The following is a 57,671-nucleotide window of genomic DNA, read 5'->3' on the forward strand; positions in this document are numbered from 1 at the left end:
CGCCCGTCTGAAGGCGCTCGGATTGAGGACTTTCAACTGTTGGTAGAGCATGAGCAGATTCAGTAACGCTTACCTACTTTTGGCTCATTTTCTTGATTCATGCAAGAGGTCTAATCAACTGCCGTTTGCTACGCTTAGCCATGCCTACACCCTCACGCTCAAAATCGCCACTACTCTAACCGATGGTGCGCTGTCAAAATCTACACGTAGGAGATGCGATAAATCGTATCTCTACAAGTCCGCTCTCGTCAGGCTTTGTCTGTCTAGCACCATTTAGCCTGAGTGCGATAAGAGCGATCGCGACAGCTCACTGATTCTCTGTTAGCTTGAAGTCATGCTGCTAACTGTTAATCTGTTGCGGCACTACCAACGTTGTAGTCGCCGGTCTTTTCTCGATTTATATGGAGATCCTACCCAGCAGGATTTTCAAAGTGATTTTCGCGCCAAATTGCAACAGGATCGGAATGTTCTCCAGCAAACCATTCTGGCGGGACAGACTTATCACAAACCCAATTATGCTTGGGGAGATTGGCACGCCGGTGCAAATGCCACGATTGCTTTGATGCAAGAAGGCGTTGAGCTAATTTACCGAGGCGTGCTTCTGAAGGAGGAAGAAGTAAGGATGGAGGATGAATCCTTCTTACACCTTCCGAAGACAGTAACGTTCGTCAGTTGTCCCGATTTTTTAGTGAAACAACCCGGACAATCAAACTTTGGCGATTGGATTTACGTTCCCAGTGACATTCATTTAGGTCGGCGTCCTAAGCTGGAATATCAAACGGTTGCAGCTTTTCACGCCCATCTGCTGGCATCTGTTCAGGGCGTTATGCCGGATACGGTTTGGCTGCAATTACGGGAAAAAAAGGCTTATGCAGTCAATTTGAGTAAATGGGTGCCGATGATGCAGGCACTTGTAGAGGAGTGTATCGAAATGCTCCTGTCTCGGCAAGAGCCAGAGGTGTTCATTACCCGTCAGCGGTGCAATCTTTGCCCTTGGTTAAATCACTGCTATGCGATCGCTCAAGAACAGCAACATCTCTCTTTGATTCCGGGTGTAACACCAAGTCGCTATCAGCATTTGCAGACGCTTGAACTGACGAGTCGGGAGTCTCTGGCAGGTGTCAGTCCGGCTTTTTTGGAGCCAGTTTTGGGAGAGGAAGTCGCGCAACAGCTAGTACAGCAAGCGCAATCAGTAGTGGAGAATCGGGCGATGCTTCTGGAGAAACCTTTTGCGATCGCTAAAACCACTAAAACAGCAGAATGGGTGATGGACAATCCATCTTCTCTCCTTTCACCTATCGAACTTTACTTTGATATTGAAGCAGAACCGTCGCTAGAACTGGATTATCTGCTGGGAGTTTTAGTGGTAGACCGTCAAGCTAATACAGAAACGTTTTATCCTTTCTTAGCAGAACAAGCCAGCGACGAAGAATTGGTTTGGCAGCAATTTTTAGATTTGGTTTGGACTTATCCTCAGGCTCCCATTTTCCATTTCTGCGACTACGAAATCCTGACGATGAAGCGGCTGGCTAAATGCTACAACACCCCGCTGGAGAGGCTACGTCCGGTGCTATCGCGCTTTGTGGATATCCACGAGTGGGTAACAGGGATGGTGACACTGCCCGTCGAAAGTTATGCTTTAAAAGCGATCGCGCATTGGTTGGGTTTTGAGTGGCGCGATGCGGGGGCGAATGGACAAGTGTGTATCTATTGGTACGACCAATGGTTAAAAACACGCGATCGCACTTTCCTCGACGCCATTCTGCGCTACAACGAGGATGATTGCCGCGCTACCCGTCACCTTAAAGACTGGCTGGTAGACTTTATGCAGGATGCGGCTCATTTGGATGCACGGGAGTAATCTTCCAGCACCAAATTTTTCCAATTCAACTCTCTTATAACCTTCTCTTAAAAAAATCTTATTTTTATGATGATACGGTGCTGGTGTAAATGGCTTAATTTAACACTGGCAATCATGAGCAAGATCGATAAAATTTTTACATCTTTCTGTTTTATTGGTGGATTAACCGCTACACTTCTGACAGCACATCCCGCTCAGGCATTCAAAATAACCGGCGTCGATTACTTAGGAAAATCCACTTTTCCGACTGGTTTTTCATTTCAGGGAACTGAATTGGGAGGGCTATCAGGAATTACTTACGATGCCAGTAAAGACGTTTATTACAGTATTTCTGATGACCGAAGTGAAAAGGCACCAGCTCGGTTTTATACCCTCAAAATTGATATTTCTCAGGGTTCTTTAAAGCAGGGTGGGGTGACGCCTGTAGATGTAACGACCTTGTTGAATATAAACAATCAACCTTTTGCTCCTTTAAGTCTCGACCCAGAAGGCATTGCCTTAACTAGCAAGGGAAGTCTATTTATCTCTTCTGAAGGAGATGCGAACCAATTAATTAATCCTTTCGTTAATGAATTTTCTTTGGCAGGTCAGCAACTTCAAACCCTGCCAGTTCCTCAGAAGTTTTTACCAACAGCGGCTAAAGATAGCGGGATTCGCAATAATTTAGCCTTTGAAAGCTTGACGCTTACCCCTGACCAAAAGTATTTGTTTACAGCTACAGAAAATGCCTTGGTTCAGGATGGTGCTGTCGCTGACATCAAGGTGGCAAGTCCTTCGCGAATCTTAAAATATAACCTCGTAACTGGGAAGCCGGAACAGGAATTTTTATACGTTACCGATCCAGTTGCCGCAGCACCCAATCCTGTTAATAGTTTCAAGACCAATGGTTTAGTAGATTTGTTAGCAGTGAATGAAGATACGTTCCTTAGCTTAGAACGGTCTTTTTCTACTGGAGTGGGGAACACAATCAAGCTGTTTGAGGTGTCTTTAGAAAAGGCAACCGATATTAGCAGTATTAACAGTCTCAGTGCAATCAACCTCAACACTATCAAACCAGCTCAGAAAAAACTGCTGCTTGATTTTGAGAAGTTAGGTGTGACGCTCGATAATATTGAAGGTTTGACTTTTGGCCCTGATTTGGCGGATGGGCGAAAGTCGCTGATTGTAGTTAGCGATAACAACTTTAGCCCGATTCAGTTTACCCAGGTACTCGCCTTTGGCATTGGCACCAAATCAGCGGCGCATCGTTCTGTCCCGGAACCTTCGGCACTCGCAGGCTTGGTATTTGCAGCACTTGTGAGCATTAAAGTCAAGCGCCACATTCATAGTTAATCCGGACAATATCGCGCTAAGATGCAAAGACGCCAAATGAAGCAACGTTTTAGCGTCTTTGCGCCTTGGCACGAGACCAAAAAAGCCGTGTCTACCCCACCACTCGCAAGGGAATGAAAAAAAGGGGTTGACAAATCCAACGAGACTCGACATAATCGTTAATGGCTCGGAAAACAAGGGACTGTAGTTCAATTGGTTAGAGCACCGCCCTGTCACGGCGGAAGTTGCGGGTTCGAGCCCCGTCAGTCCCGTAAAAAGTAGTAGAAAAGTTAGTAGGGGTTAGGTGTTGAAACCTGCCCCTACAATTATTAGCAGCTACAACTAGCAGCTACAACAAATATAGAAACCTTTTGAGAGAATCTGCTGTGACCGTTAGAGTTCGGATTGCACCAAGTCCTACTGGGAACTTACATATTGGGACGGCGAGAACCGCTGTATTTAACTGGCTGTTTGCTCGCCATCATGGCGGCGAGTTCATCCTGCGAATTGAAGACACCGATGAAGCGCGATCGCGCCCCGAATATACTCAAAACATCCTTGATGGTCTGAAATGGATGGGAATGACTTGGGATGAGGGGCCATTTTTTCAGTCCAAGCGCCTCGATCTCTACCGCAAAGCCATTCAAACTCTCGTAGAGAAGGGCTATGCTTATCGCTGCTACACCAGCGAAGCCGAACTAGATGAATTGCGGACAGCGCAAGCAGCAAGAAAAGAAGCTCCCCGTTATGACAACCGCCACCGGAACTTGACGCCAGAACAACAAGCGGCTTTTGAAGCCGAAGGGCGTCGTCCGGTGCTTCGCTTCAAAATTGATGATGACCGGGAGATCTCCTGGAACGATCTGGTACGCGGCAAAGTTAGCTGGAAAGCCAGCGACCTCGGCGGCGATATGGTGATTGCTCGTGCCTCAGACGATTCAGTGGGTCAGCCGCTGTACAATTTGGCAGTGGTGGTGGATGACATTGATATGCGGATCACCCATGTCATCCGGGGAGAAGACCATATTGCGAACACAGCTAAGCAAATTTTGCTCTACGAGGCACTGGGAAGTGCAATCCCGGAATTTGCCCATACGCCATTAATTTTGAACAAGGAAGGCAAAAAGCTCTCGAAGCGGGATGGCGTCACTTCCATTTCCGACTTCCAGCAAATGGGCTACACGCCTGAAGCCTTGGCGAATTACATGACATTGTTGGGATGGACGCCCCCAGATTCCACTAAGGAAATCTTTACTCTGCCAGAAGCGGCTCAACAGTTCGGCTTTGAGCGCGTCAATAAGGCAGGGGCAAAATTTGACTGGGATAAGCTGAATTGGCTTAACAGTCAGTATCTGCACAAGATGCCGATAGATGAGCTATTAAATCAGCTGATTCCCTACTGGCAGGCGGCTGAATACGAATTTGACCCGATCAGCGATCGCCCTTGGTTAGAGCAGTTAACCAGCCTGCTGAGTGCCAGCCTGACGCGCTTGCAGGATGCAGTCGAGATGAGCCAGATATTCTTTAGCCAGACCGTAGCCTACAGCGAAGAGGGACTGACTCAGTTGCAGCAGGACGGCACCGAAACCGCTTTGCAGGCGATTCTGGACGCCCTGGAAAATCATCAAACTTTGACAGCAGAGGGTGCCCAAGACATCATCAAACAGCTGACCAAGGAGAAGAATCTGAAGAAAGGATTAGTGATGCGAAGTTTCCGCGCAGCTCTAACCGGCGATTTGCATGGTCCTGATTTGATTCAATCTTGGTTGATCCTGAATCAGCGGGGTCTGGACAAGCTACGTTTACAGCAAGCCCTAGAAAAGTAAACTGAGATTCTTTCTTTTTCACTTTTGCAAGCCTTCTCAAGCTCGGCCTGAGAAGGCTTTTGGCTTCTTCTTTGGAACTTCTTGTGGGATACTATCGTCACTGCTACAACTAGAGCCGTTACATAATCGGTAACAAGGTGCCGTTTTTGGAAGTGAGGATGTACAAACCCGTACCCAATTTAGGGGAAAAATCGGTAGGAAAGTCCCTCTGGGCAGGCATCACAACCATAGCCCTGATGGCGGTAGGAGTGTTGAGCCTTTCGAGGGTGCAAGCCCAATCCGTACAATCCCCGCCCATATTCGAGAATGTCACCCTCGGTCCCCGGTTTTCGCCCGATCCGTTGACGATTCGGGGTATCAGTGGCGGCGAAATAGCGGCCCAAAAAATTGCAGGTCGCAGCGAAACCGCTACCGGGCCATGTGTTGGTTTTACGGACGATAAGCCCGATCACACTGTAGTTTTAACTTCGTTTTTCAACTTTCTATCCATCCAAGTGCAAAGCCCAGAAGACACTACCCTCGTGATTAAGGGACCTGGTGGCAGCTGGTGCAATGATGAGTATGAAGGCAAAAACCCTGGCATTGCTGGTCAGTGGCAGCCGGGAACTTACGGAATTTGGGTGGGATCTTACGATAAAAGTAAATTCAACCCCTACATTATCAAAATTACTGAAGTCAACTTACTCAATCCTGGCCCCTTCCGGCGTTAATTACTTGCTGCTTGCTACCAGCTGCCACCAGCACCGCCACCATCACTGCTGCCGCCGCCAAAATCGCTGCTACTGCTGCTACTGTCATAACTACAACTACTGCTGCTAGTATCGAAAGTGCTAGTGCTGCTGTTGGAAATCCAGCTAGTGCTAGAACGGCGAACGCTATTCCTCTGAGTGCTGCTAGGACGAGGAGGTAGGCGAGGAATTTTCGTCTCAATTTGCCGCTGATAAGAGCAACAGTGGCAATTGTGAGTAAACAGGCGTATCCCTTGGCTGTACTCTGTTGCCGATCGCGTAACCTGCGATGTGCATTGGACTGTCAATTCATGACAGGTGGGGCAAGTGCTAAATTGCCTTGAGTTCAGAATGTATGCACGGATGTGGATTCCCAGACTAGACGTTTGTTGGCAACCGTTGGGACATTGCCAGCCGATAAATTTGACGCTACCTAGGTTCTGAGCTGCTCGCTCAGGTTTCCTAAGATGGAATTGGAGTATATTCCAGTCCATTTGTTGCATCGGATATCGGCAATCAGCGCAATGGGTGGGGCGAGTTGAGCCGATTACTCGCGATCGCCCGGTTGGTTCGATGAAAACTGTATGGCGCGAGGGAGTTAGGCAAGGAAGCGTTTCCTTAACTTCCTCGTTATAGGAACAACAGTGGCATTCTTTGGCAACCAGTTGCTTACCTTCTCTATTCCATGTAGGTTGTTCCAAAATAGCTTTGATTGTCTGGGTGACGGTCAATTCCTGACAGGTGAGGCAAGTGTTAAATTGTTGTGAGTCCAGAATGTAGGCACAAATGTGAATTGTCTGTCCAGTTAGTTGCGGATAACACTTGAGACACTGCCAGCCTTCAAATCTGACGCTGCCTAACTTTTGCGCTACTTGCTCAGCTTGGCTGAGATAAGGCTGGAGTGCGATCGCATCCAGTTTTTGCATCCGCTTTTTGCAAGTAGCGCAATGCCAGGGATGAGTGTCGCCACTGTCACCTTCTATGCGCGCTCGCCCTGTCGGTTCGAGCAAAATTCCACTGCGAGGACGACGCACATAAGCAACTGTCCCTAGAATCAACACTAATACACCGCCAACACCCGCTAGTGGGTAAAGCACTCCTACAACGCTAGCAGTTGTAGTCGGAACGCTAGCAGGTGCAGCCGGAATGCTGACAGGTGGAGTCGGAACGCTAGCAGGTGTAGCCGGAATGCTGACAGGTGGAGTCGGAACGCCAGCAGGAGTTGGTGGTTGATAAGCGCTCAAGTCCATAACTAGTGCTTGCGTTCCCGCCAGGGTACCACCGTTAAAGTCGCCCTGCTTAAATCGCGGTGCGATCTCTTGTTGGATAATTTTGCTAACACGCGCATCGGGGAGAATCGACTCGATACGGTAACCCGTTTCGATTTCTACGCGACGTTCCCGCTGGGAAATCAGCAGCAGCACCCCGTTGTCCCGCCCTTTCTTGCCAATGCCCCAATAATTAAATAGCGACGTAGCGAACGCCTTGGGAGTAGCAGAAGGTGAAGTCTCTGGCACCGTCACTACCGCGATTTCACTGCTATTTTTTGCCTCTAAATCTGAGATGATCTGGTTGAGTTGTGCTTCCGTCGCCGGACTGAGCATATCTACCATGTCTGTCACCCAGCCACCATTGACTTGCCGGGGATTGGGAACTTCCTGAACGGTTAAAGCCTTGCTGACGACTGGAAAGGCAGCAACGGCGAAACTCGCAAAACCAGCAAGAGCAATTTGTTTGAGCATAAGCGATCGCAACTCAACAACTGTAATGGGTGCCATCACCTCTAGAATGTCTCAGGTGGATCGGCAATTCGGTTCACTCTTTTGCTCAGTTTTTGGCTCACTGTTCGGGGCGATGATGGGAAGGGTGTTGGTAGCATCCCCTGTGTTAGCATTGCCAACGCGATGGAGGCAGAGCCGAAAAGCTAAATTACAAGTAAATTACAAGCGCTGTAGAGTTAAAATTCAGGATAACGGTTGTGGCTTTTAAAATTGGATTACTGGGACTGGGGACAGTCGGCACGGGTACGGCACAAATTTTGCTAGATCCGCAAGGGCGTCATCCGCTGCTGCAAGAAATAGAAGTTTATCGGGTGGGAGTGCGATCGCTAGATAAGCCCCGACTCGTAGAAATGCCAGAAAGCTTGCTGACGACCGATTTGGAATCGATTGTCACCGACCCTCATGTAGACATTGTGGTGGAGGTGATGGGAGGCTTAGAACCCGCGCGATCGCTTATCCTCAAAGCGATCGCCAATGGTAAGCACGTTGTCACGGCAAACAAGGCGGTGATTTCTCGCTACGGTGATGAAATTTTTACGGCGGCGAATCAAGCAGGCGTCTATGTGATGCTAGAGGCAGCCGTTGGGGGCGGCATCCCGGTGATTCAACCCCTGAAGCAGGCGCTAAGTGTCAACCGGATTCATTCGGTGACTGGCATTGTCAATGGCACCACGAACTACATCCTCAGTCGGATGCAAACCGAGGGGGGTGAATTTAACGAGATTCTGGCAGATGCCCAGCAGTTGGGCTATGCAGAAGCCGATCCAACGGCTGATGTAGACGGTTTAGATGCTGCTGACAAGATGGCGATTTTGGCTTCCTTAGCGTTTGGGGGACGCATCAAGCTGCCAGAAATATACTGTGAGGGGATTTCTAAGGTCAGCGCCGCCGATATTGCCTATGCGGAAAAACTCGGCTTTACGATCAAATTATTAGCGATCGCTAAACAAGATTTACCGGCACCGGAGAAAGAAACTCCAGGCAGAGAAACGGGAAATTTGGCGTCTTTACAAGTTAGAGTTCATCCGACTCTCGTACCCAAAACTCACCCGCTTGCCAGTATTAGCGGCGTCTATAACGCAATTCTCGTAGAAGGCGAACCGATTGGGCAGGTAATGTTTTACGGACGTGGGGCGGGTTCCGGTCCCACTGCCAGCGCCGTTGTCTCGGATATTTTAAATATTGCTGCCATTTTGAAAAGTGGTGGAGATGCTGCCAAACTGCATCCACTATTAAGCTGTTCCCATCAAGATTACTGCGCGATCGCCCCGATGGAGGAGCTAGTTACGCGGTTTTACGCTCGTTTCTTGACACGGGATCGTCCGGGCGTTATTGGTAAGTTGGGCACCAGTTTCGGCAACCACCAGGTGAGTCTTGAATCTGTGGTGCAAACTGGCATCCACGGCGAACTTGCCGAAATTGTCGTCGTGACTCACGATGTCCGGGAAGGCAACTTTCGACAAGCCCTGGATGAAATTCGCACGTTAGATACGATAGACAGTATTCCCAGCATTTTGCGAGTTTTATGAGGAGACAAGTGGCGAAAGATGTAGAGAGGCGAATGAATACAGCTTCCCTAAAATACAGCGATCGCTCCTGTTTTATCCGCTTTGGTTTAAGCGCAGCGGTGCGTCAGCGCGGGGGTTGGGGGAATCTCAAATATGGCATCAAAAAAGCGAACGGATATTGCGATCGCATCTTAGAAATGTTAGGAAAAAAGCAAAAATTAGGTTTTTTCTTCCTCCTTCCGGTTTCTTTTTGCCTTTTTTCAGCGGTATTTTCAAAATCCTCTGTAGCTGAAGACATTCTCGCTGTACCTACCCTTTTATCGCCTCCTGCAACTGAGGGGAAGGGTGACAAGCAAATGTGCCCACCGCCAGTTTTAGAACGCTTGATTCGCCACAAAGTTGCCGCTGGTGAAACTTTAGAAAGTATTGCCAGCCAATACAATCTCATTCCTGCTACTTTGATCGGTTTCAATCCATCTTTACGGCAAGGCAAAGCACCCGCAGGGGCAGAAATTTTGATTCCGCCTTACAATGGCATTCGCGTCGAAGTTCCTGCTAGGAAAACTTGGCAAGATGTAGCCAAAAGCTACCGAATTCGTGCCGATGTACTCTATGAGGTAAACGGTTGCCAGAAAAATCCTAGAGTTGTATTTATCCCTGGAGTAAATTGGTCGCCTGCAAGTCTGGCTGGACGTAACAACCGGAAACTAGCCCATTATCCCTTACCCGCAACGACAGCGATCGCACTGGGTTATGGTTGGCAGCTAAATCCTCGAAGCAATCAAGTTGCTTTTCACAGCGGTATCGATCTGTTGGCAGAAGTCGGGACACCCGTGCTAGCAGTGGATAAGGGAACTGTAGCCTTTATTGGCGATCGCGGAGATTCTGGCAATTTAGTCGTTATTAATCATCCGGGAGGACGCCAAACCCGTTATGCTCACCTTGCAACCATTGATGTTAGTCGTGGTAAACAAGTTAGCCAGGGGGATGTCCTGGGAACAGTTGGTACCACAGGACTCCCTGACATAGATAAACCCCATCTGCATTTTGAGTTGCGCTACAACTCGAATTTAGGCTGGGTTGCACAAGATCCACAACCCTATCTTCAGCAAGTAACTGTTAATAGATAATCGGGAATCTGTGCTTGCAGCTAGTTTGACTCATCCCATTTCTGTTTTGACGCACTACATACAGCTCACCCTTTTTTTGAGGGTAGGGGATATTTAATGTAGAGCATCATCCAGAAAGATTGGTCTTAATTCGTCAGTAGGATTTTTTTATGCACAGAAGGCTAGGGAAAAGACTTAGTAATCGCAAAAACTTGTAGTTCCTCTGCGTAACTTTGCCCTTTCCCAGATTGCCCTTTGCGTTAAAAAATCATTACTCTTCTACTTGAAATATTCGTAAGCCCCAATGTCATGCTTTAGCCCTAGCGGACGGCTCGATCCTGCATAATCATTCGTGACTTGAGTAAGCGTAGTACCTCTTTCAATGGCTAGGGAACCAGGCTGAAGCTTGTAGTCAGTTGCCACTGTAGTTCCCGGATTTACCAGCAACGGGTTGGCAGTGATATCGCCGGTACCCACAGCAATACCAGCACTGCCACCATACCAAGAGTTATTCTGAAATGCCAATCCCGTTTTGGCTGGAATTTCTGTCATCGCGACACTGCCAGTTTGGGAGAAAATGTTGTTGGCAATCAGATTGTTTGTATGACCTGGATCGCTATGGATCAGGAGCATGGCTCGCGTCGCTTTGTAAAAGGTATTGTTGGCGATAACAAAGTTCTTCAACCCTCCGCCTCTGCCGTAATTTGAAAAATAGGCAAAGCCTGTAAGTCCCCCAATGACGATATTGTTGCGGATTTTAATGTTATTCACTGGGTTGGAAAAATCGTAGTATTCATTGGATGCCTGAATCCCACTCGCTGGTTTCCCGTCTCGGTAAAAGTTTGTGTTGTTGGTGGTGTAAATGTGGTTGCGCTCTACCGTGATGTCAGTAGCGTTGTCCAGGTATAGATTCACGCTGTAGTTGTCATACACCTTATTACCAGAAGCTACACCGCCCTTGGTCAAAATAAAGTCGATTCCCTCACCGTAGTTCTGATACACGTGGTTGTTGCTGATGGTGACGTTGCTTGCTCTGCCACTAGCGATCCCCTGATCCCAACCATCAGCAAGGGTACGGCTTTTATTCGCAAGGCAATTCATATAAACGGTGTTGCCGTCGATTCGGATGTTTGAGGCTGTGGTCATATCTTTGTCGTAACCAACAAAGATACCGTTCTTGTAGGAGTTGTAAACGGTGTTGTTGAGGATCTGGAGGTTGTTGCCGCCCCAGGACACAATGCCTGTAAATTTGGAGTTCTTTACTTCAAAGCCCTTGAAGATGTTGTATGCGCCAGCTAGATTCACGATGTTGGTGTTGCTTGGCGTTTTAGTGCCATCTAAAATTGCTTTCTCGCCTGGATAGGATTGGTAGCTAATCGGACTGCTGGCGGTGCCGATGCTGCCAATGTATTGTTCTTTCGTAAAGCTGTAGGTGCCTCCCCGGACGTATACTGTGTCGCCAGCCTTTGCCTTATAAGCTGCGTGGCTGATGGTGGCAAATGGGCTGTTCTGGCTTCCAGAATTACTATCACTACCATTCGTCGCAACGTAGTAGGTGGTAATAGCGAGTGCTGGTTTTGTTACTAGTCCGACGCTAACCGTCGAGGCACTAAAAATCAACAGCAGGCTCAATCCAGAAGAGTGTACTTTAGACATTTTTTACTTCGTTGGTAAACGACAAGAACGCTAGAGATGACCCTGCTGTGCAGTTTTAGGAAGCTTCATCAAAACTTCATAAAACTGGTCTGCTAAATCCTAGCCGTCGTTAATACCGATTGAGATCCGCGATATTACTGACATCTTTCGGAGAAAACGCTGAAATGCAGTAAAAACTTGCTTTATTTGTATGCTCGTCTTGTAGTCGCTACTTGCGTTTGCAAAAAAGTTACAAAGAAGCTATCAGTAGTACGGAAACTGTACTTTATATAACAAATATATATAAGCAATCGCAAGCTAGCTAGAACAAGGTCTAACCCCAAGGATTATGGTGCTTGTAGCGTTTTTATTGTCCGTAATTTAAGGATTATTGCCAATAACCTTAACTTATGCCTGGATTTTAGGGCGAGTACCTTACGCTGACAATGAGCGCATCCTATGCACTCACAAGGTTTTGAAACTTTGCCACCAAGTTTGACAGCGTTAGCGATCGCTAACGCACCCTAGCTAACAAAAAGCCCCCTGCAATCAGGGGGCTTTTAACCGAAGTGCTTTTTATGACTAAGTATTTACTAACTCTGACTGCATCTCAGGCTGGGCTGGTTCTTCCTCAGTGATGCCGTAAATGGAGTTGTACAGTTTGACATACTCCTTCGCGGATGTGTCCCAACTGAAGTCCATCTGCATACCCCGCTTCTGCAACTCCTGCCATTGCGGTTTGAAGCGGAAAGCTTCCCATGCCCGAACCATACAGGTGTAAAGGTCTAGGGGTTCATAACGGTCGAAGGAGTACCCCGTACCAGCGTGGTTCACTGGGTCGTGGAAAGAAACGGTATCGACTAAGCCACCTGTGCGACGGACAATCGGCACGCAGCCGTAACGCATCGCCAGCATTTGGCTAATGCCGCAAGGCTCAAAGCGGCTAGGCATGAGGAAAGCATCGCTACCCGCATAGATGCGTCTGGAGAGAGCATCGTTATAGAGTAAGTAGTTTGCCATGCGACCAGGGTAGCGGGAAGCCATTTGCCACATCTGGGTTTCGTAATAGCGATCGCCTGTACCCAGCAGGACAAACTGAGCATCGGTATACGCCATAAAGCGATCGAGCATTTGAATCACAAGATCGATGCCTTTCTGCTCCACCAGTCGCGTTACCATGCCAATCACAAAGGCATTTTTGTTAACTTCTAAGCCGACTTCTTCTTGCAGTGCAATTTTGTTGGCTTGACGTTTCTCAAGAGTATCAATTGTGAAGGTCTGAGTAATGTATTTGTCAGTGGCGGGGTCGTAAACCTCCGTATCGATGCCGTTAACAATACCGGATAACTTTCCGCTAATGAAAGACAGCAAACCTTCCAACGTTTCGCCATAGGCGGGGGTTTGAATTTGTTGGGCGTAGGTGGGGGAAACGGTGTTCACCTTGTTTGCAAACTGCACCGCTGCTGCCATTGTGTTGTGTCCTTGCATATACCAAGGACACCAAGTAATTTTCTCTAAATACCAACGCCAAGGCCCTTGATAAGCCAGATTATGAATCGTGAAGACGGTGGTAATATCGGGATCTTGGTTCATCCACACCGGAATCATCCCAGTGTGCCAGTCGTGGCAGTGGATAATTTGCGGCTTCCAGTAATTCCAGCAAAACTCTGCTGCACCGTTAGCAAACAGCGTGAACCGCCAGTCTTCATCGTCCCCAGAATAGATGCGACGTGGCATGAAAGCCGGATGACCAAATAGGTACAGTGGCACATCGGTTCCAGGTAGAACGGTTTCATAAACTGAGAACGACTGGAACATGGCAGAACCCGACCAAACAGGGTCTTTGGGAATCTCCATTTTGTCGGGCAGCATACCGTAGTAAGGCATGAAGATTCGCACATCATGCCCCATTTTTCGCAGAATTTTTGGTAAGGCACCAACGACATCACCCATCCCACCCACTTTGGCGATGGGCGCTGCTTCAGCTGCAACAAACAGAATTCGCATTATTGCTGGCGTTTCCTGAAATATTTTGGTTACATCATACCGAGTCAGGGGATCGCCTACCCGATTTTGGAGTTTGATTTTGGATTAATGACCGCGTCCGACTTCGGTAAAAATCTCTTCTAAAATTGCCGAAGCTCCCTGTTCCCGTAACCGATGGGCAAGCTGAATTCCGATTTGTTCGGCATCGCTGGCAGCACCGCTAACGGTGTCTTTAATCATCCGCTTGCCGTCTAAACTGGCAACCATGCCCGTCAAGGTGAGTGTATCGCCGTCAATCTGAGTATTCACCCCGATTGGCACCTGGCAGCCACCTTCTAGGTTCCGTAAAAAGGCTCTTTCGGCGTAGCAGCGTTGAGCAGTGGGTTGATGCTCTAGTACCTTGAGTAACTCCAAAATTTCGGTGTCACCAGCACGGCATTCGATGCCTAAAGCACCTTGTCCGACGGCATGGAGGGATACTTCAGGGGCAATCACTTGATGAATGCGATCGCTCATTCCCAGGCGGTGCAATCCTGCTACTGCCAAAATAATTCCGTCGTATTCACCTGTATCTAGTTTTGCCAGTCGGGTGTTTAGGTTGCCCCGAATATCTTTAAAGGATAGGTGAGGATAGTGGTGGCGCAGCTGTGCCAGTCGCCGCAGGGAAGAGGTTCCAATTACAGCCCCTTCTGGCAGGGTTTCCAGTTGCTTATCTTTGTGCTTTTCATGCACGACAAGGGCGTCTGCCGGATTTTCCCGTTCGCTAACGCATCCTAAAACCAATCCCTCTGGCAAGTTGGTGGGCAAATCCTTCAGGGAATGCACGGCAAAGTCTGTCTCTTGGTTGAGCATTCCCAGTTCGAGTTCTTTCGTAAAGAGTCCCTTATCGCCAATCTTGGCTAAGGCAACATCTAGAATTTTGTCCCCTTGAGTCGCCATCGTGTGGACTTCAAAGGTACATTCGGGAAAGTGTTTCTGGAGTTGTTCTTGCACCCAGTAAGTCTGGACGAGTGCGAGTTGGCTTTTGCGAGAACCGATGCGGATAGTACGAGCCGGACTAGAAACTGTAGGAGACATAAAGCGATCGCCTGAACACAGCAAATAAAGTCACCTGTTCTAGACTACCGCAGCCGTGGCTGTAATAAGCCTGGAGTTTGATGCCAACGCTCTCAAGATAGGTTAAGTAATATAAATTCTCCCGTGTGCTGGAAGCAAGGCAGTCATCGTTGATGGATGTTTATCAGCGACAGCATCATGGATAGAGCGGTCGCCTTCTTCAAGAGTCATCGAATTTACAGGCTACAAGCCATTGCCAATCAAGATAAACGGTGCCCAATAATAAGGGTGGCTAAGCCGAGCGATCGCATCCGGTGATGAAGTATTGCCAATACGTTCGATGACAATGCCCCCGCGCTTTTGAGCCAAAGCTGTATAGTCGCTAGTAATCAGAGCAATTTGTGCCTGACGCAGGGCTTCAGCTTTTGTAGTGTTGCCCTTTTTGAGAGTTGCATAGAAGGCATTCATTAAGGCTTGAGTCCCGCCATCATCGACTGTCCAAAGAGATGCGATCGCAGCCCTTGCCCCTGCTCTCTGCATCTGGTAGCCTAAGCCGAGAATCTCTTCACCATTCCCCAGTTTTCCGCCCAATCCGGTTTCACAGGCAGAAAGAACTACCAAATCGACGTTTTTGAGGCTCCATTTTTGGATATCTCGGAGGGTAATACGTTCTCCATTTCCAAAGAGAATAAAAGAATCATCCGGTTTCCCTACGACAAACGCGGCATGAGTCGCTAGATGCACGACGGTGTAGTCGTCCATTTTGGGAACGGTGACTTGGGGAGTGAAAGCTTTATCGATGAATTGGGTTGTAGCCGGAACAGTCTTGGCTAAATTCTCCACCTCAACTCCAGCAAAGGGCAATCCCGAAAAGTCAAAGAATTCTCCGCCAACAGTAAAGCTGTAACGTCCCGTGGCAAAGGCCCCTGCTAAGACTTGCATTTGCCGTTGCGGTTGGGTGTTGAGTTCAGTGAGGGAAGCGGCGGTAATATTATTGATGCGGTAGCGTTGGACTAACCATTGATTGCCGTCGTACAAAGCGGCTAGGGGAACGTAACGCAGCTGAGCATCGGGGGCGTAGATAATCGTTTTGGCGTCTGCGGCTTTGAGTTCTGCTTCTAGGGGTTGAATCAGCCAGTTGTAGAGTTGTTGTGCGGGGGTTTTGGCGTCGGATGTGGGGTTTTGCAAAGCACTGCGAAATGCTGCAATTGTCTCGTTGAGTTGTTTTTTGGGAACAGAGACCATGCGGCGAATGGGGGGAGAGTCGGGCGTGGTGAGGATGAGTTCGATGCGATCGTCGAGAATTAAGGGGTAGAGGAGGACTGCTTTCTGTTGCAGATTCTTGAGGTTATCTTGTAAGGCGTTAAAGTCTCCCATCCGCAACAGCAAATCCTGAGATAAAGTTGCGGGACTTCGCTGTGTTACCAGTGCTAGGACTTCGGGACTCTTGGTGAAGTTGTTGAAATCTTCGACAATTGTTTCTTGAGCTTTCACCAGTTGGGCGATACGCTCCTCTTGTGCAGGAGTGAGCGTGCCGTTTTTTTGTTTGAGCTGTCGCAGTTGGGTGAGTTCTTTGCCAATTTCCACCGCTTTGCTGAGAATCGTCTGATAACTTGTCCATGTCTGTTGTTCAGGTGGGAGATTTGGCAATCCTTGAGCAGTATTGTTAGTGCCGCGAATGTTACGAAGGTAATCTTCAAGTTCTTGGACTTTGAGCAGGTCGAGAACTCGTTGCGCTTCGAGGACTCGGTCTTGTTTGAGGAGGAGGTCAGCGAGAGTGCGGTAGGTGCGTGCAACAGTTTCTGTATACGATTGCTGTTGCTCTTTTGGCAGTACTCGTAAATCTTGACGAACTGCCTCAGTAACATTGACGGATTGCTTGTAAAAGACAATCGCTAACTCTGGCTGGTTCTGTTTCTCTAGCGAGTAACCAATATTGCTGAGGGCTGTTCCTTCCCCTGCCTTGTCGCCGACTTGTTTGGCAATGGTTAAAGCTTGCTGGTAGAACTCCAAGGCTTTGGGGTACTGTTCTAAACTTTGATAAACAAAGCCAATATTGCTGAAAGTTCTCCCTTCCCCCGTCTTGTTGCTGACTTCTTTGGCAATGGCTAAAGCTTGCTGATAGAATTCCAGCGCTTTGGCATACTTTCCCAGGCTTTGATAAACTTTTCCAATGTCGTTGAGAGTCTCCCCTTTCGCTACTTTGTTGCGAACTTGTTGATGAAGGATTACAGCTTTTTGATAGCACTCTAGAGCTTTGGCATACTGTCCTAGGCTTTGATAAACTTGCCCAATATTGCCGAGAGTTACCCCTTGCGCTGCTTTATTACGAACTTGTTGGTGAATGGTTACAGCTTGCTGATAGAACTCTAGAGCTTTGGCATACTGTCCTAAATTCTGATAAAATTCTCCAATATTGCCCAGAGCATACCCAATCTCCCCATTATCACCAACTTCTTTAGCTATTGATAAGGTTTGCTGAAAGAACTCCAGCGCTTTAGCATACTCTCCCAAACTTTGGTAAACAAACCCAATATTACCAAGAGTTATCCCTTGCGCCATCTCGTTACCAACTTGTTGGTGAATAGCTAAAGCTTGCTGATAGAAATCCAGCGCTTTGTCATACTGTCCCAGAAATTTGTAAACTAACCCCATATAGTTGAGAGTTGCCCCTTCGAGTGAAAGCCTCTCGTTTGCTCTCACGATAGTTAAAACCTGTCGAAACGTCTCTAGCGCTTCTAAAAACTGACTTTTATTGAACTGCCGAACACCTTCTTGGTACAGTCGCAGGGCTTCAGCTTTTCTGTCTTGGGTCGTTTGCGCCTGAACTACTAGGGGTTCAAACTTCAAGGTAAGCGGTAAAAGGGGAGATGTCAGCGAAAGCAGTAAAGTAGCAGTGGCAAGGCTGAGAGATTTGAGACAGTAGTGCATTGGCAAATTCTCCAGCAGCTGATTTATAGATTTGGTCGCTCCATCATCTATATCTTTATCTGAACCGGAGTTATGCAAAAATCTAATTGGTCGCTAAGGGCCTTGCAGAATAGCGTTGGAATAGAGCGATCGCATTCCTCGCGGATTTCATTTCAGTAGTGCGATCGCATTCTCGCTTTACTTATCGGCGTTGCTTAGATATTGCTCTAATTGTGCTGTACGTTGTTGTGTTACCGCTGCAAGGCAATTACTGTAAACCATCGGTTCCATTGTTCCGCCTGCAAATTCAGTTCTTTCATAAGTACAACTAGCATCTCTAAACTTGATCCAAGCTTGCTGCGCTGAAATTAATTTCTGTCGCCGCGAACTTTGCAATCTTGGTAGGAGTTGTTTGTATATCTGGTTCAACTTTTTATCTGCATTTTGGTAATCTATTCCAGCGCAAGCATTTATTTCTCCTTGCGTCTGAGGATTGTTGCAGTTAGGTCGTTGAGCTAGGCGGATTCCCGATACATCTGGTGTTGCGTTTGCATTTGTCACCGCCGCAGTACCTAAACTGAGCAAAGCTGCCACACCTACAATTGCGGGTAATAACTTATTCATGGTCAAATCTTGAATTCTGTGTAGCCAATAACATAGCAAAAAGGTCATAGCAACAAAGTGAAATGCGATCGCTCTTGATGAGCATCGGCTAGCATTGGCAAATGACGACTCCTGTTAGACCTATTAATCTATTTGAGTACGAAAGGCTAGCCAACCAGCACCTCTCTCAGATGGCGCTGGATTACTACGCTAGCGGTGCTTGGGACGAAATCACGCTGCGGGATAATCGAGCAGCCTTTGAACGCTACAAACTCCGTCCTCGGATGCTGGTAGATGTCAGCCAGCGAGATTTAAGTACCACGATCCTTGGTCAATCTCTACAACTGCCCATTCTCATCGCGCCGATGGCGTTTCAGTGTTTGGCGCATCCAGACGGTGAAATTGCTACTGCCAAAGCTGCGGCAAAAATGGGGACCGCGATGGTATTGAGTACCTTAGCAACCAAAAGTATAGAAGAAGTTGCCAGCGTCGGGAATCAGACACCGCAGTGGTTTCAGTTGTATGTACATCGCGATCGCGCCCTTACCCGTGCTTTGGTAGAACGCGCCTATGCTGCCGGTTTCCAAGCGCTGTGTCTGACAGTTGATGCGCCTCTGCTGGGTAAGCGAGAGCGAGATACGCGAAATCAGTTTGTTTTGCCATCGGGGATGGAACTGGCTAATTTAGCGACGTTGACAGATTTAGAGATTTCCTATAAACCCGGCGAATCGGGTTTATTTGCCTATTTTTTAGAGCAGCTAAACCCAGCGCTAACTTGGAAGGATTTGGAATGGGTGCAATCTCTGTCGCCTTTGCCCTTGGTGGTAAAAGGGATTTTGCGGGGAGATGATGCGCTTCGGGCGGTGGAACATGGAGCCAAAGCGGTGATTGTTTCTAATCACGGGGGCAGACAATTGGATGGAGCGATCGCTACGATTGATGCTCTGAGTGAGGTGGTTGCGGCTGTGGGGGACACCGCAGAAGTTCTGGTGGATGGCGGTATCCGTCGCGGCACTGATGTCCTCAAAGCCCTGGCATTAGGGGCAAAAGCCGTATTATTGGGACGCCCGGTGTTGTGGGGATTAGCAGTAGGGGGAGAGGCGGGTGTCCGACACGTACTGGAACTTTTGCGAGATGAACTTGATTTAGCGATCGCTTTGAGTGGCTGCGCTAAGTTACAAGACATTGATCCCAGTTTAGTGGTGCGGTTGTAGGAATCGTTGGTATTGCGCTTGCTGATGAGAAGATGCGATCGCGCCTTTAAGACGGTAAATTCGCTGTATGTGACTAGGATCACGCAGTCCTGGAAATACGATCACATTTTCTCCGGCATGTCAATCACCTAATGTTAGATAAAAACTATTCATATTAGTAGTATCAGAATCTTATGCGCTAATTTATCTGCTGTGGGGGGGAGTTTGAGATGCTGGAAAAACTAATGGTAGCCGCGACTCTAACATTCTCTCTCAATGTATTTTTGGGACATAGCTGGTCAACTGCCCCTCAAATGGCATCAGAACTCAACTTGCAAGAAACCGCATCGCAAATTATCAGCCTCTTACCTCGCCCAAATACTCACACTCCAGAGAATGGCAGCGGTTCTAATTCTGTACGATAAAGCTTGATGTTTTCCCGAATGGTTTATGCTGGGGAAAATAGAGAGCTACCGCTGCACAACTCGATATGAAACCCCAAATCGCCGCAACAGCAGCACTGCTGACGACACTTTCCCTTGCTGCTCCTGCAAAAGCTGAAAACGTCGAACATACTAGACAGTTATTGGCTACTAAACAATGTTCGCAGTGCGACCTCAGTGGTGCGGGTCTAGCTTTAGCTGACTTATCAGGAGCTAATCTCACTGGCGCTGATTTGAGCCGTGCTAATCTCAGTCGTGCCAACTTGAGTGGAGCCGACCTCAGAGGTGCAAATCTGAGCGGGACTTCTCTATTTGGGGTCAATCTGAGCGGTGCAAACTTGACAGGTGCGAACCTGGCAGGCGCTGACCTAAGAGAAACTTTTCTTGTTAATGCAAATTTGGCGGGTGCTAACATCAATGGTGCTAACTTGCAGGCGGCTATTGGTATCCCTAGCTACGCAGCCACGCCTGAAGATTTCTACGCTTGGGGTGTAGCAGAGGGCCAAAAAGGAGACCAACAAGGCGCAATCGATCATTTCAACCAATCGCTGGCTCTGAAGCCCAACTTTGCTCCCGCATACCTAGCGAGGGGAGTGGCGCGTTATCAAATGGGCGATCGCTCCGGAGCCGTTCTGGATTCTCAGAAAGCTTCCGAACTCTTTACCATCCAGGGAAATATTCAAGGCTATCAGACTAGCCAAGTTTTCATTAAAGAGCTGACAACACCTTTGCAGGAAGCGGGTAGCAGCGGCGGAAATTTGGCGAATTTCCTAGGAGGTATTGGTAGCTTACTACTCCGACTGCTTTTTTAATTCTGCTAGGGTGGGTTAAACTACCTGCCCAGTATTACGAGTCAGTTTATGACGATATCCCGCGATCTGTGGCAGGAAAATCAAGATTTAGTGCAAGCCTGCCTCAAGCATCCTTTTGTCCAAGGCATTGCCGACGGCACGCTACACCAGGAGCGATTTGCTTACTATGTGGGGCAAGACGCCTTTTTCTTAGAAGCTTTTGCCCGTGCCTATAGCATTGCTGCGGCTAAAGCTCCCGACACGCAGGGATTTAATACGTTTCATTCCCTAGCTGGGGGCGTTTTAGATGAACTTTCCCTTCATCAAGGCTATGCAGATGAGTGGGGAGTCAACCTGCAAGTAGTAGAACCGGGAGCTGCTACACGCCGCTACACCGACTTTTTATTAGCAACAGCTTGGAGTTCGGAGGTTGGTCTAATTGCTGTGGCAATGGCACCCTGTATGCGTCTGTATGCTTTCTTAGGTCAGCAGATGGCTCAGAGTGGAATAAAAGACCATCAATACACTAACTGGATTCGCACTTATAGCAGTGAGGAATTTGAGCAACTGGCTCAGAAATTAGAAAATCTGGCTGAGCGTTATGCCTGTACCACAGCATCTTTGAAATCAACTTACCGCTATGCGATGTTGTGCGAACGAGACTTTTTTCAAGCTGCCTGGGAGGCTATTGATTTAAAAATCTAGATTTCAATTGATAGCAATTCTCGATTTGATACAGTACGGTTTAACCCTATCTCTGTGTCTTCCCGCTCACCCAGAAGGCTTTAATATTCTCTCCCCTCTCCGTGAAGGTCGAGGGGTTGGGGGCGAGGTTCTGAGTTGAAAAGCAGTGCGGGTTAAGAAGATGTTTCTAAATATTATTGCAGAATTCTATTTTTATCCCTTGATTTTATCTTTGATTTGCTGCCACAAGCTTTTTTTCTTCTGAGTGAATGCTACTTGAGCTGGTTTAGGTTCATTCAGATAACGATAGTGTTCCCAAATATCCCAATACGAACCACCTGGCTCTAAACGGACGCCCGCCCAGTGTACAAACTTCAGAGGTTGGTTAACTTTTGGATCGACTAATTTATAGCCTTCCTGCTTAAAATGCGGGCTTCCTGCCCAATTTCCAGGCCCCTTCCCGTTTTCTCGAACAATATTAAATCGTCGAGGCATTCGCTTTAATACGAGATAATTAAGAATCGTTTGGTCGGAGTTCAAGACATAAAAATATTCAGGATGAGATGCACAAAACTCAAAAGTATCTTGCAAGTCTTGTTGAGTAATTAGGTTTTTCTTTGAACCCCAGAAACCACTATTGAAAACATCTTTCAATTCGTCTTCAGTGAAGATTTCTGTGATTTTGGGTGTAAAAACTTGTTTAATGCCTCCTGTGTATTGATAATCACAGCAGATAAAATCATTGTTTGCAAGATAATTAAGATTTTCTATGATTTTTTCAAATACAACAATATCAGTATCAATATATAGAAATTCATCGAAAGGGCCAAACCAACAGGCTAACTTGCGAAGCAAGTTGGGTCTATCTAAAAGGTTGTCACCACAGGTCTGCTTGACTAAATCATCTATCTTTTCTAATAACTGTAAATCTTCGTATATTTTTACCCCATGAGACTTAGTAATAATATCAGCGATCGCTTGATACTGATTGTTATAGGGAATCATCACAATCGGACTATCAGCATCATAAGAACGAATGCTATTCAATAGCGCGATCGCATTATCAATTACGCGATCGTTAGCAAGAATATAGATACCACGACTCATTCAAATATCCTCAACTGGTGAATCCAATTTTCTTTAAAACTCTTTTGGCTAAACTTGGAGCCTGATTGTAAGGTGTCGGTTTGGTTGTAAACTTGGGACGCTTCTCTGGTTCGTGAAGATAGCGATAATACAAGAAAATATCCCGATAGGGAAAATCAATATTTTCTCCCTCACTAATCCGAGAAAACAATTTTGATGACAGCCCAATATAGTGTAGATAGGTTAGTCGTTTGCCTCGATCGTACAGAATATTATCCCTAGCTTCAAAATGGGGAGAAGTAACCGCGTTTCCAGTCTTTTTGTCGTCAGGTAAATGCAGCGCCAAGTTATAAACTGGAATCTCGCCTCTCATCGTCATATAGTTAAGAACTGATTGGTTAGGCGCTGGCATAAATAAAATTTCTGCCTCGCCTTCCTCTAGCTTGGATACTAACCAATCTCTTTGTTCCTGGGGGAATAACCCTCGCTTCCCGGCGTACATTCCGGCACAAAATATCTCTGTACTAAGCCGGTTTTTATCAACAACTTCTAATAATTTTGGTGACTGGAGATTAAAGATATGATTGGGGGATTTGTACTGAAAATCATAAACCACAAAATCATTCTCATTTAATTTATCAAAGATAATTTTTAAGGAATCCATGACTACGATATCGGCATCTAAGTAGATAAACCTTTCAAAAGGGCTATCCGCATCAAAGGCGCAGTATCGCCGATTCATGCCTATACGATTAACACCGGGTATTCCTTGTTCTTGCCAAGTCTTTAAAGCAGTTGGATGAGCTGCCCATACCCGTTTAGAAAAATCTTCCCAACGAGCAAACAAGTTAACATCATCCAGCAAGGTTACATTTTCCCGATTAGCGATTTCCGCGCGAACTCGATCTACTCGATTATCATAGGCAATAACGCAGACTGGGATTTCTTTACCGACATTGGCTTCTATGCTATTTAATAGAGCAACGAGTTGGTCGTAGACTACATCATTCGCTAGTGTATAGATGCCGTCTGTCATATAAAAATCCTCAGCAGGTTAATTTGAATAATACATTAAAATCTTTTTAGGAGCTTCCTGATGTCTAAAACACAAAGGCACAATTAATGTCAATTGCTAGCTGTTCACTGTGGATTTTGGTAGCGCGAACCGATCTGCCGTTCATGATGCACACCATTCCTCATCTAGTGAAGATGAGTAAATTCAAGTTTAGCGAACGGGTGTTGGCTGTAGATACGGCACCGCTAACGGGGGACAAAGTCGGGCGTCCAGGCATCGGTACTCTAGAACAGTTACGGGAGCGCTGCGATCGCTTGCTGCGCGATGGTGTGGTAGATAAAGTAGTCGATATTGACTACTCCGGAGCCTATCACGACCGAGTATATCGCAAACATTTTGGCAGCCGCATCCGGTATACACATAACTATAAGGGCTATCCCATTTTGGGCACGATTTTTCACATTGAAGAAGCCCAAGGTGACTATATGCTTCACTATGACAGCGATATGCTGCTCCATCAGCAACCCGATTATAGCTGGGTAGAAGAAGGGATGAAGTTGCTGCAACAACACCCGGAAGTGATGGCAATCAGACCGCTGACTGGGCCACCGACAGAGGATGGTAATATGTATCAACGGGTGCCCTATGAGCGGAACCCGCATGGTTTCTACACATTTAAGTTTTTCAGCAGTCGCATTTACTTAATTGACAAGAAGCGTTTCGACAAGTTACTTCCATTACCAGTGCTGTGGCGTCCTTATCGGCAAAAGATTGCCAATCGGTTGCCAGTGAGGTTACAAACGATATTGAACAATATCGCTGGTAAAGGGGCTTTGGATTCTTGGGAAGTGATGGTATCGAACCAACTGGAGGCGACGCAGTATGTCCGAGGGGTTCTCGATTCTCCGAAAGCCTGGACGGTTCATCCAAAAGACCGGGGTTCAGAATTTATCGAAGCTTTACCTAAAATAATCGAGAAGGTTGAAACAGGGTGGTATCCTCCGGAACAAGCCGGTCATTATGACCTTCAGTTGAAACATTGGCTTTAAGGTAGGGTTTGAAGACTTCCGGTATTGTTTTATTTCTCAACGCTCCGCTAGTAACCTATGCTCATCTCCAACCCCTCATGGCTGAAAAGTTACCGCCGATTTATTTTTATCTTCCCGAATCAGACTGGCCGGATATAAATATATCGGTGAATCCTGGTACTTACCAAGAAGTTTATAAAAGTGGCAAATCTACTGGCGCATACAACTGGATCTTTCAAACCTATCTTCGCCTGAAAGCTAATAGTTTTCCCTGCGAAGTAGCAGGGAAAATGCCTACTGAAGGCATTGTTGTGGCGTGGACCAGTAATGTAACACCTGAGCTGCAACCAGGATCAAAACTCCTATTGGTTGTTGTTTGTGGAGATAAAGCAAAACATCCCTACGCGCAGCTTCATGTTGTACAAAATCGCCAGGAAATGCTCTACCCACACGTACACATTGGGGATAAATATTTGGTTCCTGGAGAAAAATATTTCATCCCTCATTGGCCTCATCCAGACTTGATTCCACGAGTTCCGGCACGAGGAGATCGTTTTGAGAATATAGCTTATCTGGGTCGTAAAGAAAATTTGGTATCTGAGCTGAGGCAGCAGTCGTGGCAAGAACAGATGAATGCTTTGGGATTGCGTTTCCAGGTGGTGAGAAGTCCAGTTCTTTGGAACGACTACAGTCAAATTGATGCAATTGTAGCGATACGCAGCTTTAATCGCAAAAATGACTACTACTGGAAACCGGCGTCCAAGCTCTACAACGCCTGGATTGCTGGTGTACCAGCGATTCTGGGACGCGAGTCTGCTTACCGAAACGAACGCAAAAGCGAACTCGATTATCTAGAGGCAACTTCGCTTGATGAAGTAATGCTGGCACTGAAACGCCTTCGCGATGACAAGGAATTGCGTCGAGCGATGATTGAAAATGGTAAGCTCCGTGCGGAAGAACTACAACCCGATCAACTTGTGACACAGTGGCGCACCTTTTTAACAGACATAGCAATTCCAGCTTACGAACGCTGGTGTACGGCTTCAAATTCGACCAGGAAAGTATTTTTAACGCGCCGTGACTTAGCCATGCAAACAAAGGGAGTTCGCATTCGCCTAAGCAACCTCTTACACAAAATCAGAACTACTTAGTATTTGCCTGAAATTAACAGTTTTTGCCAATTCCTTGAATCACGGATGGTTTCTATATACTCTTATGACTGACAAGCTACCACCAATTTATTTTTACATTCCCCAAAGCGATTGGCCCGGTGACATACCGGAAACTATTGATACTTACTGGCAATGGCTGGATGCCAAGCGCGGAATGTACAACTGGACATTGCAAACTTATCTGCGCCTCAAAGCTGATAATTTTCCCTGCGAGCTCATAGGAATCATGCCGACAGAGGGAATTGTTGTGGCGCATTGGGACTTTCTTCCACAAAACCTACAACCAGGACCAAAGGTGCTGATTGTTTGCATTCAGGCAGACCGAGCGCAACATTCCTATGCACAGATTCATATTGTGCAAAATCCGCAAGAGGAAATGCTAGTGCGTTCGGTGAAGCTTTGGGAAAGCTACTTTATGCCGTACTGGCCTCAGCCGGGGTTAATTCCCCGCAATCCTTCACGAGGCGATCGCTTTGAGAATGTTGCCTATGTGGGTCGTGAAGAGAATTTAGCACGGGAATTGAGGGAGCCGGAGTGGCAGGAACAACTCAAGGATTTAGGTTTGCAGTGGGAAATCGTCAATAGTCGCGATCGCTGGAGCGATTACAGTGAAATCGACGCGATTCTAGCCGTTCGCAATTTTAACCGTCATGGCGATTACAGTTGGAAACCAGCAACCAAGTTATATAACGCATGGCACGCTGGTGTACCCGCAATTATGGGTACTGATTCGGCATTCCGATCTGAGCGCAAGAGCAAACTAGACTATTTGGAAGTAGCTTCTCTTGAGGATGCGATCGCTGCTCTCAAACGCTTGCGCGATGACAAAGAATTGCGTCTTGCCATGATTGAAAATGGTCGAGTCCGCGCGGAGGAAACAAAGGCAGAAAAATTGGTGGAACGGTGGCGTAGCTTCTTGACAGATATCGCAGTTCCAGAATACGAGAATTGGTGTAAGGGTTCCTATTTGACAAGGCAAGCATTTTTAATGCGCCGGACTCTGGCTATCCAAACAAAAGGTATTCGCAGCCAAGTCCGCCGTGTAAAGGGGCAAATCACAGGTCCTTTGAAATCCCTTGTGTCTCAATCTAGAACTTCTTCATCTAAGTGGTGAGACAACAGAGCGAACGCCTAGACTGTTGCATTTGGAAGAAGGCTTAGGAAGTTGAAGAATAACGTAGCGGCAGGATATTTATCATAAATGCCTCTGCCGCTGTTGTTTGGGCAAAAACATATAACCATGATGAACTATGAGCGATCGCTTACCACCTATTTATTTTTATATTCCTAAAGATAATTGGCCCTCAGTTATGCCAAAAAGTGCCGATTCCTATTGGCAGTGGCAGAACAACACAGGAGGAGCCTATCGGAGTGGCAAATATAACTGGACATTACAGACTTATCTTTACCTTAAAGCTGATGGTTTTGAGTGTGAATTGATAGATACTATACCGGCTGAGGGAATTGTCGTAGCCCATCGAGATTTTTTGCCTTTTAATTTGAAACCAAACCCAAGTGTCTTATTTGTTTGCATTCAGGCAGATAGACCCAATCATCCCTACGCCCAGCTTCATCTAGTACAAAATCCCGAAGATGAAAAACTGAGTCAACCAGTATCTTTGTGGAGTAGTCACTACATCCCTTACTGGCCTCAGCCAGAATTAATTCCTCGTAACCAAGCACGAGGCGATTGCTTTGAAAACGTTGGATACTTCGGCATTCGGTACAATTTAGCACCTGAGTTAAAAGCTCCATCTTGGGAGCAACAACTGAATGCTTTAGGCTTACGTTGGCAGGTAATCCCTCCCGAACGTTGGAATGATTACAGCGATATTGATGTGGTTATCGCTGTACGTAGCTTTAACTATCAAGGGTCGTACATTTGGAAACCTGCCTCAAAATTGGTAAATGCTTGGCATGCAGGTGTACCGATTATTCTGGGTCGAGAATCTGCCTACCAATTTCTACGACAAAGTGAATTAGATTATTTAGAGGCCGACTCATTAACTGACTTAGTTTTGGCGCTTAAGCGCCTGCGAGATGACAAAGAATTGCGTCATGCCATCATCAAAAATGGTCGAGTTCGCGCTGAAACAACACAACCTGAAAAGCTGGTAGTTCAATGGCGGGACTTTCTAACTAATGTAGCGACTCCAGCTCATCAACGCTGGCGCACGGCATCAAACTTATCTAGACAAATATTTCTGCAACGGCGTTTTTTTATCATCAAAATGGGCGGTGTGAAACGGCGTCTAGGAACCCTTGTATCTTATTCTCCCAAAAATAATAACTGGAACTGAGGAAACTTTGACTAATTCTGTAGGCTTTTAAGTAATTTTTAAGAGCCGTAGGAGAGAAAATTGATGAAGATATATGCATCTATTCTCTCGATTCAGAGATGTCCAGAATTCTGGCTTATGAGAAGTAGTAAATATTAATCAAAAGCTTAGTTTTACTTAATTTTAGAACTTTCTTCTAGAAACTCTAAAGTTCTGAGCAGGCGAATGGCTGACTCATAGGCTTCTTCGGTTAATTCGCGCGACTCTTCTGCACTGTCTACCAAATCATCAACCACTAGCTTCAGAAAACCAATCATGGGGTTCAGACGAGACCGAACTTCGTAAGAGGTTTTGACTAAAGCTTCATTAACGGCGGCTTTAATGACATTTTGAGTTGTTTCAGAGAATTGCATTGAGTACAGACGAGTGTAATAGCCGTTTTCCCTTAAAAGTTCCGCATGAGTACCGAGTTCTACAACACAACCTTTTTCCATTACGGCAATTTGATCTGCTTTCTGGACGGTGGAAAGGCGGTGAGCAATGACCACTGTTGTGCGATCGCGACAAAGTTCCTCAATCGCCTGTTGCACCAAACGCTCTGAAACCGTATCCAGGGCACTGGTGGCTTCATCTAAAATTAGGATCTCTGGGTTGCGTAGCAGTGCGCGAGCAATCGCAATCCGTTGTCGTTGTCCCCCCGATAGGAGAACTCCCCGATCCCCAATGGTTGTATCAAATCCTTGGGGTAAGTTCACAATGAACTCGTAGGCGTTTGCTCGTTTAGCCGCTTCCATCACCTCTTCGTCAGTCACTTTCTCCCAGGCATAAGCGATGTTGTTGCGAACGGAATCATTAAATAAAAACGTATCTTGACTGACGATGCCCATCGCTTTTCTCAGCGAGTGCATGTCAAATTCCTTCATATCTCTTCCATCGATCGTGATGCGGCCCTCTGTCGGATCGTAGAATCTGGGTAGTAGATCGACCAGCGTTGACTTGCCTGCCCCCGATGCTCCGACTAAAGCAAGAGTTTTCCCTTTAGGAATCCATAAATCTATCTTGTTTAGGACTAAATCGTCATTCCCCGCATAAGCAAAAGACACGCCCTCAAAACGAATTTCCTCTTTAAATCCGGTGTAAGGAACGCCCCCACTCACCATCAATGGCTTGTTATCCCGGCGCAAGAAATCTGTCACTACTTCAACGCTAGGGGCAGAGTTGGCAAATTCACCCCTCGCACTGTTTAACTGACCCACAAAAGGCAGTAACCGAAACAGGACAACTAGATAAGTCAGTAGTACTGCTGAAAGCGACTCTAACTGCTGTAAAAATAAAGCACGACCTAACAATACAATTGCTAATACAACAATAATTCCCGATACTTCGTTGATAGGTCCAATCGCTGCCGAGTTCGCTTGCGATTGTAATTCTGCTTGTTCTCGGTTCTTAATCAGTTTGTTTAGTCGCTCGAATTCCCGCTCTTCATTACTAACACTTTTGATTAGCCGAATCCCAGTCAAAACTTCAAGTTGGGCACTAGAATAAGCTTTTGATGCTCTTGATACTGCCTTCCCAAATTTCTTGGAGCGGTTGATATAAAATTGATTTGGCAGCGTTACTAAAATCAACAAAACTGTAGATGCTAAGGTCAGTTGCCAAGAAATCAATAATAATATCCAGACAAATACTAAAATTGTGGCTACTGTGATAAACAGCCGTATTAAAACACGAATAGAACCAGCAGTACGACTAACTTCTTGTCCTAATCGATTGATGATATCTCCAACTTTCGTCTTTGCAAAATATTCAATATCGACATCTAATAAGAGCTTAATTCCTTCTCTACGAATATCATTGACCAATGACTTAGATAGGTAGCTACCGACTAGAGAGCTAATATAGCTAGTCACATTTTTAAGAATAATGGCTAGCAATACTGCCCCAGTCATTGCGATGAGACGGTTTTTCCCAGAAAATCCGTCAAACACAGATAGCATTCTCCGAATGATCGGGGGTCCTCCAGTTAAATCCAGCTGACTTTGTCCTAAAAAATCCAGCACTACCGGCACAATTAAGGTTGTACTCACGCCATTAAATAGAGCACCGGAAAAGCCAAGAATGACTGTTGCTATGACTAAGACGGGATACCGTAACGCAAATTTTAGAAGTAACTTATTAGAATTTGAAAACATACTGTCTTTTCTGCTACGAAGCGAGCTTCACTTGATTGATAGTCTAAACTTTTCCAGCTAGTTGCAAATCTTTAATCACATCAGATAGTATAGATGCCATTGTCTCGGTACTATAGTGGGATATACATCTTTCTCTTGCTTTTATACCCTGCTGATTTGCTTCATCTAAATGCTCGAATATCCATTGGATTTTTTCAGCAATTTCTTCTGGAGATTCAGGAGCAACCAGATAACCTGTGCCGCCTAGAATTTCTGGAATATCGCCAACGTAAGTAGACAGAATTGGCTTTGCCATTGCCATTCCATCTGTTAATTTGAGCGGGAACTGAGCCTGTGCGGCAGGGGTATCTCGTTGGGGAACAACCACAATATGGGCAGCGGCTACCACAGCAGGCATTTCTGAAACTGGATATTTTGGTAGTTTGATAATCCAACGCTCCCACTGTTGCATTAATTGATTATCGTAGGCATCGTAGGGACTTCCCCCAACAATTACGAGTCTAAGGTCTGGCTGATTCAGCCGGTCTAGTGCTGCTAAGACATCTTCAAGACCTTTGTACGGTCGTGGCGCTCCTGGAAACATTAAAATACGGTAGCCTGTGAGACCATAACGGATTCTACTTGCTTCAGAATCGAATTGGCTAGGATCGAAAAGAGTAGTATCTTTACCATTCGGTAAATATACACCTCCAAAGCGATCTTTCAAGAATTGAGTGTGTAATGTAATCGTATCGGCATAAGATACCAAGCTTTCCATCCACTTCAAATAAAGAGGGTGATCTGGATATCTTAATGCCCCATCAGGCTTCAAAGTATCTCTATAAAATTGCTTTAAACTGGGACGATATTTCCATTGCTCGCCTCCATGCCAACTGAGTTCCCAGTCATCTATATCTAAAATAACAGGACAACGAGCTGTTATTTTCTTAATGATAGATAATCCGAAACTTGTAGGTTTCAGTTTTACGGCGTATATAATATCTCCATCAATTTGTTTTATGAGTTTTTGAGCGGCTTTTATAAAACCTGAATGATAAGCGCAAGGAATAGCAATAATTGGTATGTTCGATTGAGCGACTTCTAGTGATTCTTCACCAAAAACAAAACCAAATATTTTTACTTCATGGTTAAGTTTCTTTAAGGCTTCATATAGCAAAAACGTACGAACAGCCCCTCCCCATCTTCCTGCACCACTAGCGGATAGATCGCTTACAATCAATGAAATTTTTAATTCTTTGTTTTGCTGTAAATCCACAAATTTCTAGTTAAATTTAGATAGTTGAACATAGAATAAGCGAGTAATAGTACAGTCTAGCTGAAATAACCAATTTAATCCTTTCTAGAGACTGACTTCATTCTTTATCAGTATAATGGGTGAAGTTAAAATATCAAGAGACTGGAATAAATGTATGTAGGAAAAAACAATGGTAAGTAAATCAGCTAGTAGGGTTCGGTGTCTGTTCGGCATTCCCATCTGCTAAAAAAGAATTGAAGAAGGTCTAGTCAACAAACTTTAGATGACCCGTTTGGATATTGTCAAAGATGCGATTAAGCTGGCGACGTTCTTCGTCTGTCACCAGGTAATCAGAAAGAATAGCCGTTGTCAGATGCAGATACTCGCTTCGGGTCAACTGACCGGCTGACAGGATACGGTCTACCATTTGTTGAATCTGTAGGTTTGACTGGCGTTCTCGTGTCCATGCCATAGGTGGTTAGTGACTCCTCAATTTTCGCCGATTATTTGGTGGCGTCTACTGTCTATTTAAGATTATCTGTTTGCCGTTCGTTGGCATTTGTCTAAAGTTTCTGTAAGAATAATGTTAAGAAATGATAAAGTCCTGTCCCTTTGGGACACTCCCTTACAGAGGCAGTGGTAAATGCAGGTTGACCGAATTCCGGTACTTTCTGACAACTACATCTTTTTGCTGCATGACCCGACTCAGAAGATAGCAGCGGTTGTAGACCCCGCTGAAGCTCAGCCGGTACTGCAACGCTTGCAAGAAATTGACGTGCAGTTGGTAGCAATTTTCAATACTCACCATCATAGCGATCATGTGGGCGGAAATCGGCAGCTGATGCAACGCTTTCCGGATGTCTGCGTGTACGGCGGGGCTGAGGATAAAGGTAGAATTCCAGGGCAACAGGTGTTTTTGCAAGAGGGCGATCGCGTCGAGTTTGCCGGTAGAAGTGGCGAAGTTTTCTTTGTTCCCGGACATACCCGCGCCCACATTGCTTACTACTTCCCGCCAGCAACTGCTGAGGAAACGGGCGATTTATTTTGTGGTGACACCTTGTTTGCCGGTGGCTGTGGCAGACTGTTTGAAGGTTCACCCACCCAGATGGTGTCAAGCTTGAGCAAGCTTAGGGCTTTACCGGATACTACCCGCGTTTGGTGCGCTCATGAATACACCCTGAAGAACCTGCAATTTGCTCTCACCGTCGATGGGGAAAATCCAGATTTACAATCCCGCTATGCTGAGGTCAAAGACGCCCGCAGTCGTTTGGAGGCAACGGTGCCATCGAAGCTAGGAGTAGAAAAGCGCACAAATCCATTTTTACGCTGGGACACTCCGACGCTGCAATCAGCAGTGAACAGCCAAGATCCAGTGCAGGCTTTTGCTCGGCTGCGGGGGATGAAAGATCGGTTTTAGGATTCTGTACCCCGGCAAACAGATAGGCATTCGCTGAATTCAGATTTTATATTGCGATCGCTCAACATATTTTCGTAGTATGGAGTGTTCTACCCCACGATTAATTTTCTTTTGTCTGTAGCAGAAAAAAAACTATGGCGAAGCGCGTGCAATTAGTTTTGAATCAAGATGTCAGCAAGCTAGGAAAAAGCGGTGACTTGGTTGAAGTCGCTCCCGGCTATGCTCGCAATTATCTAATTCCCCAAAAACTGGGAATCCCTGCCACTGCTGGCTTGCTCAAGCAAGTCGAACGGCGCAAAGAAAAAGAGCGGGTGCGCCTGTTGGAAGAAAAACAGCAGAGCCTTGAGCTGAAGACTGCCATAGAAGCTGTGGGCAGCTACACCATCGCCAAGCAGGTGGGTGAAGAAAATGCCATTTTCGGTACCGTCACGAGTGCAGAAGTGGTGACAGCCATTCTCCAAGCCACTGGGAAGGAAATCGATCGCCGGACGATCAGTCTTCCCGATATTGGTGAGACGGGCACCTACAAGGCAGAGATCAAGCTACACCCTGAAGTTAGTGCAGTTGTGCAAATTCAGGTGGTGCCCAGCTAATTGGAGTGCCTTGCCTGAAAAATTGAGTCGCCGCTACAACGGTTTGACCGATATTTTCCTGCCAAGGAAGGGGGTTGAGTGAAGCAGGAGTGCGATCGCTTAACCCCCGTTATCATAGTCATGGTCTGAATCTTTCTGAGAACGGCCTTGTTATGGCTAACGAACTGAATTTCCAAGGCAAAAACGGTAACGAAGCGATGTCGTCCTTGGCGAATCGCTTACCCCCCCAAAACATTGAAGCCGAAGAAAGTATTTTGGGAGGTATTTTACTAGATCCGGAAGCCATCGGTCGAGTTGCCGATATCCTTCAGCCAGACGCATTTTCAATTAACGCTCACAAGGCAATCTATCGCGCCGCCCTTGCCTTAAGCAGTCAAGGAAAACCCACAGATTTGATGAGTGTCACGACTTGGCTGTATGACAGGAGCGAACTTGACAAAGTGGGCGGACAGAGTAAGTTAGCCCAACTGGTAGATCGCACCGTGTCTGCTGTCAACATCGACCAGTATGCGGCACTGGTGATGGATAAGTACCTGCGCCGGAAGTTAATTCAGGCAGGTGGCGAGATTTCTCAGTTGGGTTATGAGACAGCGACCGAGCTGGCAACGATTCTCGACCAAGCAGAACAGAAAGTTTTTAGTCTCACCCAGGATCGCCCTCAGCAAGGTCTGGTACCAATTTCCGACACCCTAATCAATACGTTTCAGGATATTGAAATCCGCCATCAGGATCTCGCCCTCCCCGGTCTTCCCTGTGGCTTCTATGACCTGGACGCGATGACTGGTGGTTTTCAGCGTTCTGACTTGATTATCGTGGCGGGAAGGCCGTCTATGGGCAAAACGGCTATCTGTTTGAATATTGCCCGAAATATCGCTGAATTTCATAAATTGCCGGTCGCTGTTTTTAGCCTGGAAATGTCCAAAGAACAGCTGGTGCAGCGAATGCTGGCTAGCGAGGCAGGAATTGAAAGTAACCGCCTGCGGGCTGGGCGAATTAGTCAAAATGAGTGGGAACCGCTTTCGCACGCCCTCGGCACCCTCTCGGAGATGCCAATCTACATTGACGACACGCCCAATATGACGGTGATGCAGATGCGATCGCAAGCCCGTCGTCTCCAGGCAGAACAGCATGGACAGTTGGGATTAATTCTTTTAGATTACTTGCAATTAATGGAAGGAGGCGGTGACAATCGGGTACAAGAATTATCGAAAATGACGCGAAGTCTCAAAGGTTTAGCCCGCGAACTCAACGTCCCGATTATTGCCTTATCCCAGCTCAGTCGCGGCGTCGAAGCCCGTAACAATAAGCGCCCGATGATGTCAGATTTACGTGAAAGTGGAAGTATTGAGCAAGATGCTGACTTAATCATCATGCTTTATCGGGATGAATACTATAACAATGACACGCCTGATCGAGGCATTGCAGAGATTATTATTGCAAAACATCGCAATGGCCCGGTAGGGACTGTAAGACTATTATTCGATCCGCAATTTACACGCTTTCGTAATCTGGCTTCTTCCAATCGTTGAGGATGGAACTCACGATAGGGGTTCTTAGTTGAGTGTGATGTATACACTCGCCACCTCACCTCAAAGCCGTCTCCGCTTTTGGGGTGAAACAGGGTGGTTTTAATTAATCTACTTCACCTTGTTTTGTTTCATAACAAATTAAGAGTAGTGGGTAAAAATTACTCACTACTCTTGAGCCATGACCGACTTGAAAAGAGAGCTAATCGCCTTTAAAGAGACAGGACTTTAGCAACTGTCTGCACATCCTTATCGCCGCGTCCAGAGCAGTTGATGACAATGCGGGGATTGCCAGTCAGTTGAGGGCAGAGAATATCCAGGTAAGCGATCGCGTGAGACGTTTCCAACGCTGGAATAATTCCCTCTAGCTGCGACAACTGCCGAAACGCTACCAAAGCCTCTTGGTCAGTCACGCTGTAGTATTCAGCCCGACCCTCATCCTTGAGATAACTATGCTCCGGGCCAACACCGGGATAATCTAGACCAGCGCTGATAGAATGCGCCTCCACCACTTGACCATCCTCATCTTGCAGCAAATAGCTCATCGCCCCGTGTAAAACCCCCACCCGTCCCTTGGTAAGAGTGGCAGCGTGTTTCTCGGTATCAACACCCTCGCCAGCCGCCTCAATTCCAATCAGCCGGACTGATGGGTCTTTCACAAACTCGTAGAAGAGTCCCATCGCATTTGAGCCACCACCGACGCAAGCTAGGAGAATATCCGGCAAACCGCCCCATTTCTCCATCGCTTGAGCGCGAGTTTCCTGACCAATTACTGCATGGAAGTCGCGCACCAACATCGGATAAGGGTGAGGGCCTGCAACCGAACCTAAGATGTAGTGAGTCGTTTCTACATTCGTTACCCAATCCCGAATGGCTTCCGACGTAGCATCTTTAAGCGTTCCGGTTCCCGCCGCCACAGGGCGCACCTCTGCCCCCATCAGCCGCATCCGGAACACATTCAGGGATTGCCGTTCCATATCCTGAACGCCCATATAAATGACGCAATCCAGACCAAATCGAGCGCAAACCGTAGCTGTAGCGACGCCATGCTGTCCGGCACCCGTTTCTGCAATAATCCGCTGCTTGCCCATTCGCTTTGCCAACAATACCTGAGCCAAAGCATTGTTGATTTTGTGGGCACCCGTATGGTTCAAATCTTCCCGCTTCAGATAAATTTGCGGCCCCGTACCATCTGGCTTTGCATAGTGAGCTGTCAAACGTTCGGCAAAATAAAGGGGGCTGGGGCGACCTACATAATCCCGCAGCAATCCTTGAAGTTCTTGCTGGAAAGCGGGTTCAGCTCGGTATTTCTGAAAAGCCGCTTCCAACTCACTCAGCGCTGGCATCAACGTTTCCGGCACGTACTTGCCGCCAAATCGTCCAAATCGCCCTAATGCGTCGGGTTGTTGTGCAGAAGCGTTAGCAGTTTCTTGGGAATCCGGAGAAATGGGAGTACGTGTCACAGCAAATTGTGGGAATTACAACACAAACTTCATTATAGTTTCGATGAGTTTATCCAAAACAAAATTACTGGGCTGGAAGGTTCTGGTGTCTCGGAGATAGAGTAGGACTGGGAGGAGCAGCCGTTGAGATAGGAACTGTAGTGGCATTTGAAGACGGCGGCGACTGGTTTGATTTTGGCGGCGAGATTTAACAAATTCGCTAAAATTGCCCTACAGGGTAGACAGGTGCGCTCTTACAGATGTATCTCACACTTTCATTGAGAACTGCTATATCTAAATAAGTTACGGGCAAAACTCGCACCCAAATTTAGAGAGATTTCCGGCTCCTCCTCGATCTAAATCTGTTCTTGAATAACTTTTACCCGACTCACTGTTATGTCTTCTTCCAAGGGCAAAGCATCCAGTTCTAAAACACCCGCTCAAAATCGCGTTATCTACTCGGAATTCGGAAACACCGATAATTCAGATGCCTTAGAACGACCCGTACCAGAACTACCCCCCAATCAGCAAAACCTCAAGGTTCAGGCATCTCGGAAAGGAAGAAAAGGCAAAACTGTTACTGTAATCAGTGGCTTTCAGGTAAAACCAGAAACACTGGAAGCCCTAGCGAAACAGTTGAAAGCTCAGTGCGGCACGGGGGGCACAGTGAAGGAAAATGCGATTGAAATTCAGGGCGATCATACTCAGAAACTCGTCCAAGTTCTCGCAACTTTGGGCTACAAAGCGAAAATCAGTGGCGGCTGACTTTAGTTGGAAACAGGATGAAATGCTAGAAATCAAAGTACGGCTCTAGGATTATCAATTGCTCTCTAGATGGGAGTAGAAAAACACCGATAATCGCCGGTTTAGTCAGCTTGGGTAAGGCACATTTCTCAGGAAGATTGCGCTTCAGGAACAGTCGAAGGCTTCAACGGCAACGACACTGTAAAGCAAGTGTAATTGGTAGCACTTTCTAGATGGATCGTGCCTCCTAAATTGGCAACCAATTTTTGCACCAGCGCCAGCCCCAAACCAGTCCCGCCTTGCTTCCAGGGATCGGAGTTGGGAATCCGGTAAAACTTTTCAAATACTCGTTCGCGCTCGCTGGCTGGAATTTCCACGCCAGTATTTATTACGCTCACTTCCATCTTATCTGCGACGCTACGTGCTTTTACTGCAATCCGTTCGGCTGATGGCGTGTACTTGCAGGCATTGTTGAGTAACTCGCTGAATATGCGTCCTAAACTGGTGCGATCGCAAATTAACGGAGGCAGTTCGGACTCAAGGTGAATTTCTAAGTGGCGATCGCGTTCTTGGGCTGGCTTTTGAAAAGTTTCTACAATTGTGGGAAGCCAATCTTCTAGCTGAATGCTTGTCAGTACCAAAGGCTGAATCTCTGCATTGATTCGCTGCCACTCTAGTAGATCGTTGATCAAGTTGGTTTCTCGCTCGCATTCATTATGCAAAATATGGAAGTAGCGAGCCACTTTGTTTCTTTCTGCGGGCGGCTTCGAGAGTTCTGCAAACAGTCCGTGGTCTTTATTCAAGGCAATCCCCAACATCTGAATCGCCATTTTCATGTTGGCAACTGGCGATCGCAATTCATGGGGAACGGTACTGAGAAAGTCATCTTTGAGGCGATTCAGCTTTTCCAGTTCTGCGACTTGCGTTTGTGCTGCTTGGTAGAGTCTGGCTTGCCGAATTGCGATCGCGCATTGAGACGCCACTTGCTGCACAAGCTGGATTTCTAGCTCGTTGAAAGCTTCCTCCTGCCGCTTAAATAACCAGAGATCCCCAAATACTGCTTGGCTATCAAAAATCGGACAAGCTAGGATAGCCACCGATCCTCGAATCTCAGGGATTAGGTAACAAAACTGGAAATACTGACCTTTCAGTAATTGAGCATCGTCTTGAAAAAGGTCAGAAATTGTGACGACTTTTCCTAGTGCCGATGGCAATCCTTGGGTGTATTCGTGAGCGATTGTTGCCGTGGTTTGATTGGCATCGTATAAAGCTGTATCGCAGCCTTCAATCCCCAACACTAACGTTAATTCTTCGACAGCCGTTTGCAAAATATGGTTTTCGTCGAGGCTATCGCGAACTTTGTCAGTAATGCGTTTAAGCATTGCTTCAAAGTCAAGTATCTGTTGCAAGTGGATTGTGCGATCGCGATTGAGCTGGTCGTGGGGTTGCTCGTGCAGCGTTTTTTGCAACCTCGTATCCCTTACCCCGCTATCATTTTGGGCAATTTTTCCCTCAACCTGATTTTCTATATCTCTCTCGGCGCACTCCCAATTTGTCCCCGAAAAATCTACTACCCGCTCGGCTTGACACGGAAGCATTTGTTGCAGCAGCCAGCGCAAACCTACGACTTGCAGATGTTGCGGCTCTTGCACTGGCTCGACAGTGACGATAGCCTTAAATGTCCTACCCTGCCTTGTTTGCAGGCAGATTTCCCAGTTATTGACAACAAATCCCTGTTGTAGGGCGCTGAGCTGAGTCTGAAAGTCGTCGCGAGCATCCGTGACCACGAACTCCACCAGCGCCTTACCGACTAAGCTTTCTTGAACGCTTTCGAGCCACTCACCGCTAGTCCGGTTGGCTGATAAAATTACGGCTTCTGGATTTGTCACCAAAAAGCCAATCCCCTTTCCCTGGGAAACCACCTCTGAGTTGCTATAAGCAGGCTCGATTGCTTGTAAAGCTTTTTGGTGAGTGGAAAGGAAAATAAACTCACCTTCGGTTGGGGAACGCTGCTGTTCTTTGAGTCCTGCGTGATTTTTGTTAGCGAATTCTTGCTGAATTTGTTGGCGCAGTTGCTCAATGACGGCCTGCATTTCTTGCAGCTGGGTCGATAGTTTTTTCAGAGCATCCACGAGCGGCTCCTGGTGAGACATCGGTAACTTTCCAGCACATTGCCACAGATGCTCAAGCCGCTGTAGGGAATCTTCAATCTGCTGGTCTAGATCATTTACCATTGCACCCTTTAGCCGCCTAGACAACGCTTCTGTATCAGCAGTAATACCCATATCAGCAATGCTCAGATTTTGCCGGATTTGTTGCAATAATAGCTCTGCTTATTTGCGCCTTTATTTTCTTAATAGAATAACTTCATATTCTTTGGGGCAGCATCGCATCTTAGACTGATTTTCCCCAAAAAAGTTCCTACCTTGTTGATAAATATGCAGTGCAGCTTGATGTTCTGAGGATTTCCGCGATAGTCTCACACAAACCATTGCTTCTCGGCGATCGCCCGCGATTCCCGTTCCCAAAATTCCTCTCTACTGACGACTGACTTAATATTTTTAAACATTAAAGTTTTTTAGCACTTTAGTAGCAAAGATAACAGTAAAGTTGTTTTATCTACTCACCGATAGATTGACAGTTCTATCGGAATAGAGAGAAGAATTCCCCAAATCAATGAGATCCTAGAAAATATTCCCATTAATTCTCAAAAGGTGTTTTTATGGATTTCTTCCGTATCCTGATCGCTATTTTTGTGCCACCGCTGGGCGTTTTCTTGCAAGTTGGCTTTGGAAGAGACTTTTGGATCAATCTCGTCTTGACTTTTCTAGGTTATTTTCCCGGAATCATTCATGCGGTGTGGATTATTATTTCGAGAAAATAGCGATCGCTCCTCCATTCCCCCACAACCTAACCATTCGGCTCCATCTAAAAGAAACAAGGAGCCATCTTCATGGCTCCTTAAATCAGCACGATTGATTTCTAAGGACAGTCGAGTCAATTACTCGGCTGCACTCAGCAAATTTCCAGCCGCAGTAGCGGGTAAAGTTGGTGCAACCAAACCGCGCGAGTAGAGAGGCGCTTTGGTTTGAGCGACTAGAGGCAGTACATTGTGAACCTGGGCAGCGATCGCTACAGTCTTCACATCGTAGGTTTGAGTTGCCACCTTGGGATAGAAACCAATTCCGATAATCGGAATAATTAAGCAAGCGGCAATAAACACCTCGCGCGGCTGGGCATCCAGCAACACTAAATCTGTTACCAACTCTTGATGTTGCTTACCGTAGAACACCTGCCGCAGCATAGAGAGCAAATAAACTGGCGTCAGAATTAATCCCACCGCAGCCAGCAATACTACCACTACTTTGAAAGTGGAACTGTAAGCATCGCTCATGGTGAAGCCTAAAAAGACTGTCAATTCCCCGACAAATCCACTCATCCCTGGTAAGGCGAGAGAAGCCATTGAACCGGCGGTGAACAAAGCAAAGACTTTAGGCATTTGTTTCGCCATGCCCCCCATTTTTTCCATCATCAGGGTGTGGGTGCGTTCGTAGGTAACGCCTGAGAGGAAGAACAGCGCCGCTGCAATCAACCCGTGGGAAACCATTTGCAGAACTGCACCGTTTAGCCCTAAGTCAGTGAACGAGGCAATTCCAATCAGTACAAAGCCCATGTGGGCAATCGAAGAACAAGCTAGCCGTCGTTTGAGATTGCCTTGAGCAAAAGCGTTTAAAGAACCATAGACAATGTTGACGACACCCAATATCACGAGTACTGGGGCGAAATAAACATGGGCGCTAGGCAGCATTTCGATATTCATGCGGATTAGCGCATAGCCGCCCATTTTCAGCAACACCCCAGCCAAAATCATCGAGACGGGGGCGGAAGCTTCGCCGTGAGCATCAGGTAGCCAAGTGTGCAGCGGGAAAATTGGCAGTTTGACGCCGAAGGCAATCAAGAACCCAGCATAGGCCAGGAGTTCCAATGCTAAGGGGTAATGCTTGGCTGCCAGTTCCGCCATGTCAAAGGTGACGGTATCGCCATAGAAAGCCATTGCTAAACCGGCAACCAAAATGAACACCGAGCCTAAGGCAGTGTAAAGGATAAATTTGGTTGCAGCATACTGGCGCTTTGGCCCTCCCCAGATGGAGATCAGCAGGTACACCGGCACTAACTCCAGTTCCCACATCAGGAAGAACAAAAGCATATCCTGAGCAGCAAAAACGCCAATCTGAGCGCTGTACATTGCCAGCATTAAAAAGTAAAACAAACGTGGCTTATTTGTAACGTTCCAAGCCGCGAAGATAGCCAGGGTGGTGACTAAGCCGGTCAAAGCAATCAACGGCATAGACAGCCCATCCACCGCTACAGACCAATTTAGACCGAGTTGAGGCACCCAAGAATAGGTTTCAACTAACTGAAATGTTGGGTTTTTTAAGTCGTAGTGACGCCAAAAGGTATAAACAATCAGAGCAAAATCTACTAACGCTACGCCCAATGCGTACCAGCGGACGGTCTTGCCGTCTTTATCCGGTAGTACGGGGATGGCGAAGGAAGCGAGTAACGGCAGCAGAATAATCGTGGTGAGCCACGGAAATTGAGTACTGATCATCAGAACCTACCCAAGGTTGAGGCGATATTGCGGCATTTAGGTGGCGTATTGCAGGCACTCAACAGAGCAACCTGTACTTCGCCAAAGTTTCCTGTATAGACTCAATCAGAAGTGATGTCTTAGGAATTTATACTTACCCTACGAATATAGCTCTAGTTGTTTAAATGTTGCAATATGTTAATTTAAAAATTTTTATGTTAAGCATCTAGGCAAAAAAAAGACGGCTGCGATCGCCATCTTCGAGTAAATATTTGATAAGAACGCCATAACTAATGCGCTCAAGAGCGCCCAAAGACCCTTGCTCAGTTAATGCAACGCCAATACAGGCTTCCCGAATAGAGTGACGCGATGACCGCGAGAAACCAATTCGTAGCCTAAAGTCGTCATCGGGTTGAGATGACCGGAGGCGGTAGGACAGATGATGCCAAAGTGAGTCATCGGAAAGCCCCTATAAACAGAGACGTTTGACGAAAACAGTTGGCTCAGTGTAGCTTTTTGCGCTTACAGATTACTGGTGAGTAACCATTTGTTGCAGCACCTGTCGTATTACATCTGACGGCACTTGGTCGGTTACAGTTACTGCCCCAATCTGGGTGGGAAGGACAAACCGCACCTTTCCATCTTTCACTTTCTTATCGGTTTGCAGCGTCTCAATAATTGCTTCGATGTCTAGCCCTGCTGGTAGCTGGGTGGGTAATCCGGCTTTTTGAATTAGGGCATCTTGACGTTGGGCGTCTGCCTTGTCCCACATCTGAAGGTTAACCGCAATCTGACCCGCCGCGACCATCCCAATCCCTACTGCTTCCCCGTGGTTCACGACACGGTAGCCGGTTAAGCTTTCTACAGCATGACCGATGGTGTGACCGTAGTTGAGAATGGCGCGGAGTCCAGCTTCTTTTTCATCTTTGCTGACGACATCGGCTTTGGCTTGGCAGGATCGTGCCAGGATTTCTTGTAATAAACCAGCGTCTAGAGAGGGGAGTGAGTCAAGATACGGCGATCGCTCCATCTGCTCAAATAAATCAGCATCCCAGATAATCCCATACTTAATCACCTCTGCCATCCCCGCCCGAAACTCTTGCACTGGCAAAGTTTTCAGCACTTCTGGGTCAATTAAAACCAGCCGCGGCTGATGGAAGGCACCAATTAAATTTTTTCCTTGGGGATGATTAACGCCGGTTTTGCCGCCAATGGCAGCATCAACCATTGACAAGAGTGTTGTCGGAACTTGTACGAAGTTAATTCCCCGCAGCCAGGTAGCCGCAGCAAAGCCAGTCATATCACCAATTACGCCACCGCCTACCGCAACAAGCGTTGAAGAGCGTTCTAGGCGATTTTCCAAGGTGGCGTCGTAGATTTTTTGGACAGAGTCGAGGGTTTTGTAGCGTTCGCCAGCGGGAAGGGTTAGTTCGGTAACGTCAAAACCAGCTTCTTTAAGGGATGCGATCGCTTCTTGACCATAGTGCCGAAAAATTTCTGGGTTAGAAACAACCAACACTTTCTTCCCCAAGTTCAAACTGGTCATCTTAGCGCCTAGTTGCTCTAGACCAGAAGATGCGATCGCAATTTCGTAAGCCTGCTGCGGTAAATTAACCCGAATCACCGATTCCATAAACCAAACCCCATCAACCAACAAGCGCCCGTGGGCTGTATTCTACTCCACTTGATGTTTCAATGGTGGATATTGCGTTCTATCGGAAAAATGGAAATCTCTGGAGCGATCGCTTACTTCTTACTTTTGGGTGGTGCTTTTGCTGTTGCTGTGGGGCTGTATTTCGGTCTCCGCGCCATCAAGCTGATCTAATCACTAGCCTGCTGGCGAAGGATGAACGATGAAGGAATTGTTCGTTCTGTACTTCTTTCCTACTTCATCCTTGCTAAAGGCAGGTTACAGAAGGATACAAGAAGACGAATCAACGAATCCTTTCATCTCTCATCCTTCTGTTAGACTTAACACCTTTACGGTAGATTGCTTTGGGGTACTCTCACAGGGCTTGCTAGTCACTCGACGCGCCATTTGGATTGTTTTTGGCAAAACTCCCACCAATTGAGCCAGAATCTCATCCGGCATTTGGGCAGTCGCTTCAAGACCAAAGTATTTTTCAAATACAACTAAAATGACACGGGCACGCTGCAACGGCACGCAATACTCCATTGCTTTTTGAGTAAAGCGAATCCATTGTTGCCGAATTTCATAAGCTTTTTGTCGCTCGGCGCGAGACTCAGGGCAAACCACTGACGGGTTGCCAATGGGAATCACCCGGCTACAATTAATATCAAACAGACTGCCAATCCCTGCACCAGGACCCGCCAATTCTGCATGGTGGCGATGACAGATAATTAAGGCGCTGCTGCGACAACCATTGACCCGGAGGAGCTGTCCGCTGTGCAACTGGCTTAAGATTTCTGTGGGTTGATTAATCGGTTTGGTGATGAGGGCTTTGTCGGGCATCGTAAGTCACAGAATCCTCTAAATTGAGTATCTTGCATTTACTTATACCCCTCGGTGATCGAATCTGTTTAGGGGGTGTGATACCCATTTGACTCATTAGTGATTCTTATCACTATAAATCCTGTGACTCACTAGAGATGAAGATGTTTACCCATCCAGGATTGGACTTGTAGCACAATGCTTGAGGACGTTTCCCTAGGCTAGCGTTGTGCTTTCCAGCCAATCGTCTGACGGCATCTTCACCTTTTCAAAGGAGTTAGAGTCGCCAGAGGTAATATCGCTGTTTTAGCTTTGTCGTTGAGTAGCAGTTTGCCAGCTGCATCGACACTAAAATCTTTTCCTGGCATAAATCCTTTGCAAATCAAACGTTTGCCGACAGCTACTGAAGTAATGGTGCGAATTTCTTGCATTACATCGGCAGGAATGAGATTCTCTATCGTCCACAACACTGAATCGCTGTCAAACCAGATTAAACGTTCGATACTCACCAGCATCATGCCACCGATCTCTTCGAGGGTCATCTGACTTCTCAAATTTGCTATCAGGTCTTTCCCAATCTGGCTATTGCGGGTCATCATCGCCCTAGCCATCTTGGCAATTTCTTGTTCTAACTCTAAGTAGTTCATTCCTGACATTTAGGTTTCCTTCCTAACTGTGTTTGCGGTTCTGCCAAGTATACCTAAAGAAAGAGTAAAATATACCCCTAGGAGGATGAAGAAATAAATTATTTTAGAAAGTATAAGCAGAACCTTGTCAGTAGCGCCAGACAGTAGAATGACTGCGCGATCGCTGTTATGGCGATCGCAAGAGTATATAGATGCTTTACGAGGAGAGCTTGATAAAAATTGGATAAAAAGTAGAAATTTGAGACATTTCTGAGCGATGTGAGTGCTGAGCGCATACCGGGAATCGTAACCAGAAAAAAAAACCCCTTAACAGGGGTCATTTAGTCTCTACTGAAGAATATTTATCGAGATTTAATCCGAAAGCGTGAGGGGATAGGTTTAACCTCGGTTTTTAATTAACATCACTTGCACAATCTGCACCGCCGTTTCCGTGGAAATCTCTAAAGCTTGATGCAAATCGTTTAAAAAATTCTGTTCTTCTTAGGTAACGATGCCATCGGCTAAGACGAGATTGGTTGCCACTGCAAAAGCCGTTTCCTGTAAATCGTGAGGAAGAGATTCACGAGCCGCTTTAACCAACCCGCTAGGGCCTTGTCGTTTAAGAATACCGAGAAGTTTATCAAACATCCGTCTCATCACATCGTCTGGATAACTTCTGAAGAGTTTCATTCGAGACAGTGTAGAAGAAATGCCTCGTGCTTCTTCGTCGGAGAGGTATCCGTCAGAGGCACAAGCAGCTAAGGTAATAGCAGCAAATGCTTCCGTTGGACTAAGCGTTTCTTGAACTTTGTTCTGAGTACTGAATACTTTGTCAAACAAGCCCATCGCAGTCTACTCCTTAGGGGCATAGTAGGTAGGTATTTACTTGTCCTACACGATTGATGCTGATGATTCCAGAAGCCTGTCAACTTCAATTCGCAGCTTGGTTGAGTATGACGCGAGTCCTAGATGAGTATTTTTAACAGTCAAACTATTTGAGCGAGAACTTTTAGCGATCGCTGTTCAACGAGAACCGAGTTGGCGTGAGGGGGTGTTGTCGCTAGCTTTTTCAATCTTGTCGATCGCGATTAAACCCAGGTAAGAAGCCGCAAGGAGGAAGATAACGGAAGCTAAATAGGCGTTTTCAAGCATCCGTAGCGCGGTTTCAAAAGTAATGTAGGTCGTCATGGTTTGGCCTTCTCAGCTCTGGGCTGTTGTTGTTCTTCCCTTATTACTCCACACACTGGCTACTCATTTCCTCAGAAGAATCACTAGATTTAGCCTAAGAGCCACTAATGTCCCGGTAATTACACGGGTTTGACTCAACAGGCTGGTAAGTCTTATGAAACTATAAATACTAACCTCAAGAGCAATAATACTGAGGCAATCGACGAATTGAGTCATTTAGCGAAGCTTCAGTTTTTTAGTTTTTGATTTTTTATACTTAAATATTTTTTGTGATGAGGTGCGTGATAGCGTACAGCCCCTTGGGCATGAAAACAGCGAAGCGAGGCGTTAGCCTAGCGCTGACTTGTCACTTTGCCCACTTCAACGATTCCTGCGTTTTTGGGTTTGCTCTTGATACCGAGATTTGGTTCCAAGTTCCCTCTAAACTTGCAAGGAAAAACTTTTCCTAAGAAAGCGATCGCGTCCAAGTTTCTCGTAAACTTTAGTTTTTCTCAGCTTCCCGATCGTCTTAATTTTTTAAGAAAATCAACATTTTCTCAATTAAGGGAAGATGTTGAGGATTTTATCTTTGGGAATTAATTGCTTCTTGTATACTAGTTCGCCGTTTCTAGCTACAGCAATTGCTAGTTAAATAATGTTTTTAAAATTTATTTATAAGCAGTTGATTTAGGAATTTATTCTTAGCCATAAATATTGTATCTCTTTTACCTTTAATATTATTATTTAATTTTGCTGTTTGTGCTTGCTATAGGCTTGAACAAAGGATTAACGGAGAGAATCAGATAAATGATCCTTTCAATTTGTTATACTGTCGGCAACTTGTAAAATTGGCAAGCTTTGGTTCCACATTACAGCTTATCAAAAAAAATTAGTTTCTTTTAAAAAAACAAAAAAATTACGGAGTAATGTATTCAAAAGCACTTAATGACTTAATATGTGGGTATTTCTTTGGAACAGCTACTCCTTCCCTTTGATAGAAGCAAAGGTTTAAACCAGTAATTAGATTAGTAAAAGAATCACCGCAAAAGGATGGAAATCATGTTTGCCATAGGGGATGATGTTCTTAGCCAGAAAACTGGGCATTTTGGCAAAGTGGTTGGTTACGGACATGAAATGGTTAATGGGGTTTATTTACCAACCATCAAAGTGCTTATAGCTGAAAGTTTAAAGTCTGGGAAAAAGGCTTTTGTAGAGGAGGACTTGCATTCAGCATGGATTCAACAGCAGACCGCTACTACCCTCTCTGCCAAATAAGTTTTTGGTAATACATTAAAGAAGCACGACAAGTGAAAACAAAGCCGGAGAAGCAACTCTCCGGCTTTGTTTGTATCTAAACGCTTTAAATTATTAGATTGCGCTCGATACCACCCAATGGATATCGTTTTAAGAATCACCATGCCCTTATCAAGCGCTTAGTCGGTTCTAGAACAAAGATAAAGTTCCTCAAGGGCTGGTAGTATCGTATTTACTTATCGCTGGTGAAGATTATCCTGGCGGGTTTTCCGGTTAGTCTGAGGCGTCGAGTAGAATCGAGGGAGCTTGTGTTTTCATCTAATTCTAGTCTGTGACCAGTGCTGCCCACTGTATTAATCCCGATTGTTCGCGTCCCTATCCCCAGCCTTGGGGAAACAAATTTTGCAACTGTTGTGGGGCACCGCTACATCTGAACAATCGCTATATTCCTCTCCAGACTCTAGGATCTGGGGGATTCGCTGCTATTTATACAGTCTGGGATTTGCAGTTGGCAAAAGACCGGGTGCTGAAGGTATTACTGGAATCTTCATCAAAGGCGCAGGAACTGTTTGAGCAAGAAGCATCTGTTTTAGCAAGTCTGCATCATCCGGGTGTCCCTAGCGTCGAGCCAGATAGCTATTTTGTAGTGAATTTGGGTCATCCCTCTTACCGGCGTCTGCCTTGTCTGGTAATGGAAAAAATCAACGGTCAGACATTGCAGGATATCCTGGAGCGCCACTATCCTCAAGGGTGTCCGGAGCCGCTGGTGGCGAATTGGCTGAAGCAAGCGCTTGATATTTTACAAGAGTTGCATCGGCGGCAGATTATTCACCGAGATATTAAACCCTCCAACTTGATGCTTCGCCAGGAAACCGGGCAACTGGTGGCAATTGATTTTGGCGGGGCGAAACAGATAGGTACTGTCCAAGTGGGACAAGAGGCAAGTTCAACGCGTTTGATTTCTCCCGGATACAGTCCGCCGGAGCAGATTTTTGGAGGTGCGGTGGGACCGGCGGCAGATTTCTATGCGCTGGGTCAAACGATGATTCACTTGCTCACAGGTCGATATCCCCCAGAGTTGGAAGACCCGGCGACAGGAGAGTTACGTTGGCGTCATTGCGCCCCGGTGAGTCCCGCCTTCGCCGATTTGCTGGATGATATGGTGCAGGCTGATGTGCGCCAGCGACCGGGGACGGCTGTGGAAATTCAGCAGCGTCTGGCTGGGGATTCTTCCATGAAGACGAAAACCAGTCAGGTTCCGCAGTCTTTCTCGGATGCGATCGCGACCATCGCTAGCAGAAGCCTAAAGCTTTTGTGGGTGGCTATCGCCTCTATTGTGACGCTAGCGGGTCAAACGGCTCTTTTCGTGGTTCGAGCGATCGCTAAAGTTGTGACAGCTTGCCTGGATACGCTTTGGGAGATGCTTGTTGGCGGAATTGCGGGGGGGGTGTTTGCTGTTACTGGTTTTTCTTTGGCTTATGTGTTCCCTTTAGGGACTCATTTCGCTGCTTTGCTAGCGCAGCTACCACCTGTTTTCCCCTATATTCCACCCCCAGTCGGACAAGCCATTCTGCTATTTGCATTCGCTGGATGGGGAACGGCTTGGGGTCTTACTGAAGCTGGTGGCTTTGGTCAACGCAAGCGCCGTTTAGTGGCTGGACTCATGGGTGTCTTTGGCTATGGGTTAGGGTGGCTGGTTTGCCATCTGATGCCTGCTGGAACGGTGCTGCAAATGGTCACGTTGATTGCAGTTGCTGTTGGCCCGTTAACGCTCGGTCTTGGTTTGCCCAGCCATCAACTGGTTCACGCCATTGTCGCCGCAGCTGGCACAGCCGGAATCTTTGGGGGTTTAGGGTTCTTTACTCTTAGTTCGTTCGATCTCCTTCCTAGCCTTGGTTTTTTCAGTCTCCTGGGTGTCACGATTGCCTTCTGGCTGGGCGTGAGTTACTACTTGGTTGTGCCTTTTCTGCGTTGGTTAGGTTGGCGTTAATGACGTGTCGCCTGAGCCGCGATCGCTCAATCCCCGGAATTTGCGATCGCGCCTTGGAAGCTCTACTTGAGCAGACAGATTTAATTAGCAGCTCATGATAAAAAAAATTTTCTTATTGGCAATGGTTCTGATGTTGGGTGCTTGTAACTCTACAACAAATTCCAACCAGTCCACGTCAACAACATCGACAACTTCCCCAACTCCCTCAACAGTGGCTGAGTTACCCAATTTGCAGTGTCAAGGCGAAGTCCCGCAACCTGTGAAAGCAACCCTTGGCGAACATCGCCTCGCCAAGGAATCCGATTTTGTACCGTCGATTCGCAACTTTAAGTCTAGTGAAACTCCGGACAAGAAGTTTACTTGCAGCATCTTCTCGGCTGATTTTAATCAAGATGGGTTGAAAGACTATGCCATGTTGTTAGTGGCTGAAGAAACGGCTGATTTCCGATTTCAAATCGCCCTGAATCAAGGCAATGAAAAGTTTGAGCGATCGCTCGTGAAAGATTACAGGCGCACCACGAAGCCAGAAGAAGGGGTAATTTACACTTCAATGGACTTCAAGCCTGCAAAAGAAAAAGGTTTGGTGAACCGCAAGTATAGTCCTTTGAAAGCGGAATCGCCAGAAGAAAAAACCTATATCAATACACCAGCGATTGAATTGTGGAAAGTTAGTAAAACCGATGAACCACCCAAACAACTAGATGTAGATTCTCTTGCTTACTGTTCTGAAGCTTTGTACTTCTTAGATGGTAAACAAAAAACTTTTGCAGTCTGCGATTAAGTTTTTATTTAAGGGACAAGTCTACTTGCATTAAATAAAATTAGAGAAATTCCATTTTTTAGAAAATGGGCTTCTCTAATTTTTTTGTTTGTATCTACTTATTTATCATAGAGTCAGTAGTCTTAGGGAAATTAGTCATGTTAGAGTACAAGCCACCAAAGTATTTTCCCTCTTCCGAGGAGCTACCCGACTCTGACGAAACGCCTGTGGATAATGAACTGCAAGATTTAATCCCTGGTTTGCTAAAAGCAATATTGGCGATGGCTTGGGCAGAGCGCATGGATTGGTTTTTTGGCGTAGATATGGGGATTTACTACGATCCTGATAAACCAGCCATTGTACCCGATGGATTTCTTAGCTTAGGAGTCGAGCGGTTTTTTGACGAGGAACTGCGCTTAAGTTATGCAATTTGGGAAGAAGAGCGCGTCCCAACGATGGTGTTGGAGGTTGTCTCCCAAACTTATCGGAAAGAATATAGCCAAAAAAAGCTAGATTATGCGAATTTAGGGGTTTTGTACTACGTAATTTATTCGTCACGCCGTCGCAGAAAGCCGCATTTGGAGGTGCATCGGTTGGTTGATGGCGAATATGTGTTGCAGCCAGGAAACCCGGTTTGGCTCCCAGAAATGGGATTGGCGATTGGTACAGAACGGGGAATTTATCAAGGAATAACGCGGGAGTGGTTGTACTGGTACGACGAGCAAGGGCAAAGATTGCTGACACCGGAAGAACGCGCTCAGCTTGCCGAACAAAACGCCCAACTTGCCGAACAACGCGCCCAACTTGCCGAACAACGCGCCCAAACTTTAGCAAAACAACTTCGTGCTATGGGGTTAGATCCAGACTCGCTAGGGTAACATTTTGTTACACCTAGACTGGGTTTTGCAAGCTACTGATACGTCTAGACCTTGGTAACAGGTTAATGCGATCGCTCAAGCAGATACATGACTACAAACTTTGCATAATTAGCTGAAGGCGATCGCTACTTGTCAGCAGTGGGTAGTTTTTTACTTCTTGATAAAGTAATCCTTCTGGCAATGCTAACTTTAACTTATTTCTATAACCTCTGGAAATCGCCTCAAAATCGGTCATTATCACCTGAAATTATTATGAATTAAGTACCGAAACCTGTAGATAGAACTATGTCGGTGGAAAGATATTTATATTTTGGAATGATTATTAATAGTAGGTTTTGAGATCAATCGATCCCAGTAGCGATCGCATCACGTCCAGCCACCTCTATATAGCCTTTGCCCTGTTTTTGTCAAGGTTAGATGACTGCTTTTGCGGATATTCTGCAATGGCTTTCTATTTACCGATTATTCAGTAATCGCTCACAGTCTTTATAATTGAATCCTTAAAGGGCAGTTGAGGTTTTTACAACTCTTATCATTAAATAAACGCTCACTCAATTAATAAATCTGTGCTGACTCGTATTAAAGACATTGCTGAAAAACTAGCGCCTCGCCTGATTGAAATCCGACGACATATCCACGCTCACCCAGAACTAAGCGGTCAAGAATACCAAACTGCTGCCTATGTTGCTGGCGTTTTGTCTTCCTGTGGACTTCACGTCCAAGAAGCGGTGGGTAAAACTGGCGTAGTTGGAGAGTTAAAAGGACAAGGTATCGATGAGCGACTACTGGCAATTCGTACTGATATGGATGCTTTGCCAATCGTAGAACGCACCAGTTTAGAGTATGCCTCGCGTCTTCCGGGAATTATGCACGCCTGCGGTCACGATGTCCACACCACAGTCGGTTTAGGCACGGCGATGATACTATCTCAGCTCGGAGAGGCCTTGCCAGGAGATGTGCGCTTTCTGTTCCAGCCAGCCGAAGAAATTGCCCAAGGAGCTGGGTGGATGGTTGCAGATGGGGTGATGCAGAATGTCAGCGCGATTATGAGCGTTCACGTTTTCCCTTCTATTTCGGCGGGATCGGTGGGAATTCGTTACGGTGCTTTGACAGCAGCCGCAGACGATCTGGAGATTATTATTAAAGGCGAATCTGGGCATGGGGCGCGTCCTCATGAGGCAGTTGATGCAATTTGGATTGCGGCGCAAGCGATCGCTTCTCTTCAGCAAGCGATTAGCCGCACACAGAACCCGTTGCGCCCGGTCGTCCTAACGATTGGTAAAATCGAGGGCGGACGCGCCCCAAATGTGATTGCCGACCATGTGCGATTATTGGGAACTGTGCGATCGCTGCATCCGGAAACTCATGCCACCTTACCCCAGTGGATCGAGCAGATTGTCTGCAATATCTGTAAAACTTACGGTGCTACCTGCGAAGTCAACTATCGCCGGGGAGTCCCTTCTGTGCAAAATGACTCAGCGCTAACTCAGATGGTGGAAACAGCTGCAAAAGAAGCGTGGGGAAGTGATCGCGTCCAAATTTTACTAGAACCCTCTCTCGGTGCGGAAGACTTTTCGATGTATCTGGAACACGCTCCCGGTACAATGTTTCGACTAGGCGTGGGATACCCGGACAGAAAAAACTACCCGCTGCACCATCCCCAATTTGAGGTGGATGAATCTGCCATTATTACTGGCGTCGTTACCCTCGCCTATGCTGTCTGTAAATATTGGCAGCATCGCTAAAAGCATTTGAATTCCCTCGATTTTCTAACTCCAGAAGGATAAGTCTCTGGAGTAAATCTCAGTATGCTGCAAATAATACAACTTAAAATTCAAAACTACTTATGGCCTCACCCACACCTCTCAAAGGTTTAGAGCTGGTTGATTGTGCTAAAGCAAATGCAAAACAGGGAGTTGAAACTGCGGCTCATCTGTCAGGCTATGGTGAGGATTTAGGCACCTTTAAGCGAGAACTCAAGAAAGCTTGTGAAGATATGGGCGTCACTTTCCATGAGTTGAGTGATTTGATTACCGATCAAGACTCTTTAATGAGTATGGAAGGGGAAATTGTTGCTCCTGATACAGCAACAGAATTGTAGACGCGAAATTTCATCCGCAACGTTTAATTTTACGTATATCAAATTCGTTTGATTCACCATCATTTGAAAGCTCATCCCCAAACCCTCTTTGTCAGCGGCGAGGGAAAAGCGAAGCCGCAGGAATTATGGTTCTATACCCTTTCAGGACGCTACGCCGACAAGAATGCACTGGTTGCTCAAGCGGATTTGATATCACCTTCTCATAACTTCCTGATTCAACTGAATACCCAGTTACTCGCTTCTACAACTTCAAAATTAGCCGCGCCAAATTAAAGTAAATCAGTACGCCCAATACATCAACTGCCGTTGTAATAAACGGTGCTGACATCAAAGCCGGATCTAACCCGACAGCGCGGAAAATGAACGGAAGACCGGAACCAGCAACTGATGCCAAAACCGAGATAGCCACCAAACTAATCCCTACAGCCAGCGAGACTGACCAATCTCCATTCAGGAGCCAGAAAGCCCATAACGTTGCCACGGTGCCTAACATCACTCCCAGGAGTGCCCCAGCGATCGCTTCTCGCATTACCACCTGTGCTGGCCCCATTTCTCGAAGTTCTTCGGTATTTAAGCCCCGAATCACGACTGTCGAGGATTGAGAACCGACATTCCCGCCAGTGCCAGTTAACAAGGGAATAAACGCCGCCAGCGATACCACTTGCCGAAGAATTTCCTCTTCCGCTTTGATAATCGTGCCGGTGACAGTATTAGTTAGTAGCAAGACAAACAACCAGACGACACGCTTGCGAGCTACCGTGAGTAAATCCGTCTGGAAATAATTGTCGCCCCCCGACTGGAGACCGCCCTGTTTGTAAATATCCTCTGTCGTTTCTTGTTCGATGATGTCAATCACGTCATCAACGGTGACAATGCCCACCAAACGCTTTTCCCGGTCTACCACCGGGACAGCGAGAAAGTCATAGCGCCCGATCAGCCGCGCCACTTCTTCCTGGTCATCGCTGGTATAAACGCATACTACATCACGGGTCATAATGTCCCCAATCTTCTGATCGGGATTGGCGATTACCAAATCGCGTAAGGATAAAATGCCCGACAAGTGACGAGCAGCATCCGTAATATAAAGGTAATAAATAATCTCAGTAGCATGGGCTAAACTGCGAATTCGCTCCAGCGTTTCCGCCACCGTCATGTTTTCTTTCAAAGAGATATACTCTGGTGTCATCAATCGTCCAGCAGTACCAGCCTCGTAACCCAACAACTGAGCTGTCGCTTGGCGTTCGGTGGGGGTGAGCTGTTCGAGCAGACGACGGACAACGGTAGCGGGCAGTTCGTCAAAAAGTCGTGCCCGGTCATCAGGGGACATTTTATCAACAATGTCCAGAACTTCCTGCCGCCGGAATTCCTCAATCAGCGCCTGCTGCACGCTAGAGTCGAGATATTCATAAACTTCAATCGCCTCGTCCTTGGAGAGCAAGCGAAAGGCGATCGCTTGCATCGCCTCTGGCAACCCTTCAATGGCTTCTGCAATGTCCGCCGGTTGCACCGGGACGAGGATTGCTTTTGCCCCCTGAAGGTCTTCCGCCTCAAGCAGCATTTGCAGCTGCATTCGGACGAGCTGCCGGAGTTCGCTGCGCGAGACTGTCTGGAAAGGAGTATTGGTGTCAGTCAAGGTAGACCCTCTTAATCCAGTGTTAAGTTTGTTGCTGCTTTTAGTCTAAAGGGCATTGGTACGGTTGTTTTCGTGGGATTTAAGAGTAAATGCAGCACCAATGAGAGCCAACCGCCCTACTTAATCAATTGTTGATATTTTTCCTGCACCAGTCTAGTCTCCAAGGATCGAGATTGAAGGCTCTGGGAATGGTGTGTGCTAAGCAGTCATAGGGTTTTTTCTACCGCCCGCTCCGAGCCAGAAGCGTGCCTAGCTGAACGCTAATAATTCCAAATATGGCGCTACCTGCCCAGTAAATACCGGCGGCGGCATAACTGCGATCGCGCAGTAGAATAGATGTTTCTAACCCATAAGTGGAGAAAGTTGTGTAAGCTCCTAAAAAGCCGGTCGTTACCATCAATCGCACATCTAGAGGAATATTCGCTACCCGTTCTAAGGCGAGAGTGACAAAAAAACCCATCCCAAAGCAACCTGTAAGGTTGATAAAAAAGGTGCCGTAGGGAAAGCTGGTGCCGAAGCGTTGGGCAAACCAGAGGGTGAGATAGTAGCGACTCAATGCTCCAGCGATCGCTCCTAAACTGATGGCAATGGGATGACGAATCGCGGGGTCTTGGAGCATTTAACTTGAAAATTAGACTCTCGGACTGGGGAATGAAGGGTCTCCAATCCAGCGATTTCTTATAGGAGGTTAGGTTTGTTAACCCGTACCTTTGCTATCGCTTTTTGCCTTAACCCTCTGAAATTATACCGATAGGCTGAAGGAAATATACTACAGAAATGCTATTTCTGATATAGCCCTTTATTTAAGCAGATGCCTTCAACGAGAGCAAGCGGAGTGAATCAGTTTAAAACCGTTGCCTAATTAGGTCTGTTTAGTGCGCCAATCATTACCGTCAGCTACTGGTTCATTGGTGGTTAGACAGGTGCCTTGGTAGGGATTGCTTTAGTAGCTGTGACGAACTTACGAACTCTACCATATCTACAATCGCGACACGTTAACTCAAGCCGTTGCTGTCACAATTGGTCGTGCGATCGCGTTTCTTGCCCCAATGGTTAGCTACCGCTGATGATTTATTGGTCTGTACTAGCATTTCTTCAATTTTCCGGTTTGTGAAATTAGTAGCCGAACCTTACTAAAAGCTAATCTTTTTCACTCAAAACTCTACTCATGAGATGTAGCCATGAATACAGAAGTCCCTAATAATACAGAAACCGCCATAACAGTTAGCCCGGAGACAAAGGCTATCGTTGATGAAAATATGGCAGGCGAATCCGAAGATTTGAAGCGTGAAACGATGGCGCTAATTGACGCCATTAAAAAACGGGCGCAGGTAGAAACAAAATCTGCTACCGAATATACTCGCGATGCCTATCTCAATGCAGTGAAACAAGCACGGGAGAAGATTGAACAGGATAAGTTGTTCGATCCAGAGCGAATTTCATACTCGATTAAACTCATTCAAATGGATGCAGAGAAGAACTGGGAGTCCATCGTGAAGGAAGTGTCAACTTTAGGCGATCGCCTTGCCGAAGCTGCTAAAGCGGCTTGGGATGTCCTGACAGCTCCTCGCACCCCTTCTTGATGTTGAAACAGTAATCACGCGCAACCACGCGCTGATATAAAACAGGGGCACTCAGCTAGCTGGGTGCCTTTCTAATTTTTTAATTCTAAATTCGGATAGCCTAATCTAGTCAGGCATTACCAGCAAGCTTTAGAATTTCACTGACAATAACAGGGTTTACTTCAGATGATTAACAAATATTGATTACTTAAATCTTGGCTGCGATTGGATAGGGTACTTTTATGAAAATTGCAACTCACAACAGATTGCTTGTCGCGGTTGCCAGCCTTCTGTTTGGATTAGCGATCGCTCTAATTTCTGGATGTGAAGCCATCTCAAATTTTCGGACTTCTCAAGTTAATTTTGATGCAACTGAGGGACAAGCCCGTAATTCGCAAATAGTCATCCCGCTTAAATTTAGCTGGGCTGATTCATTTTCAGAAGAGCTAGCAGCAGTCAAAATAGACGGCAAATGGGGCTATCTTGATAATAAAGGCAACTTCGCAATCAAACCTCAATTTGATAATGCCGAATCTTTTTTCCAAGGGTTAGCGGCTATCAAACTAAAGAACAAGTGGGGCTATATCAACAAGAGTGGCAACTTAGTCATTAAACCAAAATATGATTTGGCTAAGAATTTTTCTCAAGGGCTGGCAGCGGTAAAGATAGATGGAAAGTGGGGATATATTGATAAGAAAGGGAACTTGGTAATTAACCCAAAATTTGATTTTGCTGAATCTTTTTCTATAAGCGATCGCACTGCGTTAGCGCTGGCGGCGGTAGAAATCGGTAAAAAGTGGGGCTATATCGGCAAGAAAGGCAACTTCGCCATTCAGCCCCAGTTTGATGTTGCCGAATCTTTTTCTATAAGCGATCGCAGTGAATCAGCCCTAGGACTCGCGCCAGTCAAAAAAGACAACAAATGGGGCTATATCGATAATCGGGGAGACGTTATTGTTCCGTTGGAATTTGAGGAAGCTAAGTTTTTTTCGGAAGGACTAGCAGTGATATCCAGTAATAATAAGTGGGGCTATATTGACAAAATGGGATATCTTGTTATTCCACTCCAATTTGATTGGGCTGGGGACTTTTCTCAAGGGCTGGCGGGCATAACGATAGACACTAAGGTAGGCTATATTGACAAGGCAAGCAATGTTGTCATTCCCCCACAATTTGATAATATTTATAACTTTTCAGAAGACCTAGCAGCGGTAAAGAACGGCGACAAATGGGGCTATATCAATAAGAGTGGCAAATTCGTAATTAAACCCCAATTTGATAGCGCTCAATCTTTTTCGCAAGGGCTAGCAAAAGTTAAGATTGGCAATAAATATGGCTATATCCGCAAACCTCTTCCATAAGTTCTCATTTCTGAAGACATAGAAGAATTGAGAGTCAGTGGTCGCGGAAACTTCAGCAGGATGAAGCGAGAGCCTGGTGAGGATTTCCCCGGCTCTCGTTGCCTTTATCGGAGTGTATTTGCAAGGAAACCTATAACACGCCT

General features: G+C 46.4%; 53 protein-coding genes, 1 tRNA gene and 2 pseudogenes (1 of these 56 running past the window's edge). 31 read left to right on the forward strand and 25 right to left on the reverse strand.

Annotated features, from left to right (window positions below; genetic code table 11):
* The first annotated feature begins 334 nt into the window (after nt 1-334).
* The 5 genes from NC996_RS16050 (at nt 335) to NC996_RS16070 (ending at nt 5,708) form a co-directional block, all read left to right on the forward strand.
* Complete coding sequence (locus tag NC996_RS16050) at nt 335-1,861, forward strand: TM0106 family RecB-like putative nuclease (protein WP_190685988.1); 1,527 nt, start codon at nt 335-337, stop codon at nt 1,859-1,861.
* 114 nt (nt 1,862-1,975) lie between these two features.
* Nucleotides 1,976-3,193 carry an esterase-like activity of phytase family protein gene (locus tag NC996_RS16055; RefSeq protein WP_190685991.1) on the forward strand — a complete coding sequence of 406 codons (1,218 nt, stop codon included), beginning with the start codon at nt 1,976-1,978 and terminating at the stop codon, nt 3,191-3,193.
* 177 nt (nt 3,194-3,370) lie between these two features.
* Nucleotides 3,371-3,444: transfer RNA gene (locus NC996_RS16060), tRNA-Asp, on the forward strand.
* A gap of 114 nt (nt 3,445-3,558) precedes the next feature.
* Complete coding sequence (gene gltX / locus NC996_RS16065) at nt 3,559-4,998, forward strand: glutamate--tRNA ligase (RefSeq protein WP_190685994.1); 1,440 nt, start codon at nt 3,559-3,561, stop codon at nt 4,996-4,998.
* Nucleotides 4,999-5,234: 236 nt separating this feature from the next.
* Nucleotides 5,235-5,708, forward strand: coding sequence for a hypothetical protein (locus NC996_RS16070; protein WP_242030517.1), 474 nt, complete (start codon nt 5,235-5,237; stop codon nt 5,706-5,708).
* 14 nt (nt 5,709-5,722) lie between these two features.
* Here NC996_RS16070 and NC996_RS16075 read toward each other — a convergent pair whose 3' ends face one another.
* Nucleotides 5,723-7,504 carry a TPM domain-containing protein gene (locus NC996_RS16075; RefSeq protein ID WP_199303104.1) on the reverse strand — a complete coding sequence of 594 codons (1,782 nt, stop codon included), beginning with the start codon at nt 7,502-7,504 and terminating at the stop codon, nt 5,723-5,725.
* A 200-nt stretch (nt 7,505-7,704) separates the two neighbouring features.
* On the opposite strand from NC996_RS16075, the gene NC996_RS16080 reads away from it, so the two are divergent.
* Together NC996_RS16080 and NC996_RS16085 are read left to right on the forward strand one after the other, a co-directional pair.
* A complete protein-coding gene (locus NC996_RS16080; RefSeq protein ID WP_190685998.1) occupies nt 7,705-9,036 on the forward strand; it encodes a homoserine dehydrogenase in 1,332 nt (443 codons plus the stop codon).
* A gap of 32 nt (nt 9,037-9,068) precedes the next feature.
* On the forward strand, nt 9,069-10,145 hold the full coding sequence (locus NC996_RS16085) for a M23 family metallopeptidase (protein ID WP_242037553.1): 1,077 nt from the start codon (nt 9,069-9,071) through the stop codon (nt 10,143-10,145).
* Nucleotides 10,146-10,403: 258 nt separating this feature from the next.
* Here NC996_RS16085 and NC996_RS16090 read toward each other — a convergent pair whose 3' ends face one another.
* The 5 genes from NC996_RS16090 to NC996_RS16110 form a co-directional block, all read right to left on the reverse strand.
* The gene (locus tag NC996_RS16090) at nt 10,404-11,780 is read right to left on the reverse strand and encodes a right-handed parallel beta-helix repeat-containing protein (protein ID WP_190527266.1); all 1,377 of its coding nucleotides are present in this window, start codon (nt 11,778-11,780) and stop codon (nt 10,404-10,406) included.
* A gap of 561 nt (nt 11,781-12,341) precedes the next feature.
* Complete coding sequence (gene glgA, locus NC996_RS16095) at nt 12,342-13,766, reverse strand: glycogen synthase GlgA (RefSeq protein WP_190411276.1); 1,425 nt, start codon at nt 13,764-13,766, stop codon at nt 12,342-12,344.
* An 84-nt stretch (nt 13,767-13,850) separates the two neighbouring features.
* Nucleotides 13,851-14,822, reverse strand: coding sequence for a hydroxymethylbilane synthase (gene hemC, locus NC996_RS16100; protein WP_190411275.1), 972 nt, complete (start codon nt 14,820-14,822; stop codon nt 13,851-13,853).
* Between the two features lie 222 nt (nt 14,823-15,044).
* Nucleotides 15,045-17,732: a tetratricopeptide repeat protein gene (locus NC996_RS16105; RefSeq protein WP_190686001.1), complete on the reverse strand. Its 2,688-nt coding sequence runs from the start codon at nt 17,730-17,732 to the stop codon at nt 15,045-15,047.
* A 177-nt stretch (nt 17,733-17,909) separates the two neighbouring features.
* A complete protein-coding gene (locus tag NC996_RS16110) occupies nt 17,910-18,335 on the reverse strand; it encodes a lysozyme inhibitor LprI family protein (RefSeq protein WP_190686004.1) in 426 nt (141 codons plus the stop codon).
* A 101-nt stretch (nt 18,336-18,436) separates the two neighbouring features.
* Here NC996_RS16110 and NC996_RS16115 point away from each other — a divergent pair, with 101 nt between their 5' ends.
* From NC996_RS16115 to NC996_RS16130, 4 genes are all read left to right on the forward strand, one after another.
* Nucleotides 18,437-19,528 carry an alpha-hydroxy acid oxidase gene (locus NC996_RS16115; protein WP_190686007.1) on the forward strand — a complete coding sequence of 364 codons (1,092 nt, stop codon included), beginning with the start codon at nt 18,437-18,439 and terminating at the stop codon, nt 19,526-19,528.
* Between the two features lie 209 nt (nt 19,529-19,737).
* Complete coding sequence (locus NC996_RS16120; protein ID WP_190411270.1) at nt 19,738-19,932, forward strand: hypothetical protein; 195 nt, start codon at nt 19,738-19,740, stop codon at nt 19,930-19,932.
* Nucleotides 19,933-19,997: 65 nt separating this feature from the next.
* A complete protein-coding gene (locus tag NC996_RS16125) occupies nt 19,998-20,762 on the forward strand; it encodes a pentapeptide repeat-containing protein (protein ID WP_190527256.1) in 765 nt (254 codons plus the stop codon).
* Between the two features lie 48 nt (nt 20,763-20,810).
* The gene (locus NC996_RS16130) at nt 20,811-21,446 is read left to right on the forward strand and encodes a TenA family protein (protein ID WP_190686010.1); all 636 of its coding nucleotides are present in this window, start codon (nt 20,811-20,813) and stop codon (nt 21,444-21,446) included.
* Nucleotides 21,447-21,638: 192 nt separating this feature from the next.
* Here NC996_RS16130 and NC996_RS16135 read toward each other — a convergent pair whose 3' ends face one another.
* Nucleotides 21,639-22,532, reverse strand: coding sequence for an Npun_R2821/Npun_R2822 family protein (locus NC996_RS16135; protein ID WP_190686013.1), 894 nt, complete (start codon nt 22,530-22,532; stop codon nt 21,639-21,641).
* 10 nt (nt 22,533-22,542) lie between these two features.
* Nucleotides 22,543-23,547: an Npun_R2821/Npun_R2822 family protein gene (locus tag NC996_RS16140; protein ID WP_190675443.1), complete on the reverse strand. Its 1,005-nt coding sequence runs from the start codon at nt 23,545-23,547 to the stop codon at nt 22,543-22,545.
* Between the two features lie 86 nt (nt 23,548-23,633).
* On the opposite strand from NC996_RS16140, the gene NC996_RS16145 reads away from it, so the two are divergent.
* The 4 genes from NC996_RS16145 (at nt 23,634) to NC996_RS16160 (ending at nt 28,026) form a co-directional block, all read left to right on the forward strand.
* Nucleotides 23,634-24,575: a glycosyltransferase family A protein gene (locus NC996_RS16145; RefSeq protein ID WP_190686016.1), complete on the forward strand. Its 942-nt coding sequence runs from the start codon at nt 23,634-23,636 to the stop codon at nt 24,573-24,575.
* A gap of 8 nt (nt 24,576-24,583) precedes the next feature.
* On the forward strand, nt 24,584-25,705 hold the full coding sequence (locus tag NC996_RS16150; RefSeq protein ID WP_242037556.1) for a hypothetical protein: 1,122 nt from the start codon (nt 24,584-24,586) through the stop codon (nt 25,703-25,705).
* A gap of 64 nt (nt 25,706-25,769) precedes the next feature.
* Complete coding sequence (locus NC996_RS16155) at nt 25,770-26,840, forward strand: hypothetical protein (protein ID WP_190686018.1); 1,071 nt, start codon at nt 25,770-25,772, stop codon at nt 26,838-26,840.
* 136 nt (nt 26,841-26,976) lie between these two features.
* A complete protein-coding gene (locus tag NC996_RS16160) occupies nt 26,977-28,026 on the forward strand; it encodes a hypothetical protein (protein WP_190686021.1) in 1,050 nt (349 codons plus the stop codon).
* Nucleotides 28,027-28,178: 152 nt separating this feature from the next.
* Here NC996_RS16160 and NC996_RS16165 read toward each other — a convergent pair whose 3' ends face one another.
* From NC996_RS16165 to NC996_RS16175, 3 genes are all read right to left on the reverse strand, one after another.
* Nucleotides 28,179-30,197: an ABC transporter ATP-binding protein gene (locus tag NC996_RS16165; RefSeq protein ID WP_190686024.1), complete on the reverse strand. Its 2,019-nt coding sequence runs from the start codon at nt 30,195-30,197 to the stop codon at nt 28,179-28,181.
* A gap of 43 nt (nt 30,198-30,240) precedes the next feature.
* Nucleotides 30,241-31,452: a glycosyltransferase gene (locus NC996_RS16170; protein WP_190686027.1), complete on the reverse strand. Its 1,212-nt coding sequence runs from the start codon at nt 31,450-31,452 to the stop codon at nt 30,241-30,243.
* Between the two features lie 244 nt (nt 31,453-31,696).
* Nucleotides 31,697-31,903 carry a hypothetical protein gene (locus NC996_RS16175; RefSeq protein WP_190411256.1) on the reverse strand — a complete coding sequence of 69 codons (207 nt, stop codon included), beginning with the start codon at nt 31,901-31,903 and terminating at the stop codon, nt 31,697-31,699.
* Between the two features lie 171 nt (nt 31,904-32,074).
* Between NC996_RS16175 and gloB the strand changes: the two genes are divergently transcribed.
* From gloB to dnaB, 3 genes are all read left to right on the forward strand, one after another.
* Complete coding sequence (gene gloB, locus NC996_RS16180) at nt 32,075-32,848, forward strand: hydroxyacylglutathione hydrolase (RefSeq protein ID WP_190686030.1); 774 nt, start codon at nt 32,075-32,077, stop codon at nt 32,846-32,848.
* A 134-nt stretch (nt 32,849-32,982) separates the two neighbouring features.
* The gene (gene rplI / locus NC996_RS16185) at nt 32,983-33,441 is read left to right on the forward strand and encodes a 50S ribosomal protein L9 (protein WP_190428532.1); all 459 of its coding nucleotides are present in this window, start codon (nt 32,983-32,985) and stop codon (nt 33,439-33,441) included.
* A 152-nt stretch (nt 33,442-33,593) separates the two neighbouring features.
* Nucleotides 33,594-34,970: a replicative DNA helicase gene (gene dnaB / locus NC996_RS16190; RefSeq protein WP_190686120.1), complete on the forward strand. Its 1,377-nt coding sequence runs from the start codon at nt 33,594-33,596 to the stop codon at nt 34,968-34,970.
* A gap of 209 nt (nt 34,971-35,179) precedes the next feature.
* On the opposite strand, the gene trpB is transcribed toward dnaB, so the two are convergent.
* Nucleotides 35,180-36,430: a tryptophan synthase subunit beta gene (gene trpB, locus NC996_RS16195; protein WP_190675455.1), complete on the reverse strand. Its 1,251-nt coding sequence runs from the start codon at nt 36,428-36,430 to the stop codon at nt 35,180-35,182.
* Between the two features lie 375 nt (nt 36,431-36,805).
* Between trpB and NC996_RS16200 the strand changes: the two genes are divergently transcribed.
* Nucleotides 36,806-37,174, forward strand: coding sequence for a translation initiation factor (locus tag NC996_RS16200; RefSeq protein ID WP_190675457.1), 369 nt, complete (start codon nt 36,806-36,808; stop codon nt 37,172-37,174).
* Nucleotides 37,175-37,302: 128 nt separating this feature from the next.
* On the opposite strand, the gene NC996_RS16205 is transcribed toward NC996_RS16200, so the two are convergent.
* Entirely contained in the window at nt 37,303-39,474 is a 2,172-nt protein-coding gene (locus NC996_RS16205) for an ATP-binding protein (protein ID WP_339380329.1), read from the reverse strand.
* A 401-nt stretch (nt 39,475-39,875) separates the two neighbouring features.
* On the opposite strand from NC996_RS16205, the gene NC996_RS16210 reads away from it, so the two are divergent.
* Complete coding sequence (locus NC996_RS16210; RefSeq protein ID WP_190411249.1) at nt 39,876-40,037, forward strand: YqaE/Pmp3 family membrane protein; 162 nt, start codon at nt 39,876-39,878, stop codon at nt 40,035-40,037.
* Here NC996_RS16210 and NC996_RS16215 read toward each other — a convergent pair.
* The 4 genes from NC996_RS16215 to aroB all read right to left on the reverse strand — a co-directional run bounded on the left by NC996_RS16215 (nt 39,981) and on the right by aroB (nt 43,377).
* Nucleotides 39,981-40,154: a hypothetical protein gene (locus tag NC996_RS16215; protein WP_190411361.1), complete on the reverse strand. Its 174-nt coding sequence runs from the start codon at nt 40,152-40,154 to the stop codon at nt 39,981-39,983. The two genes, NC996_RS16210 and NC996_RS16215, sit on opposite strands and share 57 nt — an antisense overlap.
* A complete protein-coding gene (locus NC996_RS16220; RefSeq protein ID WP_190527228.1) occupies nt 40,155-41,765 on the reverse strand; it encodes an NAD(P)H-quinone oxidoreductase subunit 4 in 1,611 nt (536 codons plus the stop codon).
* Nucleotides 41,766-42,071: 306 nt separating this feature from the next.
* On the reverse strand, nt 42,072-42,203 hold the full coding sequence (locus NC996_RS16225; RefSeq protein ID WP_277878448.1) for a hypothetical protein: 132 nt from the start codon (nt 42,201-42,203) through the stop codon (nt 42,072-42,074).
* A gap of 70 nt (nt 42,204-42,273) precedes the next feature.
* Nucleotides 42,274-43,377, reverse strand: coding sequence for a 3-dehydroquinate synthase (aroB, locus tag NC996_RS16230; RefSeq protein ID WP_190686036.1), 1,104 nt, complete (start codon nt 43,375-43,377; stop codon nt 42,274-42,276).
* A gap of 96 nt (nt 43,378-43,473) precedes the next feature.
* On the opposite strand from aroB, the gene NC996_RS16235 reads away from it, so the two are divergent.
* Nucleotides 43,474-43,569 carry a cytochrome b6-f complex subunit PetL gene (locus NC996_RS16235; RefSeq protein ID WP_190411348.1) on the forward strand — a complete coding sequence of 32 codons (96 nt, stop codon included), beginning with the start codon at nt 43,474-43,476 and terminating at the stop codon, nt 43,567-43,569.
* A 129-nt stretch (nt 43,570-43,698) separates the two neighbouring features.
* Here the strand turns inward: NC996_RS16235 and NC996_RS16240 are convergent, their stop codons facing one another.
* The 4 genes and pseudogenes from NC996_RS16240 to NC996_RS16255 form a co-directional block, all read right to left on the reverse strand.
* Nucleotides 43,699-44,217: a hypothetical protein gene (locus NC996_RS16240; RefSeq protein ID WP_190428538.1), complete on the reverse strand. Its 519-nt coding sequence runs from the start codon at nt 44,215-44,217 to the stop codon at nt 43,699-43,701.
* 239 nt (nt 44,218-44,456) lie between these two features.
* Nucleotides 44,457-44,843, reverse strand: coding sequence for a hypothetical protein (locus NC996_RS16245; protein WP_190686123.1), 387 nt, complete (start codon nt 44,841-44,843; stop codon nt 44,457-44,459).
* A gap of 378 nt (nt 44,844-45,221) precedes the next feature.
* Nucleotides 45,222-45,668: pseudogene (locus tag NC996_RS16250) on the reverse strand (tellurite resistance TerB family protein).
* A 177-nt stretch (nt 45,669-45,845) separates the two neighbouring features.
* The gene (locus tag NC996_RS16255) at nt 45,846-46,010 is read right to left on the reverse strand and encodes a hypothetical protein (protein WP_190411245.1); all 165 of its coding nucleotides are present in this window, start codon (nt 46,008-46,010) and stop codon (nt 45,846-45,848) included.
* Nucleotides 46,011-47,039: 1,029 nt separating this feature from the next.
* On the opposite strand from NC996_RS16255, the gene NC996_RS16260 reads away from it, so the two are divergent.
* From NC996_RS16260 to NC996_RS16275, 4 genes are all read left to right on the forward strand, one after another.
* Nucleotides 47,040-47,264 (forward strand): hypothetical protein, encoded by a 225-nt coding sequence (locus tag NC996_RS16260; protein WP_242028962.1) that lies wholly within the window; start codon nt 47,040-47,042, stop codon nt 47,262-47,264.
* 310 nt (nt 47,265-47,574) lie between these two features.
* Entirely contained in the window at nt 47,575-49,233 is a 1,659-nt protein-coding gene (locus NC996_RS16265; protein ID WP_190686038.1) for a protein kinase, read from the forward strand.
* Between the two features lie 94 nt (nt 49,234-49,327).
* A complete protein-coding gene (locus NC996_RS16270) occupies nt 49,328-50,014 on the forward strand; it encodes a hypothetical protein (protein WP_190686041.1) in 687 nt (228 codons plus the stop codon).
* 137 nt (nt 50,015-50,151) lie between these two features.
* On the forward strand, nt 50,152-50,871 hold the full coding sequence (locus NC996_RS16275; RefSeq protein WP_190686044.1) for a Uma2 family endonuclease: 720 nt from the start codon (nt 50,152-50,154) through the stop codon (nt 50,869-50,871).
* A 91-nt stretch (nt 50,872-50,962) separates the two neighbouring features.
* Here the strand turns inward: NC996_RS16275 and NC996_RS16280 are convergent, their stop codons facing one another.
* Entirely contained in the window at nt 50,963-51,106 is a 144-nt protein-coding gene (locus NC996_RS16280) for a hypothetical protein (RefSeq protein ID WP_190686046.1), read from the reverse strand.
* A gap of 331 nt (nt 51,107-51,437) precedes the next feature.
* On the opposite strand from NC996_RS16280, the gene NC996_RS16285 reads away from it, so the two are divergent.
* The 3 genes from NC996_RS16285 to NC996_RS16295 all read left to right on the forward strand — a co-directional run bounded on the left by NC996_RS16285 (nt 51,438) and on the right by NC996_RS16295 (nt 53,245).
* The gene (locus NC996_RS16285) at nt 51,438-52,616 is read left to right on the forward strand and encodes an amidohydrolase (RefSeq protein ID WP_190686049.1); all 1,179 of its coding nucleotides are present in this window, start codon (nt 51,438-51,440) and stop codon (nt 52,614-52,616) included.
* Nucleotides 52,617-52,717: 101 nt separating this feature from the next.
* Complete coding sequence (locus NC996_RS16290; RefSeq protein WP_190430352.1) at nt 52,718-52,972, forward strand: hypothetical protein; 255 nt, start codon at nt 52,718-52,720, stop codon at nt 52,970-52,972.
* A 48-nt stretch (nt 52,973-53,020) separates the two neighbouring features.
* Nucleotides 53,021-53,245 carry a hypothetical protein gene (locus NC996_RS16295; RefSeq protein WP_190686052.1) on the forward strand — a complete coding sequence of 75 codons (225 nt, stop codon included), beginning with the start codon at nt 53,021-53,023 and terminating at the stop codon, nt 53,243-53,245.
* On the opposite strand, the gene mgtE is transcribed toward NC996_RS16295, so the two are convergent.
* Complete coding sequence (gene mgtE / locus NC996_RS16300) at nt 53,214-54,605, reverse strand: magnesium transporter (protein ID WP_190430354.1); 1,392 nt, start codon at nt 54,603-54,605, stop codon at nt 53,214-53,216. The genes NC996_RS16295 and mgtE overlap by 32 nt on opposite strands.
* Nucleotides 54,606-54,825: 220 nt before the next feature.
* A complete protein-coding gene (crcB, locus tag NC996_RS16305) occupies nt 54,826-55,224 on the reverse strand; it encodes a fluoride efflux transporter CrcB (protein ID WP_190686055.1) in 399 nt (132 codons plus the stop codon).
* A gap of 249 nt (nt 55,225-55,473) precedes the next feature.
* Between crcB and NC996_RS16310 the strand changes: the two are divergent.
* The 3 genes and pseudogenes from NC996_RS16310 to NC996_RS16320 all read left to right on the forward strand — a co-directional run.
* A pseudogene (locus NC996_RS16310) lies at nt 55,474-55,666 on the forward strand (hypothetical protein); the annotation flags it as partial.
* A 120-nt stretch (nt 55,667-55,786) separates the two neighbouring features.
* Nucleotides 55,787-56,188 carry a hypothetical protein gene (locus NC996_RS16315; protein WP_190409991.1) on the forward strand — a complete coding sequence of 134 codons (402 nt, stop codon included), beginning with the start codon at nt 55,787-55,789 and terminating at the stop codon, nt 56,186-56,188.
* A 221-nt stretch (nt 56,189-56,409) separates the two neighbouring features.
* Complete coding sequence (locus NC996_RS16320; RefSeq protein ID WP_190686059.1) at nt 56,410-57,528, forward strand: WG repeat-containing protein; 1,119 nt, start codon at nt 56,410-56,412, stop codon at nt 57,526-57,528.
* A gap of 130 nt (nt 57,529-57,658) precedes the next feature.
* Here NC996_RS16320 and hisB read toward each other — a convergent pair whose 3' ends face one another.
* Nucleotides 57,659-57,671, reverse strand: the end of a protein-coding gene (gene hisB, locus NC996_RS16325) for an imidazoleglycerol-phosphate dehydratase HisB (protein ID WP_190686061.1). Its footprint extends 632 nt past the window's final position; only the last 13 of its 645 coding nucleotides appear in the window; its start codon lies beyond the right edge, outside the window; it ends in the stop codon at nt 57,659-57,661.

This window comes from Trichocoleus sp. ST-U2 (genome assembly GCF_039961875.1).
Classification (GTDB): domain Bacteria; phylum Cyanobacteriota; class Cyanobacteriia; order Cyanobacteriales; family FACHB-T130; genus FACHB-T130.

Excerpts from the sequence above, each read along its gene's own strand:
- NC996_RS16050 (WP_190685988.1), top strand. The coding sequence starts at position 335 with ATGCTGCTAACTGTTAATCTGTTGCGGCACTACCAACGTTGTAGTCGC.
- NC996_RS16055 (WP_190685991.1), top strand. The coding sequence starts at position 1,976 with ATGAGCAAGATCGATAAAATTTTTACATCTTTCTGTTTTATTGGTGGA.
- NC996_RS16070 (WP_242030517.1), top strand. The coding sequence starts at position 5,235 with ATGGCGGTAGGAGTGTTGAGCCTTTCGAGGGTGCAAGCCCAATCCGTA.
- NC996_RS16075 (WP_199303104.1), bottom strand. The coding sequence starts at position 7,504 with ATGGCACCCATTACAGTTGTTGAGTTGCGATCGCTTATGCTCAAACAA.
- NC996_RS16085 (WP_242037553.1), top strand. The coding sequence starts at position 9,069 with ATGAATACAGCTTCCCTAAAATACAGCGATCGCTCCTGTTTTATCCGC.
- NC996_RS16090 (WP_190527266.1), bottom strand. The coding sequence starts at position 11,780 with ATGTCTAAAGTACACTCTTCTGGATTGAGCCTGCTGTTGATTTTTAGT.
- glgA (WP_190411276.1), bottom strand. The coding sequence starts at position 13,766 with ATGCGAATTCTGTTTGTTGCAGCTGAAGCAGCGCCCATCGCCAAAGTG.
- hemC (WP_190411275.1), bottom strand. The coding sequence starts at position 14,822 with ATGTCTCCTACAGTTTCTAGTCCGGCTCGTACTATCCGCATCGGTTCT.
- NC996_RS16105 (WP_190686001.1), bottom strand. The coding sequence starts at position 17,732 with ATGCACTACTGTCTCAAATCTCTCAGCCTTGCCACTGCTACTTTACTG.
- NC996_RS16110 (WP_190686004.1), bottom strand. The coding sequence starts at position 18,335 with ATGAATAAGTTATTACCCGCAATTGTAGGTGTGGCAGCTTTGCTCAGT.
- NC996_RS16115 (WP_190686007.1), top strand. The coding sequence starts at position 18,437 with ATGACGACTCCTGTTAGACCTATTAATCTATTTGAGTACGAAAGGCTA.
- NC996_RS16120 (WP_190411270.1), top strand. The coding sequence starts at position 19,738 with ATGCTGGAAAAACTAATGGTAGCCGCGACTCTAACATTCTCTCTCAAT.
- NC996_RS16125 (WP_190527256.1), top strand. The coding sequence starts at position 19,998 with ATGAAACCCCAAATCGCCGCAACAGCAGCACTGCTGACGACACTTTCC.
- NC996_RS16130 (WP_190686010.1), top strand. The coding sequence starts at position 20,811 with ATGACGATATCCCGCGATCTGTGGCAGGAAAATCAAGATTTAGTGCAA.
- NC996_RS16135 (WP_190686013.1), bottom strand. The coding sequence starts at position 22,532 with ATGAGTCGTGGTATCTATATTCTTGCTAACGATCGCGTAATTGATAAT.
- NC996_RS16140 (WP_190675443.1), bottom strand. The coding sequence starts at position 23,547 with ATGACAGACGGCATCTATACACTAGCGAATGATGTAGTCTACGACCAA.
- NC996_RS16145 (WP_190686016.1), top strand. The coding sequence starts at position 23,634 with ATGTCAATTGCTAGCTGTTCACTGTGGATTTTGGTAGCGCGAACCGAT.
- NC996_RS16155 (WP_190686018.1), top strand. The coding sequence starts at position 25,770 with ATGACTGACAAGCTACCACCAATTTATTTTTACATTCCCCAAAGCGAT.
- NC996_RS16160 (WP_190686021.1), top strand. The coding sequence starts at position 26,977 with ATGAGCGATCGCTTACCACCTATTTATTTTTATATTCCTAAAGATAAT.
- NC996_RS16165 (WP_190686024.1), bottom strand. The coding sequence starts at position 30,197 with ATGTTTTCAAATTCTAATAAGTTACTTCTAAAATTTGCGTTACGGTAT.
- NC996_RS16175 (WP_190411256.1), bottom strand. The coding sequence starts at position 31,903 with ATGGCATGGACACGAGAACGCCAGTCAAACCTACAGATTCAACAAATG.
- gloB (WP_190686030.1), top strand. The coding sequence starts at position 32,075 with ATGCAGGTTGACCGAATTCCGGTACTTTCTGACAACTACATCTTTTTG.
- rplI (WP_190428532.1), top strand. The coding sequence starts at position 32,983 with ATGGCGAAGCGCGTGCAATTAGTTTTGAATCAAGATGTCAGCAAGCTA.
- dnaB (WP_190686120.1), top strand. The coding sequence starts at position 33,594 with ATGGCTAACGAACTGAATTTCCAAGGCAAAAACGGTAACGAAGCGATG.
- NC996_RS16200 (WP_190675457.1), top strand. The coding sequence starts at position 36,806 with ATGTCTTCTTCCAAGGGCAAAGCATCCAGTTCTAAAACACCCGCTCAA.
- NC996_RS16210 (WP_190411249.1), top strand. The coding sequence starts at position 39,876 with ATGGATTTCTTCCGTATCCTGATCGCTATTTTTGTGCCACCGCTGGGC.
- NC996_RS16220 (WP_190527228.1), bottom strand. The coding sequence starts at position 41,765 with ATGATCAGTACTCAATTTCCGTGGCTCACCACGATTATTCTGCTGCCG.
- NC996_RS16225 (WP_277878448.1), bottom strand. The coding sequence starts at position 42,203 with ATGACTCACTTTGGCATCATCTGTCCTACCGCCTCCGGTCATCTCAAC.
- aroB (WP_190686036.1), bottom strand. The coding sequence starts at position 43,377 with ATGGAATCGGTGATTCGGGTTAATTTACCGCAGCAGGCTTACGAAATT.
- NC996_RS16240 (WP_190428538.1), bottom strand. The coding sequence starts at position 44,217 with ATGCCCGACAAAGCCCTCATCACCAAACCGATTAATCAACCCACAGAA.
- NC996_RS16245 (WP_190686123.1), bottom strand. The coding sequence starts at position 44,843 with ATGAACTACTTAGAGTTAGAACAAGAAATTGCCAAGATGGCTAGGGCG.
- NC996_RS16255 (WP_190411245.1), bottom strand. The coding sequence starts at position 46,010 with ATGACGACCTACATTACTTTTGAAACCGCGCTACGGATGCTTGAAAAC.
- NC996_RS16260 (WP_242028962.1), top strand. The coding sequence starts at position 47,040 with ATGGAAATCATGTTTGCCATAGGGGATGATGTTCTTAGCCAGAAAACT.
- NC996_RS16270 (WP_190686041.1), top strand. The coding sequence starts at position 49,328 with ATGATAAAAAAAATTTTCTTATTGGCAATGGTTCTGATGTTGGGTGCT.
- NC996_RS16275 (WP_190686044.1), top strand. The coding sequence starts at position 50,152 with ATGTTAGAGTACAAGCCACCAAAGTATTTTCCCTCTTCCGAGGAGCTA.
- NC996_RS16280 (WP_190686046.1), bottom strand. The coding sequence starts at position 51,106 with ATGACCGATTTTGAGGCGATTTCCAGAGGTTATAGAAATAAGTTAAAG.
- NC996_RS16290 (WP_190430352.1), top strand. The coding sequence starts at position 52,718 with ATGGCCTCACCCACACCTCTCAAAGGTTTAGAGCTGGTTGATTGTGCT.
- crcB (WP_190686055.1), bottom strand. The coding sequence starts at position 55,224 with ATGCTCCAAGACCCCGCGATTCGTCATCCCATTGCCATCAGTTTAGGA.
- NC996_RS16315 (WP_190409991.1), top strand. The coding sequence starts at position 55,787 with ATGAATACAGAAGTCCCTAATAATACAGAAACCGCCATAACAGTTAGC.
- NC996_RS16320 (WP_190686059.1), top strand. The coding sequence starts at position 56,410 with ATGAAAATTGCAACTCACAACAGATTGCTTGTCGCGGTTGCCAGCCTT.